At 61.2% G+C, this 57,481-nt stretch carries 49 protein-coding genes and 2 pseudogenes (2 of these 51 only partly in view); 11 read left to right on the forward strand and 40 right to left on the reverse strand.

Annotated features, from left to right (window positions below; all coding sequences use genetic code 11):
• Positions 1–1,056, forward strand: the 3' portion of a protein-coding gene (locus BSG20_RS04030; protein WP_072369296.1) for a phosphoethanolamine transferase. It extends 615 nt beyond the left edge of the window; 1,056 of the gene's 1,671 nt are visible here — the last part of the coding sequence; its start codon lies beyond the left edge, outside the window; it ends in the stop codon at positions 1,054–1,056.
• Positions 1,057–1,058: 2 nt separating this feature from the next.
• On the opposite strand, the gene BSG20_RS04035 is transcribed toward BSG20_RS04030, so the two are convergent.
• The gene (locus BSG20_RS04035) at positions 1,059–1,703 is read right to left on the reverse strand and encodes a ThuA domain-containing protein (protein WP_072369297.1); all 645 of its coding nucleotides are present in this window, start codon (positions 1,701–1,703) and stop codon (positions 1,059–1,061) included.
• Between the two features lie 175 nt (positions 1,704–1,878).
• Between BSG20_RS04035 and BSG20_RS36285 the strand changes: the two genes are divergently transcribed.
• Positions 1,879–2,031, forward strand: a complete 153-nt coding sequence (locus tag BSG20_RS36285; protein WP_167371528.1) for a hypothetical protein — start codon at positions 1,879–1,881, stop codon at positions 2,029–2,031.
• Positions 2,032–2,039: 8 nt separating this feature from the next.
• Here BSG20_RS36285 and BSG20_RS04040 read toward each other — a convergent pair whose 3' ends face one another.
• Positions 2,040–2,303, reverse strand: a complete 264-nt coding sequence (locus BSG20_RS04040) for a BON domain-containing protein (protein WP_072369299.1) — start codon at positions 2,301–2,303, stop codon at positions 2,040–2,042.
• Positions 2,304–2,496: 193 nt separating this feature from the next.
• Between BSG20_RS04040 and dxr the strand changes: the two genes are divergently transcribed.
• Positions 2,497–3,690: a 1-deoxy-D-xylulose-5-phosphate reductoisomerase gene (dxr, locus tag BSG20_RS04045; RefSeq protein WP_072369300.1), complete on the forward strand. Its 1,194-nt coding sequence runs from the start codon at positions 2,497–2,499 to the stop codon at positions 3,688–3,690.
• 33 nt (positions 3,691–3,723) lie between these two features.
• Here dxr and hemA read toward each other — a convergent pair whose 3' ends face one another.
• The 4 genes from hemA to BSG20_RS04065 form a co-directional block, all read right to left on the reverse strand.
• Positions 3,724–4,938 carry a 5-aminolevulinate synthase gene (hemA, locus tag BSG20_RS04050; protein ID WP_072369301.1) on the reverse strand — a complete coding sequence of 405 codons (1,215 nt, stop codon included), beginning with the start codon at positions 4,936–4,938 and terminating at the stop codon, positions 3,724–3,726.
• A gap of 189 nt (positions 4,939–5,127) precedes the next feature.
• The gene (locus BSG20_RS04055; RefSeq protein WP_072369302.1) at positions 5,128–5,925 is read right to left on the reverse strand and encodes an FAD binding domain-containing protein; all 798 of its coding nucleotides are present in this window, start codon (positions 5,923–5,925) and stop codon (positions 5,128–5,130) included.
• 12 nt (positions 5,926–5,937) lie between these two features.
• The gene (locus tag BSG20_RS04060; RefSeq protein WP_072369303.1) at positions 5,938–8,283 is read right to left on the reverse strand and encodes a xanthine dehydrogenase family protein molybdopterin-binding subunit; all 2,346 of its coding nucleotides are present in this window, start codon (positions 8,281–8,283) and stop codon (positions 5,938–5,940) included.
• Positions 8,284–8,365: 82 nt separating this feature from the next.
• Positions 8,366–8,857 (reverse strand): (2Fe-2S)-binding protein, encoded by a 492-nt coding sequence (locus BSG20_RS04065; RefSeq protein ID WP_072369304.1) that lies wholly within the window; start codon positions 8,855–8,857, stop codon positions 8,366–8,368.
• 270 nt (positions 8,858–9,127) lie between these two features.
• Here BSG20_RS04065 and BSG20_RS04070 point away from each other — a divergent pair, with 270 nt between their 5' ends.
• The 3 genes from BSG20_RS04070 to BSG20_RS04080 all read left to right on the forward strand — a co-directional run bounded on the left by BSG20_RS04070 (position 9,128) and on the right by BSG20_RS04080 (position 17,670).
• Positions 9,128–9,391, forward strand: a complete 264-nt coding sequence (locus tag BSG20_RS04070; protein ID WP_024316143.1) for a YMGG-like glycine zipper-containing protein — start codon at positions 9,128–9,130, stop codon at positions 9,389–9,391.
• Between the two features lie 173 nt (positions 9,392–9,564).
• Positions 9,565–11,496, forward strand: a complete 1,932-nt coding sequence (locus BSG20_RS04075; RefSeq protein WP_177309807.1) for an autotransporter assembly complex protein TamA — start codon at positions 9,565–9,567, stop codon at positions 11,494–11,496.
• Positions 11,497–11,562: 66 nt separating this feature from the next.
• Complete coding sequence (locus BSG20_RS04080) at positions 11,563–17,670, forward strand: translocation/assembly module TamB domain-containing protein (protein ID WP_177309813.1); 6,108 nt, start codon at positions 11,563–11,565, stop codon at positions 17,668–17,670.
• Here the strand turns inward: BSG20_RS04080 and BSG20_RS04085 are convergent.
• A complete protein-coding gene (locus BSG20_RS04085) occupies positions 17,667–18,095 on the reverse strand; it encodes an Lrp/AsnC family transcriptional regulator (protein ID WP_072369308.1) in 429 nt (142 codons plus the stop codon). The genes BSG20_RS04080 and BSG20_RS04085 overlap by 4 nt on opposite strands.
• Positions 18,096–18,223: 128 nt before the next feature.
• Here BSG20_RS04085 and rocF point away from each other — a divergent pair, with 128 nt between their 5' ends.
• From rocF to BSG20_RS04100, 3 genes are all read left to right on the forward strand, one after another.
• Positions 18,224–19,159, forward strand: a complete 936-nt coding sequence (gene rocF / locus BSG20_RS04090) for an arginase (RefSeq protein ID WP_072369310.1) — start codon at positions 18,224–18,226, stop codon at positions 19,157–19,159.
• A gap of 11 nt (positions 19,160–19,170) precedes the next feature.
• Complete coding sequence (gene rocD / locus BSG20_RS04095) at positions 19,171–20,370, forward strand: ornithine--oxo-acid transaminase (protein ID WP_072369311.1); 1,200 nt, start codon at positions 19,171–19,173, stop codon at positions 20,368–20,370.
• Between the two features lie 264 nt (positions 20,371–20,634).
• Positions 20,635–21,111, forward strand: coding sequence for a chemotaxis protein CheW (locus BSG20_RS04100; RefSeq protein WP_024316137.1), 477 nt, complete (start codon positions 20,635–20,637; stop codon positions 21,109–21,111).
• Positions 21,112–21,371: 260 nt separating this feature from the next.
• Here the strand turns inward: BSG20_RS04100 and BSG20_RS04105 are convergent, their stop codons facing one another.
• The 19 genes and pseudogenes from BSG20_RS04105 to BSG20_RS04195 all read right to left on the reverse strand — a co-directional run bounded on the left by BSG20_RS04105 (position 21,372) and on the right by BSG20_RS04195 (position 40,594).
• Positions 21,372–21,617: a formate dehydrogenase subunit delta gene (locus tag BSG20_RS04105; RefSeq protein WP_072369312.1), complete on the reverse strand. Its 246-nt coding sequence runs from the start codon at positions 21,615–21,617 to the stop codon at positions 21,372–21,374.
• On the reverse strand, positions 21,607–22,434 hold the full coding sequence (fdhD, locus tag BSG20_RS04110; RefSeq protein WP_072369313.1) for a formate dehydrogenase accessory sulfurtransferase FdhD: 828 nt from the start codon (positions 22,432–22,434) through the stop codon (positions 21,607–21,609). Before fdhD ends, BSG20_RS04105 begins: the two co-directional genes overlap by 11 nt.
• Positions 22,434–25,313, reverse strand: a complete 2,880-nt coding sequence (fdhF, locus tag BSG20_RS04115) for a formate dehydrogenase subunit alpha (protein ID WP_072369314.1) — start codon at positions 25,311–25,313, stop codon at positions 22,434–22,436. The genes fdhD and fdhF overlap by 1 nt, the downstream gene beginning before the upstream one ends.
• Before the next feature lie 4 nt (positions 25,314–25,317).
• The gene (locus BSG20_RS04120) at positions 25,318–26,874 is read right to left on the reverse strand and encodes a formate dehydrogenase beta subunit (RefSeq protein WP_072369315.1); all 1,557 of its coding nucleotides are present in this window, start codon (positions 26,872–26,874) and stop codon (positions 25,318–25,320) included.
• Positions 26,871–27,350, reverse strand: a complete 480-nt coding sequence (locus BSG20_RS04125; RefSeq protein WP_072370138.1) for a formate dehydrogenase subunit gamma — start codon at positions 27,348–27,350, stop codon at positions 26,871–26,873. The genes BSG20_RS04120 and BSG20_RS04125 overlap by 4 nt, the downstream gene beginning before the upstream one ends.
• A gap of 168 nt (positions 27,351–27,518) precedes the next feature.
• On the reverse strand, positions 27,519–28,412 hold the full coding sequence (locus BSG20_RS04130) for a LysR family transcriptional regulator (protein WP_072369317.1): 894 nt from the start codon (positions 28,410–28,412) through the stop codon (positions 27,519–27,521).
• Positions 28,413–28,482: 70 nt separating this feature from the next.
• A pseudogene (locus tag BSG20_RS04135) lies at positions 28,483–28,790 on the reverse strand (ArsR/SmtB family transcription factor).
• Positions 28,791–28,916: 126 nt separating this feature from the next.
• The gene (locus BSG20_RS04140; RefSeq protein WP_072369318.1) at positions 28,917–29,687 is read right to left on the reverse strand and encodes an SDR family NAD(P)-dependent oxidoreductase; all 771 of its coding nucleotides are present in this window, start codon (positions 29,685–29,687) and stop codon (positions 28,917–28,919) included.
• A 71-nt stretch (positions 29,688–29,758) separates the two neighbouring features.
• Positions 29,759–30,223 (reverse strand): redox-sensitive transcriptional activator SoxR, encoded by a 465-nt coding sequence (gene soxR / locus BSG20_RS04145; protein ID WP_072369319.1) that lies wholly within the window; start codon positions 30,221–30,223, stop codon positions 29,759–29,761.
• Between the two features lie 147 nt (positions 30,224–30,370).
• Positions 30,371–30,778: a F0F1 ATP synthase subunit epsilon gene (locus BSG20_RS04150; RefSeq protein WP_037116266.1), complete on the reverse strand. Its 408-nt coding sequence runs from the start codon at positions 30,776–30,778 to the stop codon at positions 30,371–30,373.
• A complete protein-coding gene (locus BSG20_RS04155; RefSeq protein WP_072369320.1) occupies positions 30,778–31,014 on the reverse strand; it encodes a hypothetical protein in 237 nt (78 codons plus the stop codon). The genes BSG20_RS04150 and BSG20_RS04155 overlap by 1 nt, the downstream gene beginning before the upstream one ends.
• On the reverse strand, positions 31,014–32,462 hold the full coding sequence (atpD, locus tag BSG20_RS04160) for a F0F1 ATP synthase subunit beta (RefSeq protein WP_072369321.1): 1,449 nt from the start codon (positions 32,460–32,462) through the stop codon (positions 31,014–31,016). Before atpD ends, BSG20_RS04155 begins: the two co-directional genes overlap by 1 nt.
• Before the next feature lie 23 nt (positions 32,463–32,485).
• Positions 32,486–33,370, reverse strand: coding sequence for a F0F1 ATP synthase subunit gamma (locus BSG20_RS04165; protein ID WP_072369322.1), 885 nt, complete (start codon positions 33,368–33,370; stop codon positions 32,486–32,488).
• Between the two features lie 24 nt (positions 33,371–33,394).
• Complete coding sequence (gene atpA, locus BSG20_RS04170; protein WP_072369323.1) at positions 33,395–34,924, reverse strand: F0F1 ATP synthase subunit alpha; 1,530 nt, start codon at positions 34,922–34,924, stop codon at positions 33,395–33,397.
• A complete protein-coding gene (locus BSG20_RS04175) occupies positions 34,924–35,484 on the reverse strand; it encodes a F0F1 ATP synthase subunit delta (RefSeq protein ID WP_072369324.1) in 561 nt (186 codons plus the stop codon). The genes atpA and BSG20_RS04175 overlap by 1 nt, the downstream gene beginning before the upstream one ends.
• 260 nt (positions 35,485–35,744) lie before the next feature.
• On the reverse strand, positions 35,745–36,134 hold the full coding sequence (locus BSG20_RS04180; RefSeq protein WP_072369326.1) for an AGROH133_08824 family phage infection protein: 390 nt from the start codon (positions 36,132–36,134) through the stop codon (positions 35,745–35,747).
• Positions 36,135–36,211: 77 nt separating this feature from the next.
• Positions 36,212–38,428: a primosomal protein N' gene (locus tag BSG20_RS04185; protein WP_072369328.1), complete on the reverse strand. Its 2,217-nt coding sequence runs from the start codon at positions 38,426–38,428 to the stop codon at positions 36,212–36,214.
• Between the two features lie 60 nt (positions 38,429–38,488).
• A complete protein-coding gene (locus tag BSG20_RS04190) occupies positions 38,489–39,625 on the reverse strand; it encodes an AAA family ATPase (protein WP_072369330.1) in 1,137 nt (378 codons plus the stop codon).
• A gap of 21 nt (positions 39,626–39,646) precedes the next feature.
• The gene (locus BSG20_RS04195; RefSeq protein WP_072369332.1) at positions 39,647–40,594 is read right to left on the reverse strand and encodes a GNAT family N-acetyltransferase; all 948 of its coding nucleotides are present in this window, start codon (positions 40,592–40,594) and stop codon (positions 39,647–39,649) included.
• A gap of 142 nt (positions 40,595–40,736) precedes the next feature.
• Between BSG20_RS04195 and BSG20_RS04200 the strand changes: the two genes are divergently transcribed.
• Positions 40,737–41,672, forward strand: a complete 936-nt coding sequence (locus BSG20_RS04200) for a tyrosine recombinase XerC (RefSeq protein ID WP_072369334.1) — start codon at positions 40,737–40,739, stop codon at positions 41,670–41,672.
• An 82-nt stretch (positions 41,673–41,754) separates the two neighbouring features.
• Positions 41,755–42,834 (forward strand): TraB/GumN family protein, encoded by a 1,080-nt coding sequence (locus BSG20_RS04205; RefSeq protein WP_072369336.1) that lies wholly within the window; start codon positions 41,755–41,757, stop codon positions 42,832–42,834.
• On the opposite strand, the pseudogene BSG20_RS04210 reads toward BSG20_RS04205, so the two are convergent.
• From BSG20_RS04210 to BSG20_RS04275, 14 genes and pseudogenes are all read right to left on the reverse strand, one after another.
• Positions 42,831–43,332 (reverse strand): annotated as a pseudogene (locus tag BSG20_RS04210) (cytochrome b). The gene BSG20_RS04205 and the pseudogene BSG20_RS04210 overlap by 4 nt on opposite strands.
• Before the next feature lie 94 nt (positions 43,333–43,426).
• Positions 43,427–44,833 carry a dihydrolipoyl dehydrogenase gene (gene lpdA / locus BSG20_RS04215; protein WP_072369338.1) on the reverse strand — a complete coding sequence of 469 codons (1,407 nt, stop codon included), beginning with the start codon at positions 44,831–44,833 and terminating at the stop codon, positions 43,427–43,429.
• A gap of 25 nt (positions 44,834–44,858) precedes the next feature.
• Entirely contained in the window at positions 44,859–45,497 is a 639-nt protein-coding gene (locus BSG20_RS04220) for a LysE family translocator (RefSeq protein WP_072369340.1), read from the reverse strand.
• Between the two features lie 20 nt (positions 45,498–45,517).
• Positions 45,518–46,270, reverse strand: coding sequence for an SDR family oxidoreductase (locus BSG20_RS04225; RefSeq protein ID WP_072369342.1), 753 nt, complete (start codon positions 46,268–46,270; stop codon positions 45,518–45,520).
• Positions 46,267–46,818, reverse strand: coding sequence for a hypothetical protein (locus tag BSG20_RS04230; RefSeq protein WP_072369344.1), 552 nt, complete (start codon positions 46,816–46,818; stop codon positions 46,267–46,269). The genes BSG20_RS04225 and BSG20_RS04230 overlap by 4 nt, the downstream gene beginning before the upstream one ends.
• A 51-nt stretch (positions 46,819–46,869) precedes the next feature.
• Positions 46,870–48,117, reverse strand: a complete 1,248-nt coding sequence (odhB, locus tag BSG20_RS04235) for a 2-oxoglutarate dehydrogenase complex dihydrolipoyllysine-residue succinyltransferase (RefSeq protein WP_072369346.1) — start codon at positions 48,115–48,117, stop codon at positions 46,870–46,872.
• Between the two features lie 29 nt (positions 48,118–48,146).
• Complete coding sequence (locus BSG20_RS04240) at positions 48,147–48,464, reverse strand: YciI family protein (RefSeq protein ID WP_072369348.1); 318 nt, start codon at positions 48,462–48,464, stop codon at positions 48,147–48,149.
• A gap of 12 nt (positions 48,465–48,476) precedes the next feature.
• Positions 48,477–51,461: a 2-oxoglutarate dehydrogenase E1 component gene (locus tag BSG20_RS04245; RefSeq protein ID WP_072369350.1), complete on the reverse strand. Its 2,985-nt coding sequence runs from the start codon at positions 51,459–51,461 to the stop codon at positions 48,477–48,479.
• Positions 51,462–51,622: 161 nt separating this feature from the next.
• Positions 51,623–52,525 (reverse strand): succinate--CoA ligase subunit alpha, encoded by a 903-nt coding sequence (gene sucD / locus BSG20_RS04250; RefSeq protein ID WP_072369352.1) that lies wholly within the window; start codon positions 52,523–52,525, stop codon positions 51,623–51,625.
• Between the two features lie 20 nt (positions 52,526–52,545).
• On the reverse strand, positions 52,546–53,739 hold the full coding sequence (gene sucC / locus BSG20_RS04255) for an ADP-forming succinate--CoA ligase subunit beta (RefSeq protein WP_072369355.1): 1,194 nt from the start codon (positions 53,737–53,739) through the stop codon (positions 52,546–52,548).
• 40 nt (positions 53,740–53,779) lie between these two features.
• On the reverse strand, positions 53,780–54,742 hold the full coding sequence (mdh, locus tag BSG20_RS04260; protein WP_037116323.1) for a malate dehydrogenase: 963 nt from the start codon (positions 54,740–54,742) through the stop codon (positions 53,780–53,782).
• Positions 54,743–54,920: 178 nt separating this feature from the next.
• Positions 54,921–56,084 (reverse strand): cell division protein ZapE, encoded by a 1,164-nt coding sequence (zapE, locus tag BSG20_RS04265; RefSeq protein ID WP_072369357.1) that lies wholly within the window; start codon positions 56,082–56,084, stop codon positions 54,921–54,923.
• 48 nt (positions 56,085–56,132) lie between these two features.
• Positions 56,133–56,642, reverse strand: coding sequence for a protease inhibitor Inh/omp19 family protein (locus BSG20_RS04270; RefSeq protein WP_072370141.1), 510 nt, complete (start codon positions 56,640–56,642; stop codon positions 56,133–56,135).
• Positions 56,643–56,864: 222 nt separating this feature from the next.
• A protein-coding gene (locus tag BSG20_RS04275) for a succinate dehydrogenase iron-sulfur subunit (protein WP_072369359.1) crosses the window boundary here: on the reverse strand, positions 56,865–57,481 show its 3' portion. 163 nt of this gene lie beyond the right edge of the window; 617 of the gene's 780 nt are visible here — the last part of the coding sequence; the start codon falls outside the window, past its right edge; its stop codon occupies positions 56,865–56,867.

Below are 57,481 nucleotides of genomic sequence, written 5' to 3' on the forward strand. Positions count from 1 at the left end.
ACTTCGATCGTCGGCGCCACGCGGTATTTCATGCAGGCCGGCAAAGAAGCCAGGCTCGTCGTCAAGCCGCTCGGCACCGACGCCAGGGTCGTCCCTGTCGTCGACGTGCACAAACCACGGGTAACGATTGTCGTTGCCGGCGAGACGGCGCGGGCGATGAACTTTTCGCTGGGCGGCTATCATCGCGACACCAACCCCGAGCTTCGCAAGCAGGGCGTCATCTATTTCCCGCAAACGACGAGCTGCGGCACGGCGACTGCAACGTCGATACCCTGCATGTTCTCGCAGTTCACGCGCGCAAGCTTCACCCATCGCAAGGGCATCGAGAACGAAGGCCTGATGGATGTTCTCGCCCACGCGGGCATCGACGTGACCTGGTTTGACAACAACACCGGCAGCAAGGGCGCCGCTGCCCGCATCAATTATGTAGACCTCGCGAATTCGACCGATCCGCGGTTCTGCAAAGACGGCGAGTGCCAGGACGGCATCTTTCTGGACAAGCTCGACACATGGCTGAACGGCGTAACCAAGGATAGCGTGCTCGTCCTGCATCAGATCGGCAGCCACGGCCCGGCCTATTATCTTCGCTATCCCAACGAGTTCCGGAAGTTCACCCCTGAGTGCGAGACGGCGGAGCTCGGCAACTGCAAGGACGATGAAATCGTCAACGCATACGACAACTCGATCCTCTACACCGACCATTTCCTTTCCACGGTCATCGACAAGCTCAAGGCTCGCAGCGACAAGATTGCGACCGGCTTGATCTACATGTCGGATCACGGTGAGTCGTTGGGCGAGAAGGGTCTCTATCTCCATGGGGCGCCCTATATCCTCGCCCCGCAGGAGCAGACGCACGTTCCCTTCTTCGTTTGGCTTGACCCGGATTTCACTGCGTCGATGGCACTCGACAAGGCATGCTTGGCCCAGTCGACAGCACAGCCGACATCCCATGACAACCTGTTCCACAGCGTGCTCGGAATGATGAATATCGTGACGTCCGTCTATGACGCGAAGCTTGATGTCTTCGCCGGTTGCAAGACGGGTCGGACCTCCTAGCGCTAAGAGCGCGCTGCCCAGGAAAGGCCGCGACGAAGAATGAGGCGCATGTAGGGGTGATCGAACTCGCTCTCTACATGGCCGAGCGCCGAGTAGAACACACGTCCCGAGCCGAACTGGCGCTTGAAGGCGACCGGCATCGTGACGTTGCGCGCAGCCGCATCATACTCACCGGAAAAGCTCGTCGTCGCCAGGATTTCGACCGACGGATCGTAGTGGAGGTAGTATTGCTCTGACCGATAGTCGAAATCGGGAATGCCCTCCATCACAGGGTCATGCTGGCGCGTGACGTTGACGCGAAAATCGATGATGTTGCCGGGATGGGCGACCCAGGTCACGCCGGAAACATAGCGGAACGGAGCACTCTCCTTGAACGAGGTCGCCAGCGCGCCGTGATGCCCGCCGAGGCCGAGACCGCCGCGCACGGCCTCCACCAACGCATTGGCATGCGCTTTCTCAATCTTCTCGCCGGTGATAACAGGTACCAGCAGATCGGCGGTCGCGATCGCCGCTGAGCCGAAGATGCCAAGGTCGCCGGTCACCTCGACGGCAAAGCCATCCTCCTGCAACAGGTCGCCGACGCGATGCGCGCACGCTTCAGGCTCATGGCCGCTCCAACCGCCCCAGACGATGATTGCTTTGCGCATACGCACCTCCTTACCGAACATACTAGGCCACCGGAAAACGGCCAACTCTTCTTTACGACAAGACTGCCGGCATAAGCCAGTGCGAGCCCTTGCCGATCACATTTTCTGGCGGCGGTCGGAAGGCGGAACTTTTCCAACCGACACGGCGTTTGACGGAAAAAGAGGAGTGCTTGCCATGCGCATAAAACTGACGTTGCTTGCATTCGCATATCTCATTGTCAGCGGCCTGCTGCTCGCAACCGCCTATAAGTCGACGGGACCGATCACCACGCCAAAGACAGACAGGGTCGCAGGTTCAACCTTCCTGATGGAACGCTTCGCCGGCTGATTGGATAACTACGCCACCTGAATATCATTGCGCACAGGCTTCGCCCCGGCGATAGCCTGCGCAACCGCTGTTGCGCGTTCGATTTCAGGCGCGGTTGCCACAACGCCTGTCAGCACAACGGCATGGTCCTCAACCGTCACCTTCACATCCGCCGCATCGATGCCGCCTGCCACAGCCAGAGCATTCGCCACGGCCTCCTCGAGCGAAGCATCCTTGTCGCCGGTTTCCTGATCAAGGGGTTCGCCAAAGAAGGTTGGTTGCTTGAAAACCATTGCACGTCCTCCTGTTTCGACTTCAACAAAACGCGGCGATCGCCAGTTGGTTTCGCGCAGGGCCATCGAACGTGATGAGCGAAAGCAGCGAATGCCAAGCCGGCTGCCGGATTTCTGCTGCGCGGCACACTTGCCGCTCATTTCAATCCCCTGTACAGCCAGAGCCGATGCAAGAATTTTGGCGAAATCACCGATGATGGCACGCGAACGTGCGCCCAGGCGCCTCAGTATTTTTGGCTCAACCGGCTCGATCGGACAAAATACACTCGACGTTATCGAGCAACTGGGCGGACGCGACGGCTATGAGATCTCGGTCGTAACCGGCAACGAGAACGTCCAGCTTCTGGCGCAGCAGGCCAAGTCGGCAGGCGCCAAGCTTGCGGTCACGGCTAGCGAGGACAAGTATCACGCGCTGAAGGACGAACTCTCAGGCAGTGGCATCGCGGTGGCCGCCGGCGTGTCCGGCCTGGCGGAAGCTGCCGACCTCGATGCGGATTGGGTGATGGCCGCCATCGTCGGCACGGCCGGGCTGGCGCCGACACTGGCTGCCGCCCGCAAGGGCGCCACGATCGCGCTCGCCAACAAGGAATGTCTGGTTTCGGCTGGCGATCTTTTCGTCGATGCCGTGGCGAAGGGCGGCGGACGGCTGATCCCCGTCGACAGCGAACACAGCGCAATCTTTCAGTCTCTTGACGAGGACCAGCGGCATGCGGTCGAACGGATCATCCTAACGGCGTCCGGCGGCCCGTTCCGCACCTGGTCGCGCGCCGACATGGCGAATGTGACGGCAGCTACAGCGCGAGCGCACCCCAACTGGTCGATGGGACTGAAGATCTCGGTCGGAAGTGCCTCGATGTTCAACAAGGCGCTGGAGATGATCGAGGCAAAGCATCTCTTCGGCGTTCGCCCGGACCAGATCGAAGTGATCGTTCACCCGCAGTCGATCGTCCACTCCATGGTCGGCTACACGGACGGATCGATCATAGCCCAACTCGGCAGCCCCGACATGAGGACGGCGATCGGCTATGCACTCGACTACCCGCGCCGGCCGACGCTGAACGTCGAGCGGCTGGATTTTGCCAAGCTCTCGCGTCTGGACTTCGAGGCCCCTGATGAAGAGCGCTTCCCGGCGCTAAGATTGGCGCGTACCGCGCTGGAACGCGGCGGCCTGCAGGGTGCGGTCATGAACGCGGCTGAGGAAATTGCCTTTCACGCCTTCGTCGATGAACGGATCGGTTTCCTGATGATGGCCGATATTGCCGAAGCGGTCATGGACAAGATGATCAAAACGGGCGAAGCGCGGACGATGGACGACGTTTTTGCTGCCGATGCCGAAGCCCGAAGGCTCGCTGCAGAACTGATCGCTCTTAGCGAAAGGGCCGCCTGACGGCGGTCCAATCTTTTCGCAAACCAAGCGCCGTTACGCAACGTGCCGGGCGAGCGCGCAGCGCGACCAGAGCGAATGCAGCGCATCCACGAGATGGTCGATGTCGGCATCGCTGTGGAGCGGCGTCGGGGTGATGCGCAGGCGCTCGGTCTTCTTCGGCACCGTCGGGTAGTTGATCGGCTGCACATAGACACCGCAATTGTCGAGCAGCAGGTCGGAGATCCACTTGCACTTTGCCGCATCGCCAACCATGACCGGAACGATATGGCTTGGATTTGGCATGTGCGGGATGCCGCGCTGATCAAGCAGCGCCCGCAGCTTGCGGACACGATCCTGGTGACGCGCACGCTCGAAGGGACTGACCTTCAGATGCTGGATCGAGGCGACCGCACCGGCCGCCAATGCCGGCGGCAGCGCCGTCGTGAAGATGAAGCCCGATGCGAAGGAACGAATGAAATCGCAAAGCGCCGTCGAGGCAGCGATGTAGCCGCCCATGACGCCGAAGGCCTTGCCGAGCGTGCCTTCGATCACCGTCAGACGGTCCATCAGGCCTTCGCGCTCGGCAATGCCGCCGCCACGCGGTCCATACATGCCAACGGCATGCACTTCGTCGAGATAGGTCATGGCGCCGTACTTGTCGGCGAGGTCGCAGATTTCCTTGATCGGGGCGATGTCGCCATCCATCGAATAGACGGATTCAAACGCGATCAGCTTCGGCGCCTTCGGGTCGGCGGCCGCCAGCTTGGCTTCCAGATCGTGGATGTCGTTGTGCTTCCAGATCACCTTCTCGCATTTCGCATAGCGGATGCCTTCGATCATCGAGGCATGGTTCAGCGCGTCGGAGAAGATGATCAGGCCGGGAATCTTGGCGCCGAGCGTGCCGAGTGCCGCCCAGTTGGAAACATAGCCAGACGTGAAGATCAGCGAGGCTTCCTTGCCGTGAAGATCGGCAAGCTCGCGCTCGAGCAGAACGTGGTAGTGGGTGGTGCCAGAGATATTCCGGGTGCCTCCCGCACCCGCGCCACAGTGATCGATGGCATTCTTCATCGCCTCGATCACCTTCGGGTTCTGGCCCATGCCGAGATAGTCGTTGGAGCACCAGACTGTCACTTCTTTCGGGCCGTCTACCGTATGGCGCGTGGCGCGCGGAAAGCTGCCGCGGTGACGCTCAAGATCGGCAAAAACGCGATAACGGCCTTCGCTGTGAAGCCCGTCCAACTCGTTTTTAAAGAACGCTTCGAAATCCATCATCTGCTCCAGTTTCGTGCGAGCGTTTGTTGCCAACAGACGCGCGCACGTCAACCCTTTGCCCTCGCTTTACCATTAACTGCGGCAAAAGGCCCATAGTCTTGAATTACTTTAATTAGAAATTGTCTGTTTTGGCCAGACGCAGCGAAAATCGCGAGGCAGACCTGCCTCGCGATCGGGTGGGTCTCGTCAGCCTGCCGCGGCAACGGCACGCTTGGCCATCACTTTGATCAGGTTGGCGCGGTATTCCGCACTGGCATGCAAGTCCGACATCAACCGAGCAGGATTGACATCGATGCCAGCGACAGAGCCGGAGGACCAGTTCGCGTTGAGCGCGGTTTCCATGGCCGTCTCGCGAAAGACGCCGTTGGATCCAGCCCCGGTGACGGCAACCCGCACGCCGCTGGCACCTTTGGCAACGAAGACCCCCGTCATCGCATAACGCGATGCCGGATTTGGAAACTTCGAGTAGCCGGCCTTGTCGGGCGCATCGAAACTGATCGCGGTCAGCAGTTCGCCATCCTCCAATGCCGTCTCGAACAGACCGGTGAAGAAGTCGTCCGCGGCGATCTCGCGCTTGTTGGTGAGGATGCGCGCATTCAACGCCAGCATCGCCGACGGGTAGTCCGCCGCAGGGTCATTGTTGGCGATCGAACCGCCGATCGTGCCCATGTGGCGGACATGCGGATCGCCGATCGTGCCGGCGAGGTCGCAGATCGCGGGACAGACCGCGCGCAGAGCCGCTGACGCAGCGACTTCGGCATGCGGCGTGGCCGCCCCGATTGTCACCTTGCGACCATCGATCCTGATGCCCTGCATGGCGGGAATATGCCTGAGATCGACAAGGTCGCTCGGCGCGGCGAGGCGTTGCTTCATCGTTGGGATCAGTGTCATGCCGCCGGCAACATATTTTCCTTCCGATGTTCCCGAAATCATCCTGACGGCTTCATCGACCGAGGATGCGCGGTGATAGTTGGTCTGATACATCGTCGTTCCTCCTCAATGAGCCGCGCGCGCTGCCATCCACACCTTCTCAGGGGTGGCGGGCATCGTCAGCATGTTGTTGCCGATGGCATCGGTGATGGCATTGATGAGTGCCGGCGGAGACCCGATCGCGCCGGCCTCGCCGCATCCCTTGATGCCGAGCGGATTGCTCGGGGATGGCGTCACCTGATGCGAGACCTTGAACGAGGGCAGATCGTCGGCGCGCGGCATGGCATAGTCCATGAAGCTCGCCGTCAGAAGCTGGCCATTTTCGTCATAATGGACGGCCTCGAGCAGAGCCTGACCGATACCTTGTGCGATACCGCCATGCACCTGGCCTTCGACGATCATCGGGTTGATGATATTGCCGAAATCATCTGCCGCAACGAACTGGATGATCTCGGTCTTGCCCGTTTCGGGATCGACCTCGACTTCGCAGATGTAACAGCCCGCCGGGAACGTGAAATTCGACGGGTCGTAGAAGGCGGTCTCCTTCAATCCGGGTTCCATGCCGCCCGGCAGATTGTGCGCGGTGTAGGCGGCGAGCGTCACCTGGAACCAGGGAAGGCTCTTATCGGTACCGGCAACCTTCAGCTCGCCGTTCTCGATGACGATATCGCCCTCGTCGGCTTCCATCAGATGGGCGGCAATCTTTTTGGCCTTGGCTTCGACCTTGTCCAGCGCCTTGACCACGGCAGACATACCGACGGCGCCTGAGCGTGAGCCATAGGTGCCCATGCCCATCTGCACCTTGTCGGTATCTCCATGCACGATCGACACGCTCTCCAGCGGAACGCCGAGACGGTCCGAAACGAGCTGGGCGAAGGTTGTCTCGTGGCCCTGCCCGTGGCTGTGCGACCCGGTGAGCACTTCTATCGTGCCGACCGCATTGACCCGCACCTCCGCAGATTCCCACAATCCGACGCCTGCGCCAAGCGAGCCGACCGCCTGCGAGGGGGCGATGCCGCATGCTTCGATGTAGCAGCTCATGCCGAGACCGCGCTTCATGCCGCGGTTGGCCGCTTCGGCCTTGCGCGCCTGGAAACCGTTCCAGTCGGCCGCCTGCATGGCGGCATTGAGCGATGCTTCGTAGTCACCCGCGTCGTAATTCATGATCACGGGTGTCTGATGCGGGAAGGAGCGTATGAAGTTCTTCCGCCGCAGCTCGGCCGGCGAAATGCCGAGTTCGCGCGCTGCCGTTTCCATCGTCCGCTCGAGCAGGTAGGTAGCCTCCGGGCGACCGGCGCCGCGATAGGCATCAACCGGCGCGGTGTTGGTGTAGACCGTGCGCACATTGGCGTGGATGGCCGGGATATCGTACTGGCCCGACAGCAATGTCGCGTAGAGATAGGTCGGAACCGCCGACGAGAAGAGCGACATATAGGCGCCGAGATTGCAGATTGTGTCGACCTTCAGCCCAGTGATGCGGTGGTCGCTGTCAAAGGCCATTGTCACCTTCGAGACGTGGTCGCGGCCATGTGCGTCCGTCAGGAAGGCTTCCGTGCGATCGGAATTCCATTTCACCGGCACACCCGTCTTCTTGGAAGCCCAGAGACAGACGATCTCTTCGGGATAGATGTAGATCTTCGATCCAAAGCCGCCGCCGACGTCGGGTGCGATCACCCGCAGCTTGTTCTCGGGCGCGACGTTGTAGAAGGCGCTCATCACGAGACGGGCGACGTGCGGGTTCTGGCTCGTCGTATAGCAGGTGTAATGATCTTCAGCGGCGTCGTAGATACCGAGCGCTGCGCGCGGTTCCATCGCATTGGGCGACAGGCGGTTGTTGTGAATCTCGATCTCGGTGACGTGTGCCGCTTCGGAAACCGCCTTGTCGGTTGCGGCCGCGTCGCCAAGTTCCCAGTCGAAAATCAGATTATTCTGAGCTTCCGGATGAATCTGGGGTGCGCCTGATTTCAGCGCGTCGACCGCTTCGACGACAACCGGCAATTCCTCGTAGTCGATCACGACGGCTTCTGCCGCGTCCCGCGCCTCGGCAAGCGAGTCCGCGACCACGACTGCAACGGCATCGCCGACGTAGCGGACGGTCTCTGTCGCAAGCGGGCGCCAGGCGCCCATCTTCATCGGCGAACCATCCTTCGAATGGATCATCCAGCCGCAGATGAGGTTGCCGATTCCGTCGGCGAGCAACTCTTTGCCGTCGAGCACGTCGATGACGCCGGGCATCGCCTTTGCCGAGGCTGCATCAATCCCCCCGATTTTGGCGTGTGCATATGGACTGCGGATGAAATAGGCGAATTTCATGCCCGGCACGACCATGTCGTCCGTGTAACGGCCCTTGCCGGTCAGGAACCGCTTGTCTTCCTTCCGTGCAACGCGTGCACCAATTCCTTCAACACCCATAATGTCCTCCCAATGGGGTTTCGGGCCTGGCATTCCGCCAAAGACAATCGTGTTCGGCAGTCAGCCAGACAATTCCTGAGAGCTATTCGGCCGCCTGCTTGGCAGCGCCATGCATCTGCTCGTTGGCAGACAAGACGGCTTTGACGATGTTGTGGTAGCCGGTGCATCGACAGATATTGCCGTCGAGCTCATGGCGAACCGTCTTCTCGTCCAGGTGACCACTGTGGCGCGCAATCATGTCGACGGCCGTCATCACCATGCCTGGCGTGCAGAAGCCGCATTGCAGGCCGTGATGCTCCTTGAAGGCGGCCTGAACCGGATGCAGTTCGCCGTTGGTGGCGAGCCCCTCGATGGTGGTGATCATCGAACCCGACGCCTGGACGGCAAGGATCGAGCAGCTCTTCACCGACTTGCCATCCATGTGAACGACACAGGCCCCGCATTGGTTGGTATCACAGCCGACGTGCGTTCCCGTCAGACCGAGTTTTTCGCGAATAAAATGGACAAGAAGCGTACGCTCTTCACAGTCGCCGCTGACTGTCCGGCCGTTCACCGTCAGTTTCACTTTCGCCATGATTTCCTCCTTGCGCCTCCTCCAGGCACGAGCGGTATCATTTGACGTTTTCGCTTTGGGATCAACCACTACTTTAGGGAGGCTAATTAAATTCGGCGTGGTCGGTTGCGCCAAATTTCTGCGCAAGTCTCAACAGCAATTGTGTGAAAAACGAGCATCGAAAAGCAGGGCTGCTTTTTTTGCGCCACAGTTTGACGACTAGCATGACAAAAACAAGAATCAGGGACGGCCACCGCTCTTTGAGAGCGACCAACCTAGGAGAAGAATTTGATAAAGAAGATTGTTGCATTCGCCTTGATCGGCCTGTCGATCGCAAGCTGCACGCCGACCCAGCAGGGTGCTGGCATCGGCGCAGCATCTGGGGCCGTGATCGGCGGAGTGGTCACCGGCAATGTGCGTGGGGCTGCCGTCGGTGCAGCGATCGGCGGTGTTTCTGGCGCCCTCATCGGCCGCGTCGCTGAGCAGCCAGGACAGTGCTACTATCGCGACCAATATGGTCGACGTTACATCGACGATTGCCGCGGCGGCTATTGAGGCCCGAGCAAAATCATCTCGAAATCCTGGGTTCGCAGCCCGGGATTTCTCATTTTTTCCACCATTTCAGCGGCTAAGCGATTTAAAACGGTACACGCCGAAGAAATTTGCCGCTAATGTTGCCGCCGGCCGGGGGGCGCGAAGCTTAATTCCAATGTAACCAAAAGCGGCGGATGCAAATTACAGGGAAGGCACCGAAACCGGGTATAGCGTATCGGCGCGCAGGCACCATGTTGGTGATCGCGGCTGCGTTTGCGTTTTCGCCGGCTCTCATTTCGGAGGCTTTCGCCTTCAAGCTTTTCGGCATCACTTTGTGGGGCAAGGATGACGAATCGGCCAGCGATCAGGTGCCCGACCCGGTTCGCTACGACGTGACTCTGACGACCGATGCGGACGATCCCGATCTCAAGGAAGCACTCGAAAACAGTTCCCGCCTGGTGGGTGACAAGGACCGACCTGTTTCCGGTGATCTTGGCGTCGTCGTCAAGGCAAGGGACGATCGCGACCGACTGATCGCCGCCCTCTTCGAGAAGGCCCGCTACGGCGGCGTGGTGACGATCAGGATCGATGGCCGCGATATAGACACCCTTCCGCCCAATCCGACCTTCAATCGCTCGCGCCCGATCCCGGTGACGGTCAGTGTGGCGGCGGGCCCCGTCTTCAAGGTCCATGAAGTGCAATTCGGCGGCGACGCCGCGCGACGCGATCCGGCAGATTACGATCTTGCTCCAGGTGAGACGGCCGGTTCGCTGACGATCATCAAGGCTGGCGACAAGATCGTCGAGCAGCTGAAAAGCGAAAGCCGCCCGCTGGCGAAGTTGACGACCCGCAAAGTCATAGCCGACCACAGGACGAACACGGTCGACATCGTGCTCGCCGCCGAGGGTGGTCCGGTCGCGCCGATCGGCGACGTCGGCGTCGCGGGTGAGAAAACCGTTCGACCGGGCTTCATCCAGCGCTATTCCCGGCTGAACAAGGGTGAGCAATATTCGCCGGAGGCATTGAAGAAAGCCGGTGAACGACTGCGCGCATTGGGCGTCTTCTCGAGCGTCACCATTCATGAGGCAGACGCTCTGGCGCCGGACGGAACATTGCCGATGACGATCGAGGTATCGGAGGGCAAGCAGCGCTACCTCGGCGTTGGCGCCCAGTATTCGACAACCGACGGTTTCGGCGTCAACGGCTACTGGGGTCATCGCAATCTCTTCGGAGAGGCCGAAGCGCTACGCCTCGAAGGGTCCGTGGGCCGATTGGGCGAAACGACCAATATCGGCAATCTCGACTATTCAGCCGGCGTCACCTTCACCAAACCTGGCGCGTTCTTGCCGGCCGCGACGCTACGGGCCAGTATTCTTGCCAAGACCGAGAACCCCGACGCCTACACTGCAAAGCTCGTCACTGCCTCCCTCGGCCTTTCCTACGAGCTGTCAGATCTCGATACGATCACCGGCGCCGGCGAAGTCAGCTGGGAACGCGACGACGATGCCTTCGGCAAGAACAGCTACCTGACCTTCGCGCTGCCCTTTCAGTACGATCGAGACGCCCGCGACAACAAGTTCGATCCGACAGAAGGCTATCGGGCGACGCTCAAGGCAACGCCAAGCTACGAGGCCTATAACGGGACCTTCTTCTCCGGTTTCGAGGGCTCAATCACCGGATATCAGGGCCTGGGGGCGGAAGACCGCATCGTTCTTGCCGGCAAGCTTTCCGCAGGTTTTCTCCTCGGAGCGGACGATCTCCAGAACATTCCCGCCACACGCCGTTTCTTTGCCGGCGGTGGTGGCTCGGTTCGCGGCTACGGCTATCAGGAGATCTCGCCTCGCAACGCTGACAATGAAGAGACGGGTGGCGCCTCTTATGTCACTGCCTCGTTCGAGACCCGGGTAAAGGTCACCGATACGATCGGCATCGTGCCCTTCATCGATGTCGGGACGGTTTCAGCCGACATAGCACCGGACTTTTCCGACATTCGGGCCGGTGCGGGTATCGGCATCCGCTATGCGACACCATTTGGTCCGCTGCGGCTTGATTTTGCCGTACCGCTGAACAAGTACGAGGATGGTACGGATTACGGCATCTATGCCGGCATCGGACAGTCATTCTAACACACTTGCAGCTCACTGCGCTCGTGCGCCTTGAGCCGCCATAGAAACGGAGTAATGTCCGCGACCATGCAGACACTGGCGAAAATCTTGAACTGGATCGTGCGGCTGCTCGGTTTGTCCGTCAGCGCCCTCCTGGTCCTGCTTGCCATCGCCATCGGTGTCTTCGGCTTCACGTCTTTCGGCGCACGCATCGTCACCGACAGGGTCGCCTCGAGCCTGTCAAACCGGGATATGACCATCAAGGTTCACGACCCCGAGGGGCTGCTGACTGGCGGACTACGCGCCAGCCAGATCGTGCTCTCCGACACCAAGGGTGTCTTCGCGCAGGTCGACGGCCTTGCCATAAGTTGGAATCCCCTAGCGCTCCTTACCGGCAGGTTCCACGCCAGCAGCGTCGAAGCTGCGGCAATCCACGTCCTTCGGCAACCGGTGCGCACGCTGCCGTCGCGTCCGGCCGCGGCAGGCGAAGCCGACAGCGGCTTTTCACTGCCGCTCAAGATCGACATCGACAAGATCGCCTTGCCGGAAATCAACCTCGCCCAGCCTCTGATCGGGCGGGCCTTCTCGCTTGCAGCGGACGGCAGCGTGCGCGCCGACAACGAAGGCGGGAACGCATCGATCAACGTCCACCGTCACGATGCTCCGGATGCAAAGCTGATCGCCGATGTCGCGTTCATGCCGGATCGCAATCGGTTGCGACTGAAGGCAAAACTGACGGAACCGAAGGGCGGACTGCTAGCAGGTGTCCTGGCGCTGCCCGGCAACCCGGCTGTGGAAATCAGCCTGACGGGTGACGGACCGATCTCGGACTGGCGAGGCCAGTTGCAGGCCGCTCTCGACGGACAGCAACGCGCCGCGATCGAGGCGCACCACACCCTTACACCTGAGAGCCTTCACCACCTTGACCTCAAGGGCGGCGGCGACCTTAACTCACTGTTGCCGGCTGCCTTCCGCCCGCTCTTTGCGGGGCAGACGAACATCGACGTCGCCGCGAACTTCGACAACAAGGGCAAGATCGACATCCAGACCGGCAATCTCGCAACCGGCGCCGTTGTTATCGCCGCATCAGGCACCCTGGATCCGAAGGGCAAGAACAGCCTGAACGCCAATCTTTTGGGAACGTCGGGACCGGTCGATTTCCGTTGGCCGCTGGCCGAGGGTGAAGCCCGCTTGCTGATCTCCGGCGTCAATCTTTCGTTGACGGGCGATGCCAAGGCCTCTCGCCTCAACGCCAGCGCCTCGCTCGATTCCGCCGTGCTGCCGCAGGCGACGATGGGCAACGTGAAGCTGACAGCGAAGAGCGACAACTTCAACCTCTCCGGCCGCTCGGGAAGCGTTCAGATTACGCTCGCTGCAGGTGACTCATCGTTCGTCAATCCCGACATCAACCGGGCAATTCAAGGCCCCGTCACGATCACGCTGCCGCTGCAGATCTCGCCGGATGCGCTTGGCTTCAATGGCGCCACAATCGAAAGCGCCGCTGCCAACGCAAGCCTCAACGGTTCCTATAAATTGAGTGCCAGTTCGTTGACCGGCAACGTCAAGCTGACCGTCCAACCGGCGGCGCTGCCGCCTGCGGTCGCAACGCGTTTCAATTCGCCGATCGTGATCGAGAGCCAGGTTGCGGGAACGGTTCCGTCGAAATTCAACATCTCGAATCTCTCCATCAAATCGAACGCTCTGGAGGCCACGGGAGGAGTGGTGCTCGATGAGGACACGCTCGATGCCAATCTCTCCGGTCGCGTTCCAAATGTTCAGGCGCTGCTTGAAAGCGCGACAGGCGAGCTAACCTACCAGCTGAGCGCAAAAGGCAATGTCTCCGCTCTTGCGGTGGCGGCGGATATCAAAGGCCCGTCACTCGTGATGGCCGGCCGGCAGGTCAGGCAACTCGAGGTCAACGTTTCCGCAACAGCGGACCCGAAGGCGCCACGGGCCGAAATCACGGCCAAGAGCACGATCGATGATCAACCAATCAATGTCAGCACTGCTGTTCAGGTCGTCGATGGAAAAGTACAGCTTCCGTCGATCGCTGGCGACGTCGGCAAGAACCGCCTGACGGGCCACGTCGAACTGTCGGCGGCTTTCCAGCCGACCGGAGAGGTGACCTTTGACTTCCCCGATCTCGGCCTTCTTGCGGCGCTCGGTGGACAGGAGGCGGAGGGCGACCTCAACGGTTCAATCGATATTGCCAACGACAACGGCAAGATCGCCCTTAAGGTCGTCGCATCTGGCAGCGGCCTGAAGCGCGATACGTTTGCCGTGGTCAGACCAGACATCAACGTCGCGGTCACCGACCTCAGGGCTTTTGCCGCGACCGGCACGATCAAGGCCGACGAGCTTGCTTCCGGGCCAAATAAGGCGGAAGGCCTGGCGCTGAGTTTCACGCAGCAACAGAACCGGACGAACTTCGATCTCAGCGCCACCTATGATGCCAATCCCTTGGTCGCGTCAGGCAATGTCGAGGTGAACGCCGGCACGACGCTGCTTCGCCTCGACCGTTTGTCGGCGAAGCCGCGCAGCATCCTCGTAGAACTTGCGTCGCCGTCGGAGATGTCGATCAGTGGCGGCACCGTGACGCTGAGCGCCATGGAACTGAAGGCCGGCGACGGCTCGGTTCATGTCAGCGGTTCGGCCGGCGAAACTCTTGATATCAAGGCCGACATACGCAATCTGCCCGCAAGCCTTGCCAATAGTTTCGTCCCAAAGCTCGATGCCGCCGGCACGATCTCCGGCAAGGTCGCCGTGACCGGCACACCGGCAGCGCCGATTGCCAACTTTGACCTGGATTGGAAGGACGCGGCCACCAGTCAGACAAAGGGCGCCGGCCTTTCGCCACTGGCGATCGATACAAACGGGAAGTTCGCCAACAACACGCTCGACTTTGAAGCCAACGCCAGCGGCAAGGGTAGCGTATCGCTGAAGGCCGGTGGCAGTGTCGTGACCGGCCCGACTGCCCAGTCGCTGAAAGTCGACGCCAAAATCGTCAACGTCCCGGCCGGATTGGCGAACGCATTTGTTCCGCATCTTGGTGCCGAAGGTTCGATCTCGGGCAATGTCACGGCCGCCGGAAAGCTGCCGGCGCCTGCGCTCGACTTCAAACTGAATTGGAAGAACGCCGCAACAAGCCAGACCAGAAGTGCCAAGCTCTCATCGCTTGGCGTAACGGCGAACGGCAACCTCAAAGACAATATTCTCAGCTTCGATGCCGACGCGCGCGCTAGCGGCGCCATGTCGTTAAAAGCCGCTGGCAACTACGTCGTGACAGGCGCCGACGCCCAGACGCTGAAGCTGGATGGGCAGCTCGCCAACATTCCGGCTGCTCTTGCCAACAGCTTCGTCCCGAATCTCGCCGCTGAGGGCGTGATATCGGGAACCGTATCGGCTTCCGGCAAGTTGCCGAGGCCCATCGCAACCTTCGATCTTACATGGAAGGATGCGGCAACCAGCCACACCAAGGCGGCCCGCCTTTCCGGGATCAGGTTGACGGCAAAGGGCAGCTTCGCAGATGAAAAGTTGACCGTCCAGAGCGACCTTGCGGCGAACGGCGGCGTGGCACTGAACGCCTCCGGCAACGTCTTGCTGGCGGGAACGAAAATCGAGAACCTCGCGGCGGATGCGACGATACACAACGTTCCCGCGAGCCTGGCAAACGCCTTCGTTGCAAACCTCGGCGCCAGCGGCACGATCTCCGGCACGGCCTCCGCTTCCGGAACGCTGCAACAGCCGACGGTAAGCTTCGACCTCACCTGGACGGACCTCGCAACCACGCAGACGAAGGCGGCACGCCTCTCTGCCCTCGCACTCGCCGCCAAGGGCACATTCGCCAACAACACACTGGACTTCGAGACAAATCTCGACGGCGACGGCGGCTCCGCCTTAAAGGCGAAGGGAAAGGTTACGGTTGAAGGAACGGTCGTGAAGGGCCTGCAGGCGGATGCGACGCTGAGCAACCTTCCCGCCGCGTTGGTCAACAATTTCATGCCGGATCTCGGTGCCGAAGGAACGATCTCGGGGACGGCGACCGCGTCCGGCTCGCTCCCGGTTCCTGCTGTCGACTTCAAGCTCGACTGGAACAATGCAGGGACCCGTCAGACCAAGGCGGTCGGCCTTTCGAACCTTCGGCTGAACGCGGCCGGCAAACTCGCCGACAACAAGATCACCTTTGATGCGACGCTGAACAGCAGCCGCAATACGCTGCTGAAGGCAAAGGGAACGGCCAATCTGCAAGGCGCCAGCGTCCAAGGTCTCTCGGTCGACGCCGACATTTCGGATCTGCCTGCAAGCCTCGCCAATGGCTTCGTCCCGAACCTCGGCGCCGAAGGAACGATATCAGGCACGGCGAAGACGTCAGGGACGCCCACCAATCCGATCATCGATTTTGAGCTTGACTGGAAAGACGCCGCAACGACGCAGACGAGGGCATCCGGCATCCGGCCGCTTTCGGCAAAAGCGAGCGGTAAGCTTGCGGACGGCAGGCTCGACTTTACCACGAATTTGAGCGGCAGCGGCGTGTCGATGAAGGCCGGTGGCAACTTCGTCATCGCTGGGCAGAATGCCCAATCGCTCGCGGTAGATGCCGACATCTCCAACCTGCCTGCCGGCCTTGCCAACGCATTCGTGCCTGGACTGGCCGCCGAGGGCAACATTTCGGGCTCGGTCAAGGCATCAGGCAAGCTGCCTTTGCCCGCGGTCGACTTCAATCTTGACTGGAGGGGTGCCGCCACCAGCCAGACCAGAAGCGCCGGGCTTTCGCCCTTCACCATCGCCGCAAACGGAAGACTGAAAGACGATCGCTTGACGATCGACACCAATCTGGCCGGCGACAGCGGCCTCTCCCTGAGAGGCGGCGGCAGCGTCACAATCACAGGCAATCGCGCGCTGGACATGCGCTTTTCCGGCAATCTGCCATTTGCCGTGCTCGGCACGCAGCTTGCCGCCCAGGGCTTCGTCGCCGACGGCACGGCCAATCTCAATCTGCAAATCAGCGGAACCGCCGCGGCACCGTCCGTCAACGGTACGGTGACGACCAGCGGCGCAAGGGTCGTCGATGTCCGCCGCAACCTTGCGATCAACAATCTGACGGCAGATATCCGCTTCACCGGCAACGAGGCCGTGATCTCGCGCCTTACCGGTCAACTCGCCAGCGGCGGCAGCGTCTCGGCGTCCGGTAGCGTCGGGATCCAGCCAGCTTCCAACTTCCCTGCCAACATCGACGTCAAGCTCGACAGGGCCGTCTATGTCGATGGGACGCTCGTCGTAGCAACCGTCGACGGGACGCTCGGTTTGCGTGGTCCGCTGCTCGCCAACCCCACCCTGAACGGCAGGTTGCGGCTGGAGAGAGCATCGATCACCGTCCCCGAAAGGCTGCCAACCTCGCTGCGTGAAATCGACATCAGGCACGTCAACGCCCCGAAGGCGGTTCTCTCGCAGCTCCGCGACGAGACACAACAGGGCACGCGCGCGAAATCCAACACCATCAATCTCGATCTTCAGCTGGATGCTCCTTCACAGATCTTCGTGCGTGGTCGCGGTATCGATGCAGAACTCGGCGGCAGTGTCACGATCAGGGGAACGGCGGCAGAGCCGATCGTCTCGGGCGGCTTCACCATGCGGCGCGGCCGCCTGACAATTCTGAACCGGCGCCTCGATTTCACAAACAGAAGCCGTATCACCTTTGCCGGCGATCTCACGCCGGCGCTTGAGATGGAAGCCAGCTCGACCTCGGGCTCCACGACACTGACGGTCGATGTAACCGGGCTGGCAACCGATCCCTCGATCACTTTCTCTTCGTCTCCAGCACTGCCGCAAGACGAGGTTCTGGCGCAACTGATCTTCGGACAGTCGATGTCGAGGCTGTCGCCGGTCCAGATCGCTCAGCTCGCCGATGCCATCAGTCAGCTGGCCGGCGGTCGTTCCGGATCACTGTTCCAGGGCCTGCGTAACCAGCTTGGCGTAGACGATTTCGACATCAGTACCGATGCCAAGGGCCGCACCAACGTCAGCGTCGGCCGCTACCTCAACGACCGGACCTATTTCGAACTGCAGCAGACCACCGGCAAGGGCGGCGCGAAGGCGATTATCAATCTCGATGTCGGCCGCGGTGTGAAGCTGCGCGCCGGCGCGGGCGGCGACGGCGCCGGGGAAGCCGGCATCGTTTACGAGCACGAATACTAGAAGCTGGCCTTCCTGGTCTTCAGCAGGATGTTGGTTTCTGTCGTATTGATGCCATTGATCAGCCGGATGCGGCGCAGCGTTTCGTCGAAGGAGACGAGATCGCGGTCCTCAAGTTCGGCAATGAAATCCCATTTCCCGTTGGTGCTGTGCAACGCACGCACCTGCGGCAGACCGCGAAGCTGATCGGCGACCTTGTCCGCAAGCTTGCCCAGCACCTCGATCATGACGATCGCGCGCACGCCGGCTGCGCGGGTTTCATGGCCGGTGCGGACGGTGAATGCAGCAATGGTGCCGTTGGCAACCAGCCGGTCGATGCGCGCCGCGACCGTCGCACGGGAAGCACCGGTCATTGCCGCCAGCGAAGAAACCGGGATGCGCGCATTGTGCCGCAAAGCACTGAGAAGTCCCTGATCAAGATCGTCCATGGCTTTCACTTTGTCAAAACGTGCTTATCAAACTGATCGATGATAGCGCATTATTGGCACTTTTTCATCTATTTGTCGCCGTGCCGATATTTCAATATGTCTTCCGAAACGCAAGCTGGAGAAAAAGAATGCAGCCACAGGCAAGATCGGTCACGCTCATCGGAGCACCGCTGGAAGAGGGTTCGGGACGCAGAGGTGCCGCCATGGGTCCGGCTGCGCTTCGCATTGCAGGCGTCGATCAGACGCTGGTCGATCTTGGTTATGATGTGGTCGATGCCGGCGACGTGCATGTCGTTCCGGCACGCGACCTGCCGAACCATCCGAAGGCGCACAATCTGCGTATCATAGGCGCATTTACCCGCGCGCTCGAGGCAGGTGTCTACGAAGCGGCCAGCGCCGGCCGCTTTCCGCTGATCCTCGGCGGCGATCACAGCCTGTCGATGGGCACCGTATCCGGCATGGCGCGCTACGCGGCCCAGCAAGGCCGGCCGCTCTTCGTTCTCTGGCTCGACGCTCATTCGGATTTCAACACGCCCGCCACCTCGCCCTCCGGCAACATCCATGGCATGCCGGTCGCCTATGTCTGCGGCCAAGCCGAACTTGCCGAGATCCTGCCGAAGGAACGTCCCCTGGTTGATCCGCGCAACGTCTTCCAGGTCGGGATCCGGTCGGTCGATGCGCCGGAGCGGGAGCTCATCAAGGAGCATGGGATCAATGTCTTTGACATGCGCTGGCTCGACGAACAGGGCGTCGCGGCAACGATGCGTCAAATCCTTGGCATCGTCTCCGATGCAAACGGCCTGCTGCACGTAAGCCTTGATGTCGATTTCCTCGATCCGGAGATCGCGCCCGGCGTCGGCACGACGGTGCCCGGCGGCGCGACCTTCCGCGAAGCGCATCTCATCATGGAAATGCTCTGCGATAGCGGCCTTGTCTCCTCGCTCGATCTCGTAGAACTCAACCCCTTCCTCGACGACCGCGGCAAGAGCGCCCGGATCCTGGTGGAGCTGACGGCAAGCCTCTTTGGCCGCCGCATCTTCGACCGCCCGACCCGCGCCGCCTGAGGAGAGACGACATGAGCAATTCCAAGAACCTGATCGATACCGAACAGCGCCTCGGCGCCCACAACTATAAGCCGCTCGACGTCGTATTGACCCGGGGCGAAGGCGTCTATGTCTGGGATACCGACGGCAAGCGGTACCTCGACTGCCTGTCGGCCTATTCAGCTGTAAACCAGGGGCATTGCCATCCGAAGATCCTGGCCGCCATGGTTGAGCAGGCGGGCAAGCTGACGCTCACCTCGCGCGCCTTTCGCAACGACCAGCTCGCCCATCTCTATGAAGAACTGGCAGCGCTGACTGGCTCGCACAAGATCCTGCCGATGAACTCGGGCGCCGAAGCCGTCGAGACCGCGATCAAGGCCGTGCGCAAGTGGGGCTACGAAGTGAAAGGCGTGCCAGAAGGCAAGGCTGAGATCATCGTCTGCGCCGACAATTTTCACGGCCGGACGCTGAGCATCATCAGCTTCTCGACGGACCCCGATGCACGCACCGGCTTTGGGCCTTATACGCCCGGTTTCCGGACGGTTCCATTCGGCGATGCAGACGCATTCGCCGCAGCCATCAATGAGAACACGGTCGCAGCGCTGATCGAGCCGATCCAGGGCGAAGCAGGCGTCATCATCCCGCAGACCGGCTACTTCAAGCGCGTGCGCGAACTCTGCACCGACAACAAGGTGACGCTGATCCTCGACGAAATCCAGACCGGCCTCGGCCGCACCGGCAAACTACTTGCGGAAGAGCACGAGGGGGTCGAGGCCGACGTGACGCTGATCGGCAAGGCACTATCCGGCGGTTTCTATCCGGTCTCCGCCGTACTCTCCAATTCCGAGGTGCTCGGTGTGCTGAAGCCCGGCCAGCACGGCTCGACCTTCGGCGGCAATCCGCTTGCCTGCGCGGTGGCGCGCGCGGCATTGAGGGTGCTGACGGAGGAAGGCATGATCGAGAACGCAGCCGTCATGGGCGACTATTTCCTGGAGGGGCTGCGCTCCATCCGCTCCAACATCGTCAAGAACGTGCGCGGTCGCGGGCTGATGATGGCGGTCGAGCTCGTGCCGGAAGCCGGGGGCGCCCGCCAATATTGCTATACGCTCAAGGATCGCGGCCTGCTTGCCAAGGAGACGCACGACAACACGATCCGCCTCGCCCCGCCGTTGGTCATCACCAAGAGCCAGGTCGACTGGGCCGTGGAGCAGATCGAAAAGACCCTTGCCTAAGGCGACAAACGGATAGGACAGCGGAAGCGGCATCCTGGCGTTTCCGCCGCAGTTGCTGGCGATTCTGGGGCATTCGGCTCTGCGCCTAGCCAAAAGTCAGCTGCCTCAATTTAGATTTGGGCAACACTCTTCCATTAAGGTCTGGACCAACCGTATCGATACTCCTCCTGGGGAAGAGCATGCGCGGTTTGAAGGCAAAGTCCATCCGCGCCAATGGTGGCGCGGTTGCTTCTGCCCTGGCTTTCGACGGTTGGGACAATACTCATGGCTACGATCAATTCCACGAACTTCAGCGGCGATATGCTGGAGATCATCGCCTTCAGACTGCACGATCAGGAATTCTGCGTTAAGACGACGACGATCCGCGAAATCCGCGGCTGGGCACCGTCGACGCCAATCCCGCATGCACCGGCCGACGTCATCGGTGTCATGAACCTGCGAGGCTCGGTGATCCCGATCATCGACCTCGCCTTCAAGCTCGGCATGAAAAGCACGGTCGCCAACGAGCGCAGCGCCATCGTCGTGGCCGAAGTCCACAATATGGTCATCGGCATGCTGGTCGATCGCGTCTCGGACATCTTGACGATCTCCTCTAGCCAGGTGCAGCCGGTTCCGGAAGTCACGGCTTCCTTCGACCGCGCATACTGCGAGGGCATCATCGCCTCCGAAAACGGTATGATCTGCTTCCTCAACCTCGCCAAGATGTTCAAAGAAGGCGAAACCGACGACTTGGCCGCCTAACGCCAGGCCAACTGATGCTAAAGAGCCGCCTTCTATGGTGGCTTTTTTGTTGACGGATATAATCGTGCGAAACCCGTGGCGGCTCCAGACTGGCCAGACAGCGTCGTGGATGTCGGTTTACGATCGGTGGCCGACCCCGGATGCAACCGATTTGCCCGGTTCAACAGGCTTCGGCAATGCAGCGGAATTCGGACCCCGAGACCCAACTCTTGTCGCTATCGAGGCATGTCTGCGACGCTAGCGCCTATGCCACCGAACTCCTAGTGAGGCGCGCTCGCTACAGGCTCCGGCCGCTTGATCAGCGGAGCTGCGCTGACAACGAGTGGGTTGAGACCGTGGCCTTCCCTCTCCATGATCTCGAATAGCTGACGCCGCATCCGCGGCTCCCAGAACTTGTTGATATGCGTCGCCACACCTTCCGCAGCTTCGCTCTCCGGCTGGCTCTTGAAGAACGTCGCGATCTGGTTGGCCATGTAGACGAGTTTGGACTGCGTATCATGCGACATCGGAGATGGTTCCCGGCTGAATGCGCTGCGGATGCGTGAAAATCTCGAAATCCTCGCCACGCACCAAGGCGACGAGGGTCATGCCGGCCTCATCGGCGGTGCGAATTGCAAGGGCGGTCGGCGCGGAGATGGCAACGAGGACGGAACTGCCGAGGATTGCCGCCTTCTGCACCATCTCGACGGACAGGCGGCTGGTAACAGCGACAATGCCGTCGGCTCCGGATTGCCCTTGACCAATAACCGCGCCACAAAGCTTGTCGAGCGCATTGTGCCTGCCCACATCCTCGCGCACCGCAACCAGCCCCTTGCCCGGCAGGTAGAAACCAGCTCCGTGCACGGCGCGCGTCTCGCGATGCAGCGGCTGTGCTCCGTTCAACAGCGAAACGGCCTCGACGATGTCGCGACAGGTCACATTGAGCAACACCGCAGCCACATCCGGCACCTTGCGAACGGCCTGTTCGATCGACTCGATCCCGCAGAGCCCGCATCCGACGGGACCTGCCATGCTGCGGCGGCGTGCCGTCAGCGCAGCGGCGACCTCGTCGACGAGAGCGATCTGGACATCGATGCCTTTCTCGCCATCGACAATCTCGATTGCCGCGATCTGCCCGACATCGGAAATGATCCCTTCCGTGAGGCTGAAGCCGACCGCGAAATCCTCGAGATCATCCGGCGTTCCCATCATCACCGCATGGGTGCTGCCGCCATAGGAAAAGGCGATCGGCACCTCCTCCGGAACGATTCGCACGCCGGACATCACGACGCCGCCGCTGCGGGCGGTGCGCTTCACGGCGATGCGGGCCGGACGCTCGATCATCACTCAGCGGGCTCCAGCTTGCCGACGATTCGCCGGCTCTGGCGCGACTGCTCGTCATAGTCGCGCTGCCAGTCGGTCGGGCCGTTGGAGGGTGAAACCTGCACAGCTGTCACCTTGTATTCCGGGCAGTTCGTCGCCCAGTCGGAGAAATCGGTGGTGATGACGTTCGCCTGCGTGTCCGGGTGATGGAAGGTCGTATAAACGACGCCGGGCGCGACGCGGTCGGTGATCAGCGCACGCAGCGCCGTGTCGCCCGAGCGGCTCACCAGCTTCACCCAATCGCCATCGCGGATGCCGCGCTGTTCGGCGTCATGCGCATGGATCTCCAACCGGTCTTCCGAATGCCAGACGACATTTTCCGTGCGGCGCGTCTGAGCGCCCACATTATACTGGCTGAGAATGCGCCCGGTCGTCAGCAACAGCGGGAAGCGCGGTCCCGTTCGCTCGTCTGTCGCGACATATTCCGTCCGGATGAACTTGCCTTTACCGCGCACGAAGCCATCGACGTGCATGATCGGCGAACCCTGCGGATGAGCCTCGTTGCAGGGCCACTGCACGGAGCCCATCTTGTCGAGATAGTCGTAGGAGACGAGCGCGAAGCTCGGCGTCGTCGCTGCGATCTCGTCCATGATCTCGCAGGGATGGTTGTAGTTCCAGGCAAGACCCATGGCCTGCGCCATCTTCTGGGTAACCTCCCAGTCGGCGTAGCCGTTCTTCGGGCTCATGACCTTGCGCACCCGGTTGATGCGGCGCTCGGCATTGGTGAAGGTGCCGTCCTTTTCGAGGAAGCTGGATCCGGGCAGGAAGACATGCGCGTAATTCGCCGTCTCGTTGAGGAACAGATCGTGGACCACGACGCATTCCATCGCGGCAAGGCCCGCCGCAACATGCTTGGTGTCTGGATCAGACTGCAGGATATCCTCGCCCTGGACGTAGAGCCCCTTGAAGGTGCCATCGACCGCCGCATCCAGCATGTTCGGAATGCGCAAACCCGGCTCATTGCTGATCTTGACACCCCAGAGCTTCTCGAAGATGTCGCGTGTCGCGTCATCGGAGATGTGGCGATAGCCGGGCAGTTCATGCGGGAACGAGCCCATGTCGCACGAACCCTGCACATTGTTCTGGCCGCGCAGCGGGTTCACGCCGACGCCGGGCCGCCCGATATTGCCGGTGACCATGGCAAGGTTGGCGATCGCCATGACCGTCGTCGAGCCCTGGCTATGTTCGGTGACGCCGAGACCGTAGTAGATCGCGCCATTGCCGCCTGTTGCATAGAGACGCGCGGCACCACGCACCAGATCGGCCGGAACGCCGGTGAACTTCTCCGCGGCTTCCGGGCTATGATGCGGCTCGGCAACGAAGCTTGCCCAGTCCTCGAACTCGGACCAGTCGCAACGCTCGCGGATGAAGGCCTCGTTGAATAAGCCCTCGGTCACGATCACATGCGCAAGCGATGTCAGGATCGCGACATTCGTGCCGGGCTTCAGCGGCAGATGATAGGACGCCTCGACATGCGGCGAGCGCACGATATCGGTGCGGCGCGGATCGATGACGATGAGCTTGGCGCCTTGCCGCAGCCGCTTTTTCAAGCGCGAGGCGAAGACCGGATGCCCGTCGGTCGGATTGGCGCCGATGATGATGACGACATCGCTCTGGTCGATGCTATCGAAGTTCTGGGTGCCCGCCGAGGTGCCGAAGGCCTGGCCGAGACCATAGCCGGTCGGCGAATGGCAGACGCGGGCGCAGGTATCGACGTTGTTGTTGCGGAAGCCGGCGCGCACCAGTTTCTGCACGAGATAGGTTTCCTCATTCGTGCAACGCGACGAGGTGATGCCGCCGACGGAATCGCGGCCATACTGATACTGGATACGGCGGAACTCGGAGGCAACATGCGCGAAGGCCTCGTCCCAGGTGACCTCGCGCCATGGATCGGTGATCTTGTCGCGGATCATCGGATTGAGGATGCGATCCTTGTGGCTGGAATAGCCATAGGCGAAGCGGCCTTTGACGCAGGAGTGCCCGCGGTTTGCCTGCCCGTCCTTCCACGGCACCATGCGCACCAGTTCTTCGCCGCGCATCTCGGCCTTGAAGGAGCAGCCGACGCCACAATAAGCGCAGGTAGTGACAACGGAATGCTCCGGCTGGCCGATCTCGATCACCGACTTCTCAGTCAGCGTCGCCGTCGGGCAGGCCTGGACGCAGGCGCCGCAAGACACGCATTCCGACGACACGAAATCCTCATGCATGCCGGCCGAAACACGAGAATCGAAACCCCGGCCTTCGATGGTCAGTGCAAAGGTGCCCTGCACCTCCTCGCAGGCGCGCACACAGCGCGAGCAGACGATGCACTTCGCCGGATCGAACGTGAAATAGGGATTGGATTCGTCCTTCGGCGCCCACTTGAGATTGAGATCGCCGTTGTTGCGCGCAGTGACGTGATTGTCGCCATCATAGCCGTAGCGCACGTCGCGGAGACCGACCGCGCCCGCCATGTCCTGCAACTCGCAATCGCCATTGGCCGCACAGGTCAGACAGTCGAGCGGGTGATCGGAGATGTAGAGCTCCATTACCCCACGGCGGACATCCTTCAGTCGGTTGGTTTGCGTCGAGACCACCATATCAGGCGCAACCGGCGTCGTGCAGGACGCCGGCATGCCGGCGCGCCCCTGCACTTCCACCAGACAGAGCCGGCAGGAGCCGAAGGCTTCCATCATGTCGGTGGCGCAGAGCTTCGGGATCTCGATGCCGGCATCCATCGACGCACGCATGATGGAGGTCCCCTCGGGCACCGTCACCTGATTGCCGTCGATGGTGAGCGTCACCATGGTTTCGCAGGTCGAGGCCGGCGTGCCGTAGTCGGTTTCGTGGACGAGAGGCATAGTCTTACTCCGCCGCTTCGATGAGAGGTGTGGGAACGAAGTCTTCGGGGAAGTGTGTCATGGCGCTCATGACGGGATAGGGCGTAAAGCCCCCGAGCGCGCAGAGCGACCCGAATTTCATGGTGTTGCAGAGATCGGCGAGCAGCACTCGGTTCTTCTCCGGCTCGATGCCACGCGCGATCTTGTCCGCCGTCTCGACACCGCGCGTCGAGCCGATGCGGCAGGGCGTGCACTTGCCGCAGCTTTCGACGGCACAGAACTCCATCGCGAACCGGGCCTGTTTCAGCATGTCGGCCGTATCGTCGAAGACGACGATGCCGGCGTGACCGATCAATCCGTCCTTGGCCGCGAAGGCTTCATAGTCGAACGGTGTGTCGAACAAGGAGTGTGGGAAATATGCGCCGAGCGGACCGCCGACCTGGACCGCCTTCACCGGCCGTCCGGATGCGGTTCCGCCTGCGATGTCATCGACCAATGCGCCAAGCGAGATGCCGAAGGCCGTCTCGAAGAGACCGCCATGCTTCACATTCCCGGCGATCTGGATCGGGATGGTTCCGCGCGACCGCCCCATGCCGAAATCGCGATAATAGGCCGATCCCTTGTCCATGATCACGGGCACGGATGCGAGCGAAATGACGTTGTTGATGACGGTCGGGCAGTCGAAGAGGCCCTTGTGCGCCGGCAGCGGCGGCTTGGCGCGCACGATACCGCGCTCGCCCTCGAGGCTGTTCAGAAGCGCCGTCTCCTCGCCGCAGACATAGGCGCCAGCGCCGGTGCGGACCTCCATATCGAAGGCCTTGCCGGAGCCGAGAACCGAGGTGCCGAGAATTCCGGCGCTGCGGGCAATGTCGATCGCCCGGCTCATCGCCGCGATCGCATGCGGATATTCCGACCGGGTGTAGACGAAGCCCTTGGTCGCGCCCGTCGCAAGCCCTGCGATTGCCATGCCTTCGATCAGCACGAAGGGGTCGCCTTCCATGATCATCCGGTCCGCAAAAGTGCCGCTGTCGCCTTCGTCGGCGTTGCAGACGATATATTTACGCTCGCCCGGCGCATCGAGAACCGTCTTCCACTTGATGCCTGTCGGGAAGCCCGCACCGCCGCGCCCGCGCAAGCCGGAATCGGTGACCTGCTTGACGATGTCGGCGGGCAACATCGAAATCGCCCGGCGCAGGCCGGCAAGGCCGCCATGGGCTTCATAGTCATCCAGAGAAAGGGGATCGGTGATGCCGCAGCGCGCGAAGGTAAGGCGCGTCTGACGCTTGAGGAATGGCAGCTCCTCCACCTCGCCGAGACAGCGGGCGTGGTCGCCGCCGGATATCAATCCGGCATCGAAGAGCGAAGCGACGTCCTTCGCCTTGATCGGCCCGTAGCCAATCCGCTTGCCGGCGACTTCGACCTCAATCAGCGGCTCCAGCCAGTGCATGCCGCGTGAGCCGTTGCGCACGATCTTGGCGTCGAGACCGCGAGCCGCAATCTCTTCGGAGATTGCCTTTGCAACGCGCTCGGCACCCAGTGCCAGCGCGGCAGCATCACGGGGAACATAGATCCGGACGGTCATCGACGTGCCTCCGAAATCAGCGCCTCGAGATCCGCGGCATCCAGCCGGCCATGAACCTCGTCATCCATCATCGCGGATGGCGAGCACGAACAGAGGCCGAGACAGAAGACGGGTTCAAGGGTAATCGCCCCATCCGGCGTGGTCCCGTGCCAATCCACGCCGAGCAGCGCCTTGACGCGCTCGGCAAGCGCATCGCCACCCATCGACTGACAGGCCTCGGCGCGACAGAGCTTTAGCACGTGCCGGCCGGCCGGATGATCGCGATAGTCGTGATAGAAGGTGACGACGCCATGCACTTCGGCGCGCGAAAGATTGAGCTCCTTCGCGATAACAGGCAGGGCCTCCTGCGGCACATAGCCGAATTCATCCTGGATCTCGTGGAGGATCGGCAGCAACGGGCCTTCGAGATGTTTGAGATGATCGATGATCGCGTAAGTGCGCGTCGCGATATCGTCTTTGGCGACATGAATATTCATCAGCAGCCCTCCCACGGCCTGCAAATTGCACGTCGCGGCCTCGGGCAGGCGGGCTTTCTTTAGAACCCTTGGCTGACAGAACCGCTCGCGTTCGTTCATTATAGAACCTTCTCAGGGATGGACGAAGCGATCAATAATGCTGTTCCGTCAAACGATAGACGTTTCCTATCAAGATTCCGGGTCTTCGGCGAGGATCCGGGCCTCATGCAGCAGGGCAGAGACCAGCGGCGTAAAGGGCTCACGATGCGTCGCGACCAGACCAACAAGATGGTGCGCCTTCGGCTCGATGATGGGGATCATCCGGATCTCGGCGGGAAAGCCGAAGGATTTCGCAACATTGCGTGGCATGATGCTGGCCCAGCGTCCGGTTCGAACATGCGAGAACAACACGATCATCGAATTCGATTCGAGCGTCGGATGCGCCGTCACGCCGGCTTCGGCCAAGTGTTGATTGATAATGCGGCGGTTCTGCATGTCCGCCGTCAATAGACAAAGCCGAAGATTACCCACCTCCTTCCATGTGACGCTGTCACGATCCGACAGAGGGCTGCCGGCAGCGGTAATCAGGTTGTAGTGCTCGGCATAGAGCGGCACGCTGGTCACGCGTCCAAGCGGCTCGTTTTCGAGGTAGGTGATCCCGGCATCGATCTCGAGATTCTCCAGCATGCTGAGCACCTGCAGCGAATTGCGCGAGACGATGGAAAAGGTCACATCCGGATGCCGCTCCTGAAATGGCGTTGTGATGCGCGGCAGCATAGCGAGCGCCGTCGGGATCACAGCGATCCTGATATGTCCGGACAGGCCCTTGCGAGCCGCCCGCATCTCTTCGCGCATCGTGCGGGCGTCGCCAACAATGCGCCGCGCCCATTCGAGCACGCGCTGACCCTCGGGCGTCAGCCCCTGGAAACGCGAGCCGCGCTGCACCAGCATGACGCCAAGCTGATCCTCGAGCTGGCGAATGGCAGCAGACAGCGTTGGCTGCGAGATACCGCATTCCTCCGCAGCGCGGCCGAAATGCTTCTCATTGGCGAGCGCGATGAAATATTCCAACTTATCGATCATTCGGCCTCTCTGCCGAACTGCGGCAATCCGCCATCTTCACGTCAGACAAAGCGGTCCGCAAGGCCGATTGTCAGTTGTCGTGTGTCCCCGGAAACATCGCGAACAGAAAATGCAGCAGCGAGGTCGTGTGAGGATGAGCTACGCTGTAATAGATGAGACGTCCTTCGCGACGACCTGAGACCAGCCCATCCAGTCTGAGACGCGCCAACTGCTGCGACACCATCGCTTGCTGAATGCCAAGGCTTTCCTCCACCTGGCCCACCATCTTTTCTCCCTCCGTGAGGAGGCAAAGGATGATCAATCGCGTGTGATGGGAGAGTGCCTTGAGAAAGTCGCTCACGTCCTCGCAGAAAGCGTCTGCAGATCCCGATCGGCCATGCCCGATTTCGGTGTAGCAAGTGCTTTTGTATCCCTGATTGCATAAACAATGTGCAGGAAACGAAACCACACCATATTGGCAGCAGCCAGCGATTTGGATCTGTCAAAATGCCAAAAAAGTCCCGCTCAGCAGATGAGCTGGCCGCCGTTGATCTCGAGCACCTGGCCGGTGATGTAGCCGGAGAGGGAAGGCGCCGAAAGGAAGAGGTACGCAGGTGCGCAGTCCTCCGAGGTGCCCAGTCGCTGCAAGGGAATGGTCTTGCGGGTCTGCTCCAGCTTATCCGGCGACGAGTACCGCTGGTGGAAGTCCGTTTCGATCGTTCCAGGCGACACGCAGTTGACGCGAATACCGTCGGGCGCGAGCTCCCTTGCCAGCGCTTTGGAATAGGTTGCGACAAATGCCTTCGACGCCGAATAGATCGCCGAACCGGGGCTGCCGCCCGTCACCGCAGAAATCGAGACGGTGTTGACGATCGCCGCCTCCTGCGATGCCCGCAGGGCCGGGAGAAGCGCGCGCGTCACCTCGACGACCGAGGTCTGGTTCAGCCGCACAATCGTTTGATACTGCTCGTCGCTCAGGTCCCCTGCCGGAAAGCGGCCGACCATGGTTCCGGCATTGTTGATGAGCACATGGATCCGGTCGAATGTTGCAAGTGCCTTCTCCGCAAATCCGCTTGTGGCGCCCGGCGTTGAAAAGTCGGCGGCAACGAGAACCGCCCGGCGGTCCTCTTCCGCTGTCAGCAGAAAATCAGGCAAATCGCGGTCGGCGCCGCGGCCGAGATGCACCAGCACTCTCGCCCCACAATCGAGAAATTGCCGCGCCACCTCTAGGCCGATACCCCTACCCCCGCCAGTGACGACCACGTTGCGGTTTTCGAACAGCTTGGGGTGAAACATCCAGTCCTCCACGGCGTGATTGAGCCGTTTGCGGCTCCTGCGTTGTTGTGATGCAGCGAGGGGAACGTTGCCTAGTCATCGGTTTCCAGCAGACGCGGACCCGGCCCATCCTTTGCCAGCCGATCATAGGGATTGCGCAGCGGGCAGCTTTCAACCGAGAGGCAACCACAGCCGATGCAATCCGTCAACCGGTCGCGCAGGGCGACGAGGCGATTGATGCGGGCATCGAGGTCCTCCTTCCAAAGTGCCGACAGCCGCTGCCAATCCGAAGCGGTCGGCGTGCGGCCCTGCGGCAGCGTATCGAAAGCTGCCTGGATCTCCGCCAAGGGAATCCCGACACGCTGCGCGACCTTGATGATACCGACGCGCCGGAGCACATCACGGCCGAAGCGGCGCTGATTGCCACGCGAGCGGATGCTGGAAATGAGGCCTTTCGCTTCGTAGAAATGCAGCGCAGAGACGGCAAGCCCGCTGCGTTCGGCGACGTCGCCGACCGTGAGCAGTTTCCTGAAGGGATTGGTGAAGCCTTCTTCCACGGCGCAGACCTCAAGTTTGCTTGAGGTAGTCTAGTCGCGCGCTTCGCCGCTGTCCACTTGCCATTGGTTCTCGCAACGACCGAGAACGTGAGAACACATAAAAAAGCGGCCAAAAGGCCGCTTCAAGATGCGAGAGTTTAGCGTAGATCAATCCGGGTTGATCACACCCTGCAGATGCGTCAGTTCCATGATGTAGTGTTCCAGACGCGACTTGTGCTCATGATGCACAGCGTCTTCGCTTTCTCTCTTCGCCGCTTCGATGCGAAGCGTCAGTTCGTCCTTCGAGAGATCCTGAACGATGACCGCGGACTCAGCCAACAGCGTGCATCCGGTCGGCAGAATGTCGGCAAAGCCGCCAAAAACCACGTAATCCTGCTTCGAACCGTTGGCCGAACGAACGCTGACGATGCCAGGCTTGATCGTCGTCATCGTCGGGGCGTGGTTCGCCATAACGGTCATCTCGCCGTCGGTTGCCGGAATGACAACTTCTGTCACCATCTCCGAAAGGAGCAAGCGCTCGGGAGATACGAGTTCAAAATTGAAATTGTCAGCCATCAGTGACTTACCTTCTCGGCGGCTTCTGTATCTTGCAAATTGGTCCCGCAGAACGGGCAGTGCGCTATCGCCTGATCGAGATACCCAAGACCTTCCTCGGTCTGGATCAGTCCCACCACCATCATCAGCTTGCCATCGTCGGATCTATAGATCGTCGGCGCGGCCGGAGCGGGAAGCTCTGCTGCGACTTCCCGAAGGGCGTCGCAGCAGAAGATCTCGTTGAGAGCGTCGCTCATCAGGCAGCTGCGGACAGCTTCTTGGCCTTCTCGATGGCTTCGTCGATCGAGCCGACCATGTAGAAGGCAGCTTCCGGCAGGTGGTCGTATTCGCCGTTGACGAGGCCCTTGAAGCCCTTGATCGTGTCTTCGAGCGCGACGAGCTTGCCCGGCGAACCAGTGAAGACTTCAGCGACGAAGAACGGCTGCGACAGGAAGCGCTCGATCTTACGGGCGCGGGCAACGGCCAGCTTGTCCTCTTCGGACAGTTCGTCCATGCCAAGGATGGCGATGATGTCCTGCAGGGATTTGTAGCGCTGCAGCGTCGACTGAACCTTACGAGCCACTTCGTAGTGCTCTTCGCCGACAACGATCGGGTCGAGCATACGCGACGTGGAGTCGAGCGGGTCGACGGCCGGGTAGATACCCTTTTCAGCGATCGAGCGCGACAGAACGGTGGTTGCGTCCAGGTGGGCAAACGAGGTCGCCGGAGCCGGGTCGGTCAAGTCGTCGGCCGGAACGTAAATCGCCTGAACCGAGGTGATCGAACCGGTCGTCGTGGTCGTGATGCGTTCCTGCATCTGGCCCATGTCCGTGGCGAGCGTCGGCTGATAGCCGACGGCCGAAGGAATACGGCCGAGCAGTGCCGACACTTCGGACCCTGCCTGCGTGAAGCGGAAGATGTTGTCGACGAAGAACAGAACGTCCTGACCCTGGTCGCGGAAGTTTTCAGCAACCGTCAAACCGGTCAGAGCGACGCGAGCGCGCGCACCCGGCGGTTCGTTCATCTGGCCGTAAACGAGCGCAGCCTTGGAGCCTTCGCCACCGCCGTGCTTGTTGACGCCGGATTCGATCATTTCGTGGTAAAGGTCGTTGCCTTCGCGAGTACGTTCACCCACGCCAGCGAAAACCGAGTAACCACCGTGCGCCTTGGCGACGTTGTTGATCAGTTCCATGATGAGAACGGTCTTGCCGACGCCTGCACCGCCGAAGAGGCCAATCTTGCCGCCCTTTGCGTAAGGAGCGAGAAGATCGACGACCTTGATGCCGGTGACGAGGATCTGCGCTTCCGTGGACTGATCGACGTAGGCGGGCGCGTCCTGATGGATGGCGCGCTTCGAGGCGGTCACCAGCGGACCTGCTTCGTCAACCGGCTCGCCGATGACGTTCATGATACGGCCGAGCGTTTCCGGACCAACCGGAACGGCGATCGGAGCGCCGGTGTCAGAAACCGACTGACCGCGAACCAGACCTTCGGTCGAGTCCATGGCGATCGTGCGAACTTCGTTCTCGCCGAGGTGCTGTGCGACTTCGAGAACCAGGCGGTTGCCGCCGTTGCTCGTCTCAAGCGCGTTCAAAATCGCCGGCAGTTCGCCTTCGAAAGCAACGTCCACGACGGCGCCGATAACCTGCGTGACCTTGCCGGCAGAGCCTGCCGCAGTCTTCTTGGGGGTAGCTGCCTTAGCCATCTTCTTACCCTCTTTCCCTAACCTCAGAGCGCTTCCGCGCCCGAAATGATTTCAATGAGTTCCTTGGTGATCTGAGCCTGACGCTGACGGTTGTAGTTGAGCGTCAGCTTGTTGATCATTTCACCAGCGTTGCGCGTTGCATTGTCCATCGCGCTCATCTTGGCGCCCATTTCGCCGGCGACGTTCTCAAGGAGCGCGCGGAAGATCTGGACGGAGATGTTGCGCGGGATCAGATCCTCGAGGATCGATGTCGGATCCGGCTCGTATTCGTAGACTGCACCGGCGTGCGCCGCATCTTCGACAACGGCCGTAGGAGCCGATGCCGGGATGAGCTGCTGTGCCGTCGGAACCTGCGAAATCACCGACTTGAATTCGGAGTAGAACAACGTGCAGACGTCGAACTCGTCGGCCTCGAACATCTCGATGACGCGCTTGCCGATCTGGTCGGCATTCTCGAAGCCGACCTTCTTCACCTCACGCAATTCCTTGCGCTCGACGATGAGCGAAGCGAATTCACGGCGCAGAACGTCGTAACCCTTCTTGCCGACGGTAAAGATCTTAACCGTCTTGCCTTCGGCGAGAAGCTTGCGAGCGTGATCGCGCGCACAGCGCGAGATCTGCGAGTTGAAGCCGCCGCACAGGCCGCGTTCGGCGGTGCAGACGACCAGCAGATGAACCTGGTCCTTGCCGTTGCCCGTCATCAGAGCCGGCGCACCGTCGGCCTCCGTCATCGCACCAGCAATGTTTGCCAGAACGGCACCCATGCGCTGCGAGTACGGACGAGCGGCCTCAGCCGCCTCCTGGGCACGCCGAAGCTTCGCCGCGGCGACCATCTTCATCGCCTTGGTGATCTTCTGCGTCGCCTTGACGGAGGCGATCCGGTTTTTCAGATCCTTAAGTGAAGGCATCCGTTATCCGTCCTTTGGGTCCGATTAGGCGAAGGACTTCGCGAAGCTATCGATGGCAGCCGTGAGCTTGCCCTTCGTATCGTCGCTGATTGCCTTGTCCGTGCGGATCGTGTCGAGGATAGCCGAGCCTTCCGAGCGAAGGTACGACAGCAGGCCCTGTTCGAACTTGCCGACCTGCGCGACCTGGATCTTGTCGAGGTAGCCGTTGACGCCGGCGAAGATCACCGCAACCTGCTCTTCCGTCTTCAGCGGTGAGAACTGCGGCTGCTTCAGGAGTTCGGTGAGACGTGCGCCGCGGTTCAGCAGGCGCTGCGTCGAGGCGTCGAGGTCGGAACCGAACTGAGCGAAGGCGGCCATTTCGCGATACTGTGCGAGTTCGCCCTTGATCGAGCCGGCAACCTGCTTCATCGCCTTGACCTGCGCGGCGGAGCCGACGCGTGAAACCGACAGACCGACGTTAACGGCCGGACGGATACCCTGATAGAACAGGTCGGTTTCGAGGAAGATCTGACCGTCGGTGATCGAGATCACGTTGGTCGGAATGAAGGCCGAAACGTCGTTGCCCTGGGTTTCGATGACAGGCAGAGCCGTCAGAGAGCCAGCGCCCTTTTCGTCGGAGAGCTTTGCAGCGCGCTCGAGGAGACGCGAGTGCAGGTAGAAAACGTCGCCCGGATAAGCTTCGCGGCCCGGCGGGCGGCGCAGCAGGAGCGACATCTGGCGATAAGCAACAGCCTGCTTGGACAGGTCGTCGTAACCGATCAGCGCGTGCTGACCGTTGTCACGGAAGTATTCGCCCATCGTGCAGCCGGCAAACGGCGCCAGGTACTGCATCGGAGCCGGATCGGAAGCCGTTGCGGCAACGACGATCGAGTACTTCATTGCGCCGCGTTCTTCGAGAACCTTGACGAACTGGGCAACGGTCGAACGCTTCTGGCCGATAGCGACGTAGACGCAGAACAGCTTCTCGCTGTCCGGGCCGTTGTCGTGGATCGCCTTCTGGTTCAGGATCGTGTCGAGAATGATCGCGGTCTTGCCCGTCTGGCGGTCACCGATGACAAGCTCGCGCTGGCCACGGCCGACCGGGATGAGCGCGTCGATAGCCTTGAGGCCGGTCGACATCGGCTCATGAACCGACTTGCGCGGAATGATGCCCGGAGCCTTGACGTCGACGCGCGCGCGGCGGGTCGAATTGATCGGGCCCTTGCCGTCGATCGGATTGCCGAGAGCATCGACAACGCGGCCGAGCAGCTCCGGACCAACCGGAACGTCAACGATGGCGCCGGTCCGCTTGACGGTGTCGCCTTCCTTGATGTCGCGGTCCGAACCGAAAATAACAACACCGACGTTGTCCGATTCCAGGTTCAGCGCCATGCCACGGATGCCACCGGGGAACTCGACCATTTCGCCTGCCTGAACATTGTCCAGACCGTAAACGCGAGCGATACCGTCACCGACGGAGAGAACCTGACCGACTTCCGAGACTTCTGCCTCTTTGCCGAAGTTTTTGATCTGGTCTTTGAGAATTGCGGAAATTTCCGCAGCGCGGATATCCATCAGCCGACCTCTTTCAATGCAAGCTTAAGGGTAGAGAGTTTCGTACGAAGAGACGTATCAATCTGACGGGACCCGACCTTCACGATCAGACCGCCAAGAATTGACGGGTCAACCGTGACGGCAATCGCCACGTCTTTGCCGGTGACGCCCTTGAGCGCCGCCTTCAATTCGGTTTCCTGCGCTGCATCAAGCGCATGGGCCGAGGTGACCTCGGCAGTAATTTCGCCACGCTGGTTTGCAGCAATGATGCGGAAGGCCCTGATCATGCCCGGGAGAGCAAAGAGGCGGCGGTTACGCGCCACGACCTTCAGGAAGTTCGCGAAGAAGCTGCTGATTCCAGCCTTCTCGCTGATGGCAACGATCGCCTTGAGCTGGTCGTCGGCCGAGAAAACAGGGCTCGAAACGAAACGCTTCAGGTCGTCGCTCTCGTCGAGCATCGCCTGGAACTGGTCGAGGTCCTTGGTGACGCTTTCGACGGCGCCCTGCTCGAGCGCCAACTCGAACAGCGACGAGGCATAGCGCTCTGCAACACCAGAAGTAAGCTGGGATGTGTCTGCCACTGGCCCAAATTTCCCTGATTTCAACTCAAGAATCCGGTCGCCGGCGGGCGCCTGACCTAGGATCTTGAATTCGTTATGATTTCCCCCAGAAATCGCAAGAGAAGCCTCTTGCTTCTTCCGAAATTCGGGGTCCGTCTAACATAGGATGTTCGGACTCGCAACACGCGTAACGCCCGAATACGGCTTTCGTATCGATTTCTAACGCAAAAATGCTCAAAGCCCGGCAAGCAGGAGCTCAACGCGAGAAATATCCGCTCAACTCAAGCGGAAAAGAAACCGAAAACATAGGCGAGCGGAAGAGCTGCCAGAACGATCTGCACAACCAGAAGTAAATAGTTGAGAATCGTGCTCCCCTTATCTGAAAGGAGCGAGATGACGCGCGCAAATGCGGCCATGGCGAAGGAGACGCCAAGGGCCATGTAGATCCAGTCCTGCGCCAGCATGATGGCCGAGAGACCGAAGCCGAGATAGAAGCCGCCGACGGAGCGTTGCTCGGCATAGCCGTCGCGCCGGCCCTCGCGTGGCATCACGCCGACCAACCGCATCGCATAGCCCGGCGCAAACATGATGATGAAGCCCGCCAAGGCGGTAAATGCCGCTGCTGCGAAGGCGAGCTGTTCGCCCAGCTCCGTTGGAAAATAAAAGTCCATGACCGACCCCGAATCCCCTGTTTCGCCGTCCTTATGCCATGATTGCCGTACCGGGCAAAAGCCCGTAGGAGAGCGATCTACAGGAAGCTTTGCGGGTCCACGTCGAGCTGCACATGCACCGACCCGCGCTCCTTTGGCGCTTGCGCAAGCATCGCCCTGAGAAATGCCTGCATGTCGGAGTTTCGCCGGCCATGCACGAGAAGCCGGAAGCGATAGCGGCCTCGCACCAGCGCAAGCGGTGCTTCCGCAGGTCCGAGCACGGAGATGCCGGAAACAGCCGGTGCGGCGTTTCTAATGCCGCGGGCATGGTTTTCCGCATCGTGGCGCGTTTCCGCCGAGACGATGATCGACGCCAGCCGTCCGAATGGCGGCAGGATCGCCCGTTCGCGCTCGGCAATCTCGCGTTCGTAGAAGGCGCTCGCATCGCCCGACACGATCGCCTGCATGACGGGATGTTGCGGCTGGTAGGTCTGCAACAGGCCGTGGCTCTTCAGGCCGGTACGGCCGGCGCGGCCCGTCACCTGCGAGAGAAGCTGAAAGGTGCGTTCGGCGGCGCGCGGATCGCCATTGGCAAGCCCGAGATCGGCATCGACGATGCCAACCAGCGTCATCAGCGGGAAGTTATGCCCCTTTGCGACGAGCTGCGTACCGATGACGATATCGGCCTCCCCTTTCGCAATGGCCTCGAGCTCGAGCCGCAACCGCTTGACGCCGCCCATGATGTCGGACGAGAGCACGATCGTTCGCGCCTCGGGGAAATGGCGCTCCACTTCTTCAGCGATGCGCTCAACACCAGGCCCGCAGGCAACGAGATGATCGAGGGTGCCGCATTCCGGGCAGGCTTCCGGCGTGCGTTCGGCATGACCGCACTGATGACATTGCAACTGTCTTTTGAACCGGTGCTCGACGAGCCAGCTGGAGCATTGCGGGCACTGGAAGCGATGTCCGCAGACGCGGCAGAGCGTCAGCGGCGCATAACCTCGACGGTTGAGGAAGAGAAGCGCCTGCTGCTGCTTCTCGATCGTCTTGCCGATCGCGCGGATCAGGACCGGCGACAGGAAGCCGCCGCGCTCAGGCGCATGACGGCGCATGTCGATGAGGTGTAGATCGGGCAACGCCGCGTCGCCGAAGCGGGTCGGCATGTGAATGGTACTGTAACGCCCGCTCTGGCCATTGACCTGGCTTTCGACCGAGGGCGTGGCGGAGACGAGAACCACTGGAAAATCAGCGATCCGTGCGCGCACGACGGCCATGTCGCGGGCATTGTAATAGACCCGATCCTCCTGTTTGTAGGCAGGATCATGCTCTTCATCGACAATGATGAGGCCTAAATCCTCGAACGGCAGAAACAGGGCCGAGCGAGCACCGGCAACGACGCGCACCTCGCCCGTGACCGCCTGACGCCAGACCTTCTCGCGGGTGCGCGGCGCCAGGTCGGAATGCCATTCGGCGGGCTTTGCGCCGAAGCGATCCTGAAAGCGCTCCAGAAAGCTCGCCGTCAGCGCGATCTCCGGCAGGAGGATCAGCACCTGCTTGCCGCGCTTCAGCGTTTGCGCGATCGCTTCGAAATAGACTTCCGTCTTTCCCGAACCGGTGACGCCATCGATCAGCGATACGGCAAACTCACCCTTACGAACCTCGGCCAGAATCTCGTCTGCCGCCTCCCTTTGCGGGCCTTCGAGCCGCGCGGCCGTGAAGTCGGGATCGGGTTTGGCAACCAAGGGCGGCGGCGGCAGGAATACGGTTTCGAAAATGCCCTGACTTACCAGACCGTCGACCACGCTTGTCGATACGCCGGCGGCATGGGCAAGCCCGCTTCGCGTCCAGGAGAGGCCATCCCCGGCGATATCGAGCACACGGGCGCGCGCTGGCGTCATCCGTTCCGGTTCGCCGCCGACGAAGCGCAGGCCCTCAACCATCGGTTCCGGCTCGAAGGCATTTGGCGCCCGCAGCGCCATGCGCGCCACGAGACCGGGCGGCGAGAGCGTATAGCTTGCCACCCAATCGACGAAGTCGCGCATCTCCTTGGTAAGCGGCGGGCAATCGAAGACATGGCTGATCGGCCTCAGCTTCTTCGGATCGACCCCGTCCTCGTCGCCATCCCAGACGACGCCGATCACCTGCCTCGGGCCGAGCGGCACCTGCACGACCGAGCCCGGCTCGACGGCCATTCCCTCGGGCACGGCATAGGAATAGGGCTTCGGCGCGGGCATGGGAACGAGAACCGGCACCGTGCGGTTGGCCGGCGGCGTCTTAAACAGCGCTCCAAAGAGATCGGACGAATCTGTGCTCATCGGGCGAGACCATGCCCGGATCGGCGTAAAAAGAAAACCTGGAAGACCCTGCCCACCGACTTACTCGTCCTCGTCGATGACGCCGGTGAGCCGCATACCCTCGATCCAGGTGGCGCCGTCCTGCCGCACGACATGGCGTGCGCGTGCACCGCACCGCTCGCGCACGGCCGCCGCCAGCGGTTCGGAATGGGTGACGATCCAGATCTGGCTGCTCTGCGCCGCGTCCGCGATCATGTCGGCCAGCGGCGGCAGCATATCGGGATGCAGGCTTGCCTCCGGTTCGTTCAGCGCAATCAGCGGCGGCAAACGGTAGGACATCAGCGCCGCGGCTAGGCCGAGGAAACGAACCTGTCCGTCCGACAGCTCGCGCGGCTGAAACACCCGGTTCGGAAACTCCGGGAAGGAAAGGCCGAACGCCGCCGTCTCGTCAGGCAGCGGCACGACGAGCCGCGCACCGCCGAGGGCCGCGGCGATCGCCCGATCGAGGTCGACAGTGTCCTCCCGCGTATGCACCAGCGTTGCAAAGACCGCGGCGATATTGTTACCGTCCTCGTCCAACAGCGGCGCCGTCACGGCAAGGCAGGGCGCACGCAGCGGTGAGAGCCGATCCGTCCGGAAACCGTGAAAGAAACGCCACCCATCGATCGCGCGGCGAAACGTCCCAATCTCGGGATAGTGCCCTGCATCGCCAAGAAGCGCGATTGCCGTTTCCGAGGTCAGCGCCTGCTCCGGGTAATCTTGCATCCGGCCATTCGGCCCCCGAACGGCGATGGCGGGGCCAGCGCGCTTCATCATCGTCACCGGTCGCGTCCCGGTCTCGACCGAGAGCTCCTCGGCCTTGATCTGCGGTTCGAAGGGAAAGCCCGCCGCAGCCGTGGGCGGCCGCAAACCGGCCTCGACGCGATAGCGGAAGGTGATCGCCCTTTCCTCGTCCAGAAGCTCGGTTTCCAGGCGGATCCGCAACGACCCCTCAGCATCCCGGCGCGGACCGGACCACAGCGCCGAGAACATCCCGCCTTCGGCCGCGATCTCATGTGCCAGCCGCCCGCGCGTTGCCGCCTGAATGAGCTGCAGCGCCCGGTAGAGATTGGATTTCCCGACCCCGTTCTCGCCGATGAAGAGGTTGATGCCCGAGAGATCCATGCGGATCGATCGCAGGGATCGGTAGTTCTGGGCAAACATCGAGCGGAGCAGCATGCCTCGCTATAGCCGATCCGATCAGGGAATTGAATGGGCACTGGCCAGTTCCGCCCCCGCCGGCGGGACCAGCGGCAGGAATTGCGCGTCGTCATCCATGTCGAGGGCGCGCACCGTATGGTCTTCCAATGCCTTGGTCACCTCGTTGATATCGCCCTCGAGATTTTCCACCGGGATCAGATTGCCGACCACGAAGTCGAAGCGGTCACCCCGCTTGTTCAAAAGCTCGTGAAAGACGGTCATGTCCCTGAGCTCCGTCGACCACTTTGCGAGCCAGTAAAAAAGGCCGGAATTGCGCGCCGTCATATGCACCGGCAGGATCGGGAGATTGTACTTGCGGGCAAGACCAACGGCGGAGGTTTTCCAGGGACGTTCGTTTAACCGGCCATTCGCCCAATAGGCAATGCGCCCGGACGGAAAAAGTACAGTTGCCTTGCCTTCCCTGACCGCACGGTTGGTGATCTGCAGCGTCTCGCGGGTCTTGAGCTTGCTTTTATACTCTTCACGCCATTCGACCGGAATGATGACCTCGGCAAAGCGCGGATTGACGCGTATGGCATCGCGGTTGGCGAACACCATGATGTCGGGCCGCTTGCTCTTCAAGAGATCGAAGACGGCAACCCCGTCGGCAATGCCGGTCGGATGGTTGCTGACGAGTATGAAGCCGCCGATATCAGGAATGCGTTCGCCATGCCTGACGTTGATCTCGAGCTTCAACAGGTTGCTCATGTACTCGAAGCACTGAAAGCCGGGCATGTTCGCGACGTCGTTGGCGAAGCTGATGGCCCTGTGGTAGCGCAGGAGCGTGTGGAGAAAGGGCCGCATAATCGGCCAGAGCGGGTGCTTGACGATTCTCTGTCCGCGCTCAGCAATCAACGTGTCAACGATATGTCCCGGCTTGCCATGCGAGACGAGGGCAATCGCTTCCGCGAATTGTCCGAAAGCGGTCGTGGGATGGCGCCGTGGCATGCAAGATCCTGCGTCGTTGGGAAACCAGTTACGTCGATTAATATGATGGAACGATGACAACCACTTGGGCGGTATTAGCAATTCCATAACTGTCGGTCCTTCAGAATTGGCAGCCGGAATGGCAAATTCAAGGGCCAGACACGTGAACGAACTCCTGATCATCGCCGACCCGCGCCTGATGGCGGAACGCACCGCCTGGCTCGACAGCCTGGCCCACGAGCGTCGCCTTTCGGAGCACACGCTGAATGCCTATGAGCGCGACACGCGCCAGTTCCTGACCTTCCTGACCGGTCACCTTGGCGGTCCTGCGACGCTGAAAGATATCCACGCGCTGCGGCCTGCGGACTTCCGCGCATTCCTCGCCGCCCGCCGCAAGGAGGGATTGGGAGCGCGCTCGCTTGGCCGCAATCTTGCCGGGCTACGCTCACTGCTGCGTTATTTCGAAAAGAAAGGGCTGGTGAATGCCGCCGGCGCCGGTGCGATCCGCTCGCCAAAGCAACCGAAGTCGCTGCCGAAGCCACTTTCCGATAGGCAAGCCATCACCGTCGTCAGCAACGAGGCGCAACTGCACGAGGAACCCTGGATTGCGGCGCGCGATGCCGCCGTTTTTGCCTTGCTCTACGGCTGCGGCCTGCGCATTTCCGAAGCACTCGACCTGACACCTGATGATTTCAACCGCGGCGCGGCAACGCTGCGCATCACCGGCAAGGGCAACAAGACCCGCCTCGTGCCGCTGCTCACCGTGGTCTTCGAGGCGGTCGAGACATATCGGTCTCTGTGTCCATACCATCTCGAAGGCGAGCAGCCTCTCTTCCGCGGCGCGCGCGGCGGCAAGCTGCAGGCGGCGATCATCCAGCGTACCATGCAGAAGATGCGAAGCGCCTTCGGACTGCCGGAGACGGCGACGCCGCACGCCCTGCGACACTCCTTCGCGACCCACCTGCTGGCCGGTGGTGGCGATCTCAGAACCATCCAGGAACTCCTCGGCCATGCCAGTCTTTCGACGACCCAGGTCTACACAGGTGTGGATTCCTCACGTTTGCTTGAAGTTTACGACCGTGCCCATCCGCGGGCGTAATCTTTTGTTAACAGCTTCTCTTAAAGGAATATCCGCACGCGAAGCGTAGAGCTTAGCGATCCAGAGTGACCGGAACACCATCATGACGATCTCCATCGGCCACCGCAGCCTGCACATCGCATCGCCAAGCAATATCCTGCTCTGGCTGATCGCTGCATTTCATATGCTGCTTGCGGCAACGCTGATCGCAGTTCTGTTCTCGGTCTCGCCGGCAGCGGCTGCAGATGATGGCGCCTGCACCGGCCGCAATATCCTGACCGATCTGAAGCAGAGCGACCCTTCGCGCTACGCCGAAGCGGTCAAGGAAGCGGACGCCGTGCCAAACGGCAAGGGCATTTTCTGGAAGATCGAAAAGCCGGGCGTGAAACCATCCTGGTTGCTCGGCAGCATGCATGTCACCGATCCGCGTGTGCTGCAACTTCCGCCACGCACGCAGGCAGCCCACGATGCTGCCGACACCATCGTGATCGAATCAGACGAGATCCTCGACGAGAAAAAGGCATCCGCCGCTCTATTGATGAAGCCGGATCTGATGATGTTCACGGACGGGACGACGATTGAAAAGCTTCTATCCCACGAAGACTACATCCGCCTGGAAGAAGGACTGAGGCAGCGCGGAATCCCGCTTGCCGCGGTCTCGCGCATGCGCCCCTGGATGATATCGAGCGTCGTTGCCCTGCCCGGCTGCGAAATGGCCCGCAAGGCAAAGGGCGTACAGTTCCTCGACCAGAAGATTGCCGCCGACGCCGTTGCCGAAGGCAAAGAGGTCAAAGGCTTGGAAACGCTCGCCGAGCAGCTGCAGGCGATGGCAGACCTGCCGACCGAATTCCACATGAAGTCGCTGATTGAAACGCTGGCTTTGGGATCGAAGATGAACGATGTCGTGGAAACGATGACCGATCTTTATCTCTCCGGTGATATCGGCATGACCATTCCGATGCTGAAGACCGTCTCGCCCGACGGCAAGGACGAGGACAGCGATTATGCCGCCTTCGAGCAGCGCATCATCCTCGACCGCAACAAGGTGATGGCCGAGCGAGCAGCCCCGATCCTTGCCAACGGCAACGTCTTCATGGCCGTCGGTGCGCTCCATCTTCCCGGCGAAGGCGGCGTCATCGAGCTGCTGCGCAAGCAGGGTTTTACGCTGACGGCCGTGAACTAGCGCCCAATCGTCATCCGTCGAAGAACGGTGCTCTTCCATGAACTGGTGGACGAGGGCACCGGCTTACATGTGCCGCGATCAAGGCCCACAGGACAACCTTCAGCACGTCGGCGTGCAGCGATCCCGCCGGATCGACCCCGGGGTAATAAGCAGCAATCCCCGTCACCGGCATAGCGAAAATGAACGCATACAGGCCGAAATGGACGACCTTTGCCACAAGGCGGAAGATTGCCGGTTCTTCGCTGACCACCGGCGGCCCACCCTGGACGCGACGCAGACACACGCGAACAATCGCAAGTGCCAATATGGCGGTGCCGACATAGGCGTGACTGTTGGCCGCCGAGACCTGGTCGGCGGACGCAATGCCGCCGCGACGCATCGCCCGATGCCATTCGTTCATGCCATCGGGAAACAGCAGATTAAAGACGATGACCAGAGCCACCCCCCGTGAAGGAGGCGCTGCGGCAGGCTGTATGCATCGACAGGTGTGGACTGCATAGGCTTCCCCTCGACCGATTCTAGAATCATTCGAAAGTAAAGCGGCCGCCTGTCAGCGGACAAGCGGCCGATCGCATATTGCCGAAATTCAAGATTACATGTGGATCGGCTTGAAGAACGCGGCGAGAGCGGCTTCCTTCACCGCTTCCGACATGGTCGGGTGAGCATGGCAGGTGCGGCCAAGATCTTCTGCAGAACCGCCGAATTCCATGAGGACGGCAATCTCGTGTATCATCTCGCCGGCTCCGAAACCGACGATATGACCGCCCAGGACACGGTCGGTTTCCTTGTCGGAAAGGATCTTCACGAAACCGTCGGTCGCCAACATGGCGCGGGCGCGACCGTTCGCTGTGAAGGGGAATTTCCCCACCTTGAAGGTGATCCCTGCAGCCTTCAGCTCTTCCTCGGTCTTGCCGACGGAGGCGACTTCCGGTTGCGTGTAGACGACGCTCGGGATGACGTCATAGTTCACGTGGCCATGCTGGCCGGCGAGGATTTCTGCCAGCGCAACGCCTTCGTCTTCGGCCTTATGGGCCAGCATCGGCCCCTTCACCACGTCGCCGATCGCGTAGATGCCGGGAACGTTGGTGCGGAAGTGACCGTCGATTTCGACGCGGCCACGATTATCAAGCTTTACGCCTGCTTCTTGCAGACCAAGGCCGGCCGTGTAGGGGGTGCGGCCGGTCGCGATCAGAACGACCTCGGCTTCGAGTGTCTGCGCCTCGCCGCCCTTGACCGGCTCGAAGCTCACCTTGGCACCCTTGCCGCCCTTCTCGACGCCCGTCACCTTCGAGCTCAGGTTGATGGCGATGCCCTGCTTGACGAGCATCCGCTGGAATTGCTTGGAGACTTCGCCATCCATGCCGCCGAGAATCGTATCGAGATATTCGACCACGGTCACCTTGGCACCGAGGCGCGACCAGACGGAGCCGAGCTCGAGGCCGATGACGCCACCGCCGACGACGATCAGTGTCTCCGGCACCTTCTCGAGCGCGATCGCGCCCGTCGAGGAGATGATCACCTTCTCGTCGATATCCACCTTCACGCCCGGAATGCCGGCGACGTCGGAGCCGGTGGCGATGACGATGTTCTTGCCTTCGATTTCCTGCACCTTACCGTCTTCGCCGGCCACGGAAACCTTGCCTGCCGACACAATCTTGCCGGCGCCCTGGAAGGCATCGATCTTGTTCTTCTTGAAGAGGAAGGCAACCCCGTCGACGTTCGACTTCACCGTCGCATCCTTGTGCGCCAGCATTTTTTCAAGGTTCAGCTTCGGCGCAGCGACTTCGATGCCGAGCGCGTCCATGCCGTGGCCAGCCTGATGGAACATTTCGGAGGCATGCAGCAACGCCTTGGACGGGATGCAGCCGACGTTCAGGCAGGTGCCACCGAACGTTGCACGCTTTTCAACGACAGCGACCTTGAGGCCGAGCTGCGCAGCCTTGATGGCAGCGACGTAGCCGCCAGGGCCGGTTCCGATAACGATTACATCATAGGACATTGTTCTTTTCCTTTTCGTTATTTGCTTAGTCGGCCGCGCGGGCGAGCGCGAGGCGGAAACCGAAGCCGACCAATGCGGCGCCGGTGATGCGGTTGAACCATTTGCCGCTTGCGATGAAGCGGTCGCGAATGGGCTTGACGGTGAAGAAGGTGGAAACGCCCGCAAACCAGGCGACGAGCGCCGTTGCCATGCCGATGCCGTAGCTAAGCTGGACGAGCGCCGGGGTGTCGTGATGCACCAGCGTCGAAAACAGCGACAGGAAGAACAGGACGGGTTTCGGATTGAGCGCATTGGTGATGAAGCCCATGCCGAGGCACCTGAGTGCCGAGATTGGCTTACGGTCCTCATCGGAAATTTCGATCTCGTTCACCTGGAAGCCCGGCTCGCGGAACGACTTGATGCCGAGGTAGACGAGATAGGCGACACCCGCCCACTTGATCATCGCGAACATCATCAGCGATTGGGAGACGATGAGGCCGAGACCTAGGATGGTGTAGCTGATGTGGAAGAGCAGCGAAAAGCCCATGCCAAGGCCGGTCATCATGGCTGCCCGGCGGCCATGCACGATGCTCTGGCCCAGGATGACGGCGAAGTCGGCGCCCGGTACGACGATGAAGATCGAAAAGACGGCCACCAGGCCCAAAAATTCGAAGTAGTATTGCATGGTGATATGGTCTCCGCGTCCTAACGGCCGCCGCTTACATTGAGTATGGCGCCCGTTATATAGGAAGCCGTCGGCGAGAGAAGGTAGAGGACCGCATCGGCGATTTCCTCCGCCGTGCCGGGCCTCTGCATCGGGATGCTCGGCGCCAGGTCGCGCGCGCGGTTCGGCAGGCCGCCGGATGCATGAATATCGGTATCGATGACGCCGGGACGGATGGCGTTCACGCGCACGCCCTCGTTCGCCACTTCTCGAGACAGACCGATGGTGAAGGTATCGATCGCGGCCTTCGACGCGGCGTAATCGACATATTGCGATGCCGAACCCAGAACCGCTGCCATAGAGGAAATGTTGACGATCGCCCCGCCTTTGCCGCCGTGCCTCGACGACATCCGCCGAACGGCTTCGGCCGCGCATAGAATCGAGCCGGTCACGTTGATCCGCATCATCCGCTCAAGGCGCTCGACGCTCATCTCATCGACGCGCTGCTGCGTATCGACGATACCGACGTTGTTGACCAGCCCATCGAGCCGCCCGAAATGCTTGTCGACCGCCTGGAACATCGAAACGATATCCGTCGCGCTGCCGACATCGCCCTTGATCGCGATTGCGTCGCCGCCCGCTGCCTTGACCTCCGAGGCGATCGCATCGGCAGCCGTACGGTTCGCCGCATAGTTCACCGCCAGGTTCCAGCCCTGCCGGGCAGCGAGGCGGCAGACCGCAGCGCCGATACCCCGGCTGCCGCCGGTGACGAGAAGAACCGGTCGTTGTGTCATTTCGCGCACTCCTTGAATGTCAGGACATCCCACGGCGCAACCTTAGCCTTGTCGTTGCCCCAGATCTGCGATTGGCGGATCGCCGGGCCGAGACCCGGCAGAAAGACGCTGTCGGCTGCGACCGCCGCTTCCGGCTGAAGGTTGTCGATCTCGCCCTTGGCATTCGCGCCGTAGATCGTGCCCTGCCAGATCGTGCAGGCGTCCAGATCCGCGCCTGTCACGTCACCGCCGGGGCATTTGAACATCACGATGCCGACGGCACGCTCCGGATCGTCCGAGGCCATGACATAGCCGTCGAGTTCGATCGAGGTTTTCAGCACTTTCAGCATGAACCGGTTGCTGGCAGCCGCCGCTTCCGAATTGATCGGCGTGAAACGCAGTTCGTAGGCGCCATCCCGGTCGGCATAGACGGCGCTCGCCTGCCTGCAGTCGGGAGCGCCGACAGCGGCCGCGGGCAGCGCCAGCAATAACGCGAGCGACGCCCCGATCCTGCCCAAGGCAAGGAGAGGCATCATGGTCACATGCCCTGTGGAGATTGCCAGCGACATCGCGCGCCCCGCTGAGGTGGAAAGGGCCGCTCACGCGGCCCAGTCGATTGCTTAGAGATCGAGAACCAGACGCTCCGGATCTTCCAGGCTTTCCTTGACGCGGACGAGGAAGGTCACGGCTTCCTTGCCGTCGACGATGCGGTGGTCGTAGGAGAGCGCGAGATACATCATCGGACGGATGACGATCTGGCCGCCGACGACGACGGGACGGTCCTGAATCTTGTGCATGCCGAGGATACCGGATTGCGGAGCGTTGAGGATCGGCGAGGACATCAGTGAACCGTATACACCGCCGTTGGTGATGGTGAAGGTGCCGCCCTGCATATCGGCCATCGACAGCGAACCGTCGCGAGCAGCCTTTGCCAGACGCGCCAGTTCCTTCTCGACTTCGGCGATCGACATCTGGTCGGCGTCGCGGATAACAGGAACGACGAGCCCCTTGTCCGTGCCGACGGCCATGCCGATGTGGCAGAAGTTCTTGTAGATGATGTCAGTGCCATCAATCTCGGCGTTAACAGCCGGAAGTTCCTTCAGCGCGTGGGTGATGGCCTTGGTGAAGAAGCCCATGAAGCCGAGCTTCACGCCATGCTTCTTTTCGAAGACGTCCTTGTACTTGGCGCGCAGATCCATGACCGCCTTCATGTCCACCTCGTTATAGGTGGTGAGCATGGCAGCGGTGTTCTGGGCGTCTTTCAGGCGCTTGGCGATCGTCTGGCGCAGGCGCGTCATCTTCACGCGCTCTTCGCGGCCCGCATCCTCGACCGTTGACGGGCCGCGGGCAGCAGCCGGTACGGCAGGGGCAGCAGCCGGGGCGGAGATGCCTTTGGCAACAGCGGCGATCACGTCACCCTTCAGCACCTGGCCGCGCTTGCCGCTGCCGTCGACCTGATCGGCCGACAGGTTGTTCTCGGCAAGCATCTTGGCGGCAGCCGGCGCCGGCGGCATGGCGGATACGGACTGAGCTGGCGCAGCGGCAGCGGCAACGGGTGCCGGTGCAGCGGCTGCGAGCTCGGCAACCTTCGCGGGAGGGGCAGCAGCAGCCGGGGCAGCGGCAGCACCAGCGCCTGCGGCGATCTGGCCTAGCAACGCACCGAGACCGACGGTTTCGCCGGCCTGTGCAACGATTTCAGACAGCGTACCCGAAGCCGGCGCCGGCACTTCGATGGTCACCTTATCGGTTTCAAGCTCGAGAATCGGCTCGTCGGCCTTGATGGCGTCGCCAACCTTCTTGAACCAGGTGCCGACGGTTGCCTCGCTGACGGATTCACCGAGAGTTGGAACGCGGATTTCTGTGGCCATTGTTCAAATCCTGATTTGCTTGTGTTCGTTTATTCGTTTCCGGCTGCACACGGCCGGAGAATGATTGAGGGCATTGGCAATATGTCAAAGCGAAAGCCGTGACCGGACTGGATGATCGGATCGGCATCGGCGAGCGCCTGCGCCGCCTGCTGATCCTGCGCCGAAACGAGTGCCATGCCCCAGGCTCCCTCGCCTTCGAAGACGGGACCGACGGCAATGGCCGATCCGTCTTCTGCGTTGCGGTGCCAATAGGCGACATGGTGCTTCATCGCGGCCATTTCCTCCCCGGTCGCGTCATGCGGAAAGCGGGGACGAGGCGGCACAAGTCTGAGGAAGAAATATGCCATCGCCCCGATCCCTTAGCCGCCCAGCGCGTCCTCGAGGAATGCGGCGAGCTGCGATAGATGCTTGGACATCAGACCCGTTGCCGGCGAAGCGGCAGCTGGGCGGCCGGTGTAACGGACGCGCTGGTACTTCGCATCGATATGAGCGAGAACCCACTCCAGATACGGGTCGATGAACGACCATGCGCCCATGTTCTTCGGCTCTTCCTGGCACCAGACCATCTCGGCGTTCCGGAAGCGCGAGAGCTCGTTGATGAGCGCCTTTGCCGGGAACGGATAGAGTTGTTCGACGCGCAGCAGGTAGATGTCATCGATGCCGCGTTTTTCGCGCTCTTCCAGAAGGTCGTAATAGACCTTGCCGGTGCACATGACGACGCGCCGGATCTTGTTGTCCTTCTGCAGCTTGATCGGGCCGTCCTTGATGACCTCCGCATCGTCCCAGAGCAAACGATGGAAGGAGGATTCGCCGGCGAGTTCCGCAAGGCTGGAAACAGCCCGCTTGTGACGCAGCAGGGACTTCGGCGTCATCAGCACGAGCGGCTTGCGGAAGTCGCGCTTCAGCTGACGGCGCAGGATGTGGAAGTAATTCGCCGGCGTCGTGACGTTGGCGACCTGCATGTTGTCTTCAGCGCAGAGCTGCAGGAAGCGTTCGAGGCGGGCCGAGGAGTGCTCAGGACCCTGGCCTTCGTAGCCATGCGGCAGCAGGCAGACGAGACCGGACATGCGCAGCCACTTGCGTTCGCCCGACGAGACGAACTGGTCGAAGACGACCTGCGCGCCGTTGGCGAAATCACCGAACTGGGCTTCCCAAAGGGTCAGCGCGTTCGGGCGAGCCAGCGAATAGCCGTATTCGAAGCCGAGCACTGCTTCTTCCGAGAGCATCGAGTTGATGACTTCGTAGCGGGCCTGGTTGGACGACAGGTTCGCAAGCGGGATAAAGCGCTCTTCCGTCTCCTGATCGTAGAGAACCGAATGACGTTGCGAAAACGTGCCGCGTTCGCAATCCTGACCGGAGAGACGGATCTTGTGGCCTTCGACCACCAGCGAACCGAAGGCAAGCGCTTCTGCCATCGCCCAGTCGAGGTTCTCACCCGTCTGGATCATGTTGGCGCGGTTTTCCATGAAGCGCTGGATGGTGCGATGGGCACGGAAGCCTTCCGGAATTTCCGAAAGCTTGCGGCCGATATCCTTGAGCGTCTTCATCGGTACGGCGGTCTTGCCGCGGCGCTGTTCGTCGGCGTTGTCAGCCGTGCGCAGGCCCGACCACTCGCCATCCAGCCAGTCAGCCTTGTTTGGCTTGTAGCTCTGGCCGGCGTCGAATTCCTGCTCGAGATGCACGCGCCAGTCCGCCTTCATCTTCTCGACGTCGCCGTCGGTCAGCAGGCCCTCGGCAACGAGACGATCCGCATAGATCTGCAGGACGGTCTTGTGGGCGCGAATGACCTTGTACATCTTCGGCTGCGTGAAGGATGGTTCGTCGCCTTCGTTGTGGCCGTAGCGACGGTAGCAGAACATGTCGAGGACGACAGGCTTATGGAACTTCATGCGAAATTCCATTGCGATCTTGGCTGCGTAGACAACGGCTTCCGGGTCGTCACCGTTCACATGCAGGATCGGCGCTTCGATCATCTTGGCGACGTCGGACGGATAAGGCGACGAGCGCGAGAAGGCCGGATTGGTGGTGAAGCCGATCTGGTTGTTGATGATGACGTGCATCGTGCCGGCAACGCGGTGACCGCGCAGGCCCGACAGGCCGAGGATTTCGGCAATCACACCCTGGCCGGCAAACGCCGCGTCACCATGGATGAGCAGCGGCAGAACCTTCGCGCGCTCGGAGAGCGGAATGGTGTCGCCGTCCCAGACAGTGGCGCCCATGTCCTGCTTGGCGCGCGCCTTGCCCATGACGACAGGGTCGACGATCTCAAGGTGCGACGGGTTGGCCGTCAGCGACACGTGGACCTTGTTGCCGTCGAACTCGCGGTCGGAAGAGGCGCCGAGATGGTACTTGACGTCGCCCGAACCCTCGACCTCGTCAGGCGCGTAAGAGCCGCCCTTGAACTCGTGGAAGATCGCGCGATGCGGCTTGCCCATGACCTGGGAAAGGACGTTCAGGCGGCCGCGGTGGGCCATGCCGAACACGGCTTCGCGAAGGCCGAGATGACCGCCGCGCTTCAAGATCTGCTCCAGCGCCGGGATGAGCGATTCACCGCCATCGAGACCGAAACGCTTGGTACCCTTGAACTTCACATCTAGGAACTGCTCATAGCCTTCGGCTTCGACCAGCTTGGCAAGAATGGCCTTCTTGCCTTCCGGGGTGAAGGCGACACCCTTGTCCGGACCTTCGATGCGTTCCTGGATCCAGGCTTTTTCTTCCGGGTTGGAGATGTGCATGAATTCGACGCCGAGGGTCGAGCAGTAGGTGCGCTCGAGGATCTCGATCATCTTTGGCAGGGTGGCGTATTCGAGGCCGAGAACGTTGTCGATGAAGATCCTGCGGGAATAGTCGGCCTCGGTGAAACCGTAAGCTTCGGGCGACAGTTCCTTGTAGTCTTCGACGGGTGCCGCGATACCGAGCGGGTCGAGCTTGGCGTGCAGGTGACCGCGCATGCGGTAGGCGCGGATCATCATGATGGCGCGAACGGAGTCGCGCGTCGCCTGCAGGATGTCGGCGCCATCGGTCGGCTTGCCGGCGGCTTCCGCCTTGCCCTTGACCTTGGTCTCGATGATCTTCTCAACGGTACCCCAATCGCCATCGAGCGCCGAAACGAGGTCGCTCTTGGGCTGCAGCGGCCAATCCTTCTTGCGCCAGGATGCACCCTTGGCCGCCTTCTTCACATCTTCCGGATTGTCTTCCAGCGCCTTGAAGAAAGACCGCCATTCCTCGCCGACCGAGTTCGGGTCTTCCTCATAGCGCGCATAGAGCTGCTCGATATACGCAGCGTTGGCGCCATCTAGGAACGAGGTAATCTGAAACTGCTCGTTGGCTTCTTGCCGTGCCATGGTTTTACGCGGACGCTTTCGTCCGCCTCCTGACTTGTGATTCCACCGGATACTCGACCGGCTTGCCGCATCTGTCGTTAGCCGCCTGTCCGCGGCTCATTCCATTTCGAAGTCGAGACCCGGGCAGACGGTGAGAACCGGTGCCCGGGGTATAGATTGGATCAGCCCTTGAGGACTTCAACCAGCGTCTTGCCAAGGCGGGCGGGCGACGGCGAGACGCGGATGCCAGCCGATTCCATTGCCGCGATCTTCGATTCTGCGTCACCCTTGCCACCGGAAACGACGGCACCGGCATGACCCATCGTGCGGCCCTTCGGGGCCGTACGACCGGCGATGAAGCCGGCCATCGGTTTCTTGCGGCCCTTCTTGGCTTCGTCCTTGAGGAATTGTGCCGCGTCTTCTTCTGCCGAGCCGCCGATTTCGCCGATCATGATGATCGACTGGGTGGCTTCGTCAGCGAGGAACATTTCCAAGACGTCGATGAACTCGGTGCCCTTGACCGGATCGCCGCCGATGCCGACAGCCGTCGTCTGGCCGAGGCCTTCGTTCGAGGTCTGGAACACGGCTTCGTAGGTAAGCGTGCCCGAGCGGGAAACGATACCGACTGAACCCTTGCGGAAGATCGAGCCCGGCATGATGCCGATCTTGCACTCTTCCGGCGTCAAGATGCCCGGGCAGTTCGGCCCGAGCAGGCGTGACTTGGAGCCGTCGAGGCGAGCCTTGACGCGCACCATGTCCATAACAGGGATGCCTTCGGTGATGCAGGTGATGAACGGGATCTCGGCGTCGATCGCTTCGATGATCGCATCGGCGGCGCCTGCCGGGGGAACGTAGATCACGGTTGCGTCGGCGCCGGTCTTTTCCTTGCCTTCGGCAACGGTTGCGAAGATCGGCAGGCTTTCGCCCTTCGAGCCCGTCCAGGTTTCGCCACCCTTCTTCGGGTGGATACCGCCGACCATCTGCGTGCCGTAGTAGGCAAGCGCCTGTTCGGTATGGAAGGTGCCGGTCTTACCGGTCAGGCCCTGAACGAGGACCTTTGTGTCTTTATTGACGAGAATGGACATTTATTTCCGGTCCTTCAAAATTAGGCGTTGATCGCCGCGACGATCTTCTTGGCCGCATCGTCCAAGTCGTCAGCTGCCGTGATCGCGAGACCCGACTCGTTCAGGATCTTCTTGCCAAGCTCGACATTGGTGCCTTCGAGACGCACGACGAGCGGAACCTTCAGGCCGACTTCCTGCACAGCCGCGACAACGCCTTCAGCGATGACATCGCACTTCATGATGCCGCCGAAGATGTTGACGAGGATGCCTTCGACCTTCGGGTCCGCCGTGATGATCTTGAAGGCCGCAGCGACCTTGTCCTTGCCGGCGCCGCCGCCGACGTCACAGAAGTTCGCCGGCGCCTTGCCGTAGAGCTTGATGATGTCCATCGTCGCCATGGCGAGGCCCGCACCATTGACCATGCAGCCAATGTTGCCGTCGAGCGCCACATAGGCGAGGTCCCACTTCGAGGCCTCAATTTCCTTGGCGTCTTCTTCCGTCTCGTCGCGCAGCGCCTTGACGTCGTCGTGACGGAAAATCGCGTTGCCGTCGAACGACATCTTGGCGTCGAGAACGCGCAGGTGGCCGTCCTTCATCACGATCAGTGGATTGACCTCGAGGAGAGCCATATCTTTCTCGCCGAAGGCCTTGTAGAGCGCCGGGAACAGCGACTTGGCGTCTTCTGCGGCAGCGCCATCGAGCTGCAGCGCCTTGGAGATCGCGGCAACATCGGCGGCCGTGACACCGGCCTCAGGATCGATCGCAATCGTGTGGATCTTTTCGGGCGTGTCATGCGCGACGGCCTCGATGTCCATGCCGCCTTCCGTCGAGACGACGAAGGCAACGCGGCCGACGGAGCGATCGACCAGCAGCGAGCAATAGAGCTCGCGAGCGATGTCGGCGCCGTCTTCGATGTAGAGGCGGTTGACCTGCTTGCCGGCTTCACCCGTCTGCGCCGTTACCAGCGTGTTACCGAGCATTTCCCTGGCATGGGAAACGACTTCGTCGATCGACTTGGCGAGGCGAACGCCACCCTTCGCGTCAGGGCCGAGTTCCTTGAACTTGCCCTTGCCGCGGCCGCCGGCGTGGATCTGGCTCTTGACTACGTAGAGCGGGCCAGGGAGCGACTTGGCGGCAGCTTCGGCCTCCTCGACCTTGAGGATCGCCACACCTTGCGCGACCGGCGCGCCATAGCCCTTCAGCAGAGCCTTGGCCTGATATTCATGAATATTCATGGGTCTATTCCTGTTTGGATGACGTCAGCGCGCGGTCTGATTACTTGAGCGCAGGCGCAATGTTGATGCAGGCTTCGCACAGGCCGGCGACAGCGCCGACAGACTTGTCGAAGGCTTCCTTCTCGGCCTTGTTGAGGTCGATCTCGATGATGCGCTCGACGCCGCCGGCACCAATGACAGTGGGAACGCCGACATACATGTCCTTGACGCCATACTGGCCGGTCAGCTGTGCTGCGCAGGGCAGAACGCGCTTCTTGTCCTTGAGGTAGGATTCAGCCATTTCGATCGCCGAGGCAGCGGGTGCGTAGTAGGCTGAGCCGGTCTTCAGCAGGCCGACGATTTCGGCGCCGCCGTCACGGGTGCGCTGGATGATTTCTTCGAGGCGCTCCTTGGTGACCCAGCCCATGGTCACAAGGTCAGTAAGCGGGATGCCCGCTACCGTCGAGTAGCGAGCCAGCGGCACCATCGTGTCGCCGTGGCCGCCGAGAACGAAGGCGGTGACGTCCTGTACGGAAACGTTGAATTCCTTGGAAAGGAACAGACGGAACCGCGAGCTGTCAAGCACGCCGGCCATGCCGACGACCTTATTGGCCGGGAGACCGGAGAACTTCTGCAGCGCCCAGACCATCGCGTCGAGCGGATTGGTGATGCATATGACGAAAGCGTTCGGGGCGTACTTCTTGATGCCGGCGCCGACCTGTTCCATGACCTTGAGGTTGATGCCGAGAAGATCGTCGCGGCTCATGCCCGGCTTGCGGGCGACGCCTGCGGTGACGATGCAGACATCCGCGCCTTCGATCGCGGAATAGTCGCTGGCGCCTGTCAGGTTGGCGTCGAAGCCCTCGACCGGAGAGGACTGAGCAATGTCGAGGCCCTTACCCTGAGGAATACCGTCGGCGATATCGAAGAGAACGATGTCACCCAGTTCCTTCAGGCCGGCGAGATGCGCCAGCGTGCCACCAATCATGCCAGAACCAATGAGTGCGATCTTGTTACGCGCCATTTCGCTGTTTCCTTTGCGATCAAAATTCGTCAGGCGACGCGCGGAGGGGCATCGCCCAATGCCGCCATCGCATAGCCCCAAAGCCAAAAAATGGCAAACGATTATTTTTGAGCGAGGAATTTCAATCGTTTAGATCATAAAATTCTTACGTAAACGTAAGACAATTTGGCACAAATCGTTACTCGGCAGCCCGTCGCTCGTGGTGCAATGCGAGATACTCGGCACTGCGCATTTCGAAAAGGCGCGAGACAGTGCGGTCGAATTCGAAGCCTTCGGTACCACGCGCTTGTGTCAACAAATTTTCAGGCATCGCCGCAGCGGACACATAGAGCCGCACCGCGTGATCGTAAAGCGTATCGATCAGAATGATGAAGCGCTTGATCTGGTTTCGCTTATCAGGCCCCAGCAATGGTACGCGGTCGACGAAGATGGCGTCAAAGCGCTCGGCAATGGCGAGAAAGTCGGCCGCGCCCAACGGCCTTTCGCAGAGATCGGCAAATGAGAAGCGCGCCAGGCGATCGACCGCGAGCGGCACATGGATCGACCGTCCCCTCATCGGAATTTCCAGCGGCTGTGCCCTGCGGCCATGCAGTGCCTGCATCCAGGATGCATCCATGGCCATGTCGGTCCGGTCATCGAGCGGCGTCAGATAGACCGGCTGACTGTCGAGCTTCTCCATCCGGTAGTCGGTCGGAGAATCGAGGGTCACGATCTCGACGTGCTGCTTCAGAAGATCGACAAACGGCAGGAACAGGCTTCGATTGAGGCCATCCTTGTAGAGATTGTCCGGCTCGACATTCGAGGTCGCGACCAGCAGGCATCCACGCCGGAAAAGTTCGGAGAAAAGCCGCGACAGGATCATCGCGTCGGCGATGTCAGTCACGGTGAACTCATCGAAGCAAAGCATTTCGGCTTCATCATAGAGCGCAGCAGCGACGACAGGAATAGGATCTGCTTGTTTGGTCTCGCCCTGCTTGAGCTTCAGTCGGTGCGCCGCGATGCGGTTGTGCACGTCGGTCATGAATTCATGGAAATGCGCGCGCCGCTTCTTCGCGCAGGGTGCCATTGCGAAGAACATGTCCATCAGCATCGTCTTGCCGCGGCCGACGCTGCCGTGAATGTAGAGCCCCTTGACCGATTCCGACGCCTTCTTCCTATTGGCGAACAACCAGCCGAGAGCGCTCGCCTTTGCCGCCGGCCGACGCTGCTTCAACCCCGACAGCACCCGATCCAGGCAGCTGGCAACATGCATCTGGGCTGAATCGATTTGAAGCGCGCCGGAAGCCGTCAGCGACTTCAACTGCTCGCTGACGCTAAGCGTGTAGTCTGGCATGGGTTGCATAAAGGAGGTCCGCCTGTGCAGGATCGGCGGCCTTCGCCGCCCAATCTTTTAACGGCTGAGGCTGATCGCCTGCCCGGTATTGGTCTGGCCGCTAAAGGCGTTGTCGGCAGTCTTGTAGACGCTGCCGATCTGGTTGCCGCTGCGGTCTTTCAGGATGACCTGCTTGCCCGTCACTTCCCAGGAGCCCATCGCCGTCAGTTCGCCGACGCAGCCGCGCGTACCGCCGCGCGAGCCGCTGCCGAGATTGGTAAGCGTCAGGAACATGTCGCAGGACCCGTTGACGCGCCAGCTGCCGACCATCGATTCCTTGGTGACATCCATCGCATTTGCAGCCATGGCGCCGGGCTGGCCACCGGCGACGGGCGCCGCGGTCGTCGGGGCAGCGGGGAACTGCGAAGAGCCGGAAGGCGGCGGAAGCTGCCCGCCCTGAACCGAGGGAACCGGCTGCGCTGTCAGCGGCGCCGGGGCAGAATAGCTTGCATCATTATATGCGGTGCGCTGGCAGCCAGCTAACGACAGAATAACCACGAGACCTGTCGCCATATGTCTGAACTGCATCATGATACTCCTGATTTTTCCAGTATTGTCCTGAAGTTGCCGCTCAATCACGGCGGAATTATCTTGAAAGGCTGTATTGAATCAAGCCAGCGCGAGGAGAAATTGTGTCGATGTGGGAGCAACGCCGTAAAACCGAGACAAATTTGGCGCAATCCCGGGCAAATCAAGGTTTCGTGATCGCATAAAGAAAAGGGCCGCATCTGCGGCCCCTTGCTGGATCGATCAGACGCGACGCTCGACCATCATCTTCTTGATTTCGGCGATTGCCTTGGCCGGGTTCAGACCCTTCGGGCAGGTCTGCGCGCAGTTCATGATCGTGTGGCAACGATAAAGGCGGAACGGATCCTCGAGATTGTCGAGGCGCTCGCCGGTCGCCTCGTCTCGGGAGTCGATCAGCCAGCGGTAAGCCTGCAAGAGAACGGCTGGGCCGAGGTAACGGTCGCCGTTCCACCAGTAGCTCGGACAGGAGGTCGAGCAGCAGGCGCAGAGAATGCACTCATAGAGGCCGTCGAGCTTCTGGCGATCCTCGTGGCTCTGCTTCCACTCCTTTGCAGGTGTCGGCGAGACTGTCTTCAGCCACGGCTCGATCGAGCGGTGCTGGGCGTAGAAGTTGGTAAGATCGGGAACCAGGTCCTTGACGACAGGCAGATGCGGCAGCGGATAGATCTTTACCGCGCCCTTGATGTCGTCGAGGCCCTTGGTGCAGGCCAGCGTGTTCGTGCCGTCGATGTTCATCGCGCAGGAACCGCAGATGCCCTCGCGACAGGAACGGCGTAGCGTCAGCGTCGGGTCGATCTTGTTCTTGATGTAGAGCAGGCCGTCGAGCACCATTGGGCCGC

Origin of the sequence: Rhizobium tibeticum (assembly GCF_900110205.1) — a bacterium.
Classification (GTDB): domain Bacteria; phylum Pseudomonadota; class Alphaproteobacteria; order Rhizobiales; family Rhizobiaceae; genus Rhizobium; species Rhizobium tibeticum.

Excerpts from the sequence above, each read along its gene's own strand:
- BSG20_RS04035 (WP_072369297.1), bottom strand. The coding sequence starts at position 1,703 with ATGCGCAAAGCAATCATCGTCTGGGGCGGTTGGAGCGGCCATGAGCCT.
- BSG20_RS36285 (WP_167371528.1), top strand. The coding sequence starts at position 1,879 with ATGCGCATAAAACTGACGTTGCTTGCATTCGCATATCTCATTGTCAGC.
- BSG20_RS04040 (WP_072369299.1), bottom strand. The coding sequence starts at position 2,303 with ATGGTTTTCAAGCAACCAACCTTCTTTGGCGAACCCCTTGATCAGGAA.
- dxr (WP_072369300.1), top strand. The coding sequence starts at position 2,497 with ATGATGGCACGCGAACGTGCGCCCAGGCGCCTCAGTATTTTTGGCTCA.
- hemA (WP_072369301.1), bottom strand. The coding sequence starts at position 4,938 with ATGGATTTCGAAGCGTTCTTTAAAAACGAGTTGGACGGGCTTCACAGC.
- BSG20_RS04055 (WP_072369302.1), bottom strand. The coding sequence starts at position 5,925 with ATGTATCAGACCAACTATCACCGCGCATCCTCGGTCGATGAAGCCGTC.
- BSG20_RS04060 (WP_072369303.1), bottom strand. The coding sequence starts at position 8,283 with ATGGGTGTTGAAGGAATTGGTGCACGCGTTGCACGGAAGGAAGACAAG.
- BSG20_RS04065 (WP_072369304.1), bottom strand. The coding sequence starts at position 8,857 with ATGGCGAAAGTGAAACTGACGGTGAACGGCCGGACAGTCAGCGGCGAC.
- BSG20_RS04075 (WP_177309807.1), top strand. The coding sequence starts at position 9,565 with ATGCAAATTACAGGGAAGGCACCGAAACCGGGTATAGCGTATCGGCGC.
- BSG20_RS04080 (WP_177309813.1), top strand. The coding sequence starts at position 11,563 with ATGCAGACACTGGCGAAAATCTTGAACTGGATCGTGCGGCTGCTCGGT.
- BSG20_RS04085 (WP_072369308.1), bottom strand. The coding sequence starts at position 18,095 with ATGGACGATCTTGATCAGGGACTTCTCAGTGCTTTGCGGCACAATGCG.
- rocF (WP_072369310.1), top strand. The coding sequence starts at position 18,224 with ATGCAGCCACAGGCAAGATCGGTCACGCTCATCGGAGCACCGCTGGAA.
- rocD (WP_072369311.1), top strand. The coding sequence starts at position 19,171 with ATGAGCAATTCCAAGAACCTGATCGATACCGAACAGCGCCTCGGCGCC.
- BSG20_RS04100 (WP_024316137.1), top strand. The coding sequence starts at position 20,635 with ATGGCTACGATCAATTCCACGAACTTCAGCGGCGATATGCTGGAGATC.
- BSG20_RS04105 (WP_072369312.1), bottom strand. The coding sequence starts at position 21,617 with ATGTCGCATGATACGCAGTCCAAACTCGTCTACATGGCCAACCAGATC.
- fdhD (WP_072369313.1), bottom strand. The coding sequence starts at position 22,434 with ATGATCGAGCGTCCGGCCCGCATCGCCGTGAAGCGCACCGCCCGCAGC.
- fdhF (WP_072369314.1), bottom strand. The coding sequence starts at position 25,313 with ATGCCTCTCGTCCACGAAACCGACTACGGCACGCCGGCCTCGACCTGC.
- BSG20_RS04120 (WP_072369315.1), bottom strand. The coding sequence starts at position 26,874 with ATGACCGTCCGGATCTATGTTCCCCGTGATGCTGCCGCGCTGGCACTG.
- BSG20_RS04125 (WP_072370138.1), bottom strand. The coding sequence starts at position 27,350 with ATGAATATTCATGTCGCCAAAGACGATATCGCGACGCGCACTTACGCG.
- BSG20_RS04130 (WP_072369317.1), bottom strand. The coding sequence starts at position 28,412 with ATGATCGATAAGTTGGAATATTTCATCGCGCTCGCCAATGAGAAGCAT.
- BSG20_RS04140 (WP_072369318.1), bottom strand. The coding sequence starts at position 29,687 with ATGTTTCACCCCAAGCTGTTCGAAAACCGCAACGTGGTCGTCACTGGC.
- BSG20_RS04150 (WP_037116266.1), bottom strand. The coding sequence starts at position 30,778 with ATGGCTGACAATTTCAATTTTGAACTCGTATCTCCCGAGCGCTTGCTC.
- BSG20_RS04155 (WP_072369320.1), bottom strand. The coding sequence starts at position 31,014 with ATGAGCGACGCTCTCAACGAGATCTTCTGCTGCGACGCCCTTCGGGAA.
- atpD (WP_072369321.1), bottom strand. The coding sequence starts at position 32,462 with ATGGCTAAGGCAGCTACCCCCAAGAAGACTGCGGCAGGCTCTGCCGGC.
- BSG20_RS04165 (WP_072369322.1), bottom strand. The coding sequence starts at position 33,370 with ATGCCTTCACTTAAGGATCTGAAAAACCGGATCGCCTCCGTCAAGGCG.
- atpA (WP_072369323.1), bottom strand. The coding sequence starts at position 34,924 with ATGGATATCCGCGCTGCGGAAATTTCCGCAATTCTCAAAGACCAGATC.
- BSG20_RS04180 (WP_072369326.1), bottom strand. The coding sequence starts at position 36,134 with ATGGACTTTTATTTTCCAACGGAGCTGGGCGAACAGCTCGCCTTCGCA.
- BSG20_RS04185 (WP_072369328.1), bottom strand. The coding sequence starts at position 38,428 with ATGAGCACAGATTCGTCCGATCTCTTTGGAGCGCTGTTTAAGACGCCG.
- BSG20_RS04190 (WP_072369330.1), bottom strand. The coding sequence starts at position 39,625 with ATGCTGCTCCGCTCGATGTTTGCCCAGAACTACCGATCCCTGCGATCG.
- BSG20_RS04195 (WP_072369332.1), bottom strand. The coding sequence starts at position 40,594 with ATGCCACGGCGCCATCCCACGACCGCTTTCGGACAATTCGCGGAAGCG.
- BSG20_RS04205 (WP_072369336.1), top strand. The coding sequence starts at position 41,755 with ATGACGATCTCCATCGGCCACCGCAGCCTGCACATCGCATCGCCAAGC.
- lpdA (WP_072369338.1), bottom strand. The coding sequence starts at position 44,833 with ATGTCCTATGATGTAATCGTTATCGGAACCGGCCCTGGCGGCTACGTC.
- BSG20_RS04220 (WP_072369340.1), bottom strand. The coding sequence starts at position 45,497 with ATGCAATACTACTTCGAATTTTTGGGCCTGGTGGCCGTCTTTTCGATC.
- BSG20_RS04225 (WP_072369342.1), bottom strand. The coding sequence starts at position 46,270 with ATGACACAACGACCGGTTCTTCTCGTCACCGGCGGCAGCCGGGGTATC.
- BSG20_RS04230 (WP_072369344.1), bottom strand. The coding sequence starts at position 46,818 with ATGTCGCTGGCAATCTCCACAGGGCATGTGACCATGATGCCTCTCCTT.
- odhB (WP_072369346.1), bottom strand. The coding sequence starts at position 48,117 with ATGGCCACAGAAATCCGCGTTCCAACTCTCGGTGAATCCGTCAGCGAG.
- BSG20_RS04240 (WP_072369348.1), bottom strand. The coding sequence starts at position 48,464 with ATGGCATATTTCTTCCTCAGACTTGTGCCGCCTCGTCCCCGCTTTCCG.
- BSG20_RS04245 (WP_072369350.1), bottom strand. The coding sequence starts at position 51,461 with ATGGCACGGCAAGAAGCCAACGAGCAGTTTCAGATTACCTCGTTCCTA.
- sucD (WP_072369352.1), bottom strand. The coding sequence starts at position 52,525 with ATGTCCATTCTCGTCAATAAAGACACAAAGGTCCTCGTTCAGGGCCTG.
- sucC (WP_072369355.1), bottom strand. The coding sequence starts at position 53,739 with ATGAATATTCATGAATATCAGGCCAAGGCTCTGCTGAAGGGCTATGGC.
- mdh (WP_037116323.1), bottom strand. The coding sequence starts at position 54,742 with ATGGCGCGTAACAAGATCGCACTCATTGGTTCTGGCATGATTGGTGGC.
- zapE (WP_072369357.1), bottom strand. The coding sequence starts at position 56,084 with ATGCAACCCATGCCAGACTACACGCTTAGCGTCAGCGAGCAGTTGAAG.
- BSG20_RS04270 (WP_072370141.1), bottom strand. The coding sequence starts at position 56,642 with ATGCAGTTCAGACATATGGCGACAGGTCTCGTGGTTATTCTGTCGTTA.